Origin of the sequence: Brachyspira pilosicoli P43/6/78, assembly GCF_000325665.1 — a bacterium.
In the GTDB taxonomy this organism is placed as follows: Bacteria; Spirochaetota; Brachyspiria; order Brachyspirales; family Brachyspiraceae; genus Brachyspira; species Brachyspira pilosicoli.
In genome coordinates this window covers 57,672-115,342 of the sequence record NC_019908.1, presented here as the reverse complement: position 1 = coordinate 115,342, position 57,671 = coordinate 57,672, and the positions used below count along the sequence as shown (strand labels likewise).

Here is a 57,671-nt window from a genome sequence, read left to right as displayed (position 1 = left end):
AGCAAACGAACAAGTTACTGCAGAAGGCACTTGCTGGAGATGTGACGGAGAAGTTACTAAAAAGAAACTTGAACAATGGTATATAAAAGTTACTGATTATGCTGAACAGTTAGACGCTGATTTAAAACTATTAGAAGGTTATTGGCCTGATAATGTTATAGCTATGCAGAAAAACTGGATAGGAAGAAGTGTTGGTGCTTATATCAATTTTAATCTAGATGACGGCAAAGACTTCCCTATATTTACAACTCGCCCGGACACTATTTACGGTGTTACTTATATGGCTATAGCTTGGAACTATGACGGACTTTTAGATATGTGTACTCCTGAACAGAAAAGTGCTGTAGAAGAGTTTATTAAAAAGTCTGCTAAGATTGACCAAAAAACAGACTACGAAAAAGAAGGTGTATTTACAGGAAGATATGTAGTTAATCCATTTAATGGTGAGAAAGCTCCTTTATATGCTGCTAATTTCGTTTTAGCTGAGTATGGTAGCGGTGCGGTAATGGCTGTACCTGCTCATGACCAGAGGGACTTTGAATTTGCCAAAAAATATAATATCCCTGTAAAAGTTGTTATACAAAATGCTGACAATTCTATAAAAGCAGAAACTATGACAGAAGCTTATGTAGAAGATGGAATAGTTGTTAATTCTGATATATTAAACGGACTTTCTTCAAGAGATGCTATAAAAAGAGCAATAGAGTATGCAACAGAAAAAGGTTTCGGAAAAGAAAAAGTTCAATATAAACTTAGAGATTGGCTTATATCAAGACAAAGATATTGGGGCAATCCTCTTCCTTTTGTACATTGTGAGAAATGCGGTGTTGTACCTGTACCTGAAAGTGAATTACCTATAACACTTCCTATGGATATAGAGTTTACAGTTGGAGAAAATCCTCTTAAAAAATCTGCATCATTTGTTAATACAACATGTCCTAAATGCGGTGCTCCTGCAAAGAGAGAAACTGATACTATGGACACATTTACATGCAGTTCTTGGTATTATGCAAGATACACTGATGCTCATAATGATAAAATGCCTTTTGACCCTGCTTCTGCTAATGCTTGGCTTGGAGTTGACCAATACATAGGCGGTATTGAACATGCTTGTATGCACCTTTTGTATTCAAGATTCTGGTACAAGTTTATGAGAGATATAGGACTTATAAAAGGAGATGAGCCTTTCAATAGACTTCTTACTCAAGGTATGGTTTTAGCAAATAGTTATGAGGCTAAATCATTGAAAAAATTCTATACTCAAGAGCAGATGAACAATAAAGAATACGAAAAAGACGGCATTAAAAAAGAAGATATTATAGTAAAAATGGAAAAGATGTCTAAATCAAAAGCTAATGGTGTTGATCCTGCTGAGATTATAGAGCTTTTCGGTGCTGATGCTGTTAGAATATTTGTTATGTTTGTTGCTCCTCCAGAAAAAGACAAAGAATGGTCTGATGAGGGTGTTAAAGGTTCTGCAAGATTCTTAAACAGAATTTGGAACTTATTCTTAAAATACAAAGATGAAGAAGCTTTCAAAAATGCCAAATCATTTGACTACAACAATCTTTCAAAAGACGGACAAAAATTATTTAGAAAATACAATAAAACTATTAAGAAAGTTACAATAGACATTAAAGACAGATTCCACTTCAACACTGCAATTGCTTCATTAATGGAGCTTTTGAATGATATGTCTACTATAAAATTAGCTAACAATGATGATTATGCTATGTTTAGAGAAGTGATTAGAGGATACTTAATTCTTCTTAACCCAATAGCTCCGCATATCACAGAAGAGCTTTATCAAATATTAAACTTCGGTAAAATGATAATTGAAGAAAGATGGGTTGAGCATGATGAACAGTATTGCAAAGATGACACATTTGAACTTGTATTCCAAGTTAATGGTAAAATAAGAGACAGAATAGAAGCTGATGTTAATATAAGCGAAGATGATGCAAAAAATCAAGCATTATCAAGCGACAAAGTAAAACAGTTTACAGAAGGTAAAAACATTGTTAAAGTAGTTTATGTTAAAGGAAAGCTTGTAAACATAGTTGTAAAATAAAATATAATTGTTTATAAAAATAATAAAGAGTATGGATTAAAAAAATCTATACTCTTTTTTTATTTTCATTACACACCCCACCCTTTATTTTTTATTGTATCATTTTAAAATTCTAATTTTATTATTTTTTTGTTAACTAAATAAAAAAGCATACCCACCCAAGTTTTTATTTAAATAACAAGTATATTCAACGCACGATGAGCTAATTTTTATAATAACACAAATTAATATTCATAATTGATTTATATTTTAAATTTTGTTTAACGTGCGGTATATTTATAACAACACATATAAAAATTACATAATAATATAAATGTTTTTTTCATCTTCTTGACAAGAATATTTAATAGATTATTATTTCATAGTAATTTTATTATTTTTTATAGGAGTTTAATAATGAAAGCTGCTGTATTTTATGGAAAACAAAAAATTGTTGTAGAAGACGTAAATATAAAAGAACCTAAAGACAATGAAGTTTTAATAAAAGTTAAATACTCTGGAGTGTGCGGAACAGATGTTCATATATATGAAGGAGAGAAAGGATGCACTGATGTTAAGCCTCCTAGAATATTGGGACATGAATTATCAGGCTGTGTAGAGAAAATTGGAAAGAATGTTACTAAAGTAAAAATAGGAGATAAAGTTGCTATTGATCCTAATGACTATTGTAATAATTGCTACTATTGTAATAATGCTAAAAAACACCTATGCAACAATATGACTGCTGTTGGAGTATCATTAGACGGGGGTTTTGCTGAGTATGTTACAGTTAAAGAGAACTTAGTATTTAAAGTAGCTGATAATGTTTCTTATGAGAGTGCGGCTATGGTTGAACCTATTTCTTGTTGCTTGCATGGTATAGATTTAATGGATATTAAGCAGGGTGATACTGTGATGGTAGTTGGTGCTGGAAATATTGGGCTTATGATGATTCAACTTTTAAAATATAAAGGGGCTGTTAATATAATTGCTGTAGAGCCGTTTGAAAAAAGAAGAGAAAGAGCTAAAAAATATGGTGCTAATATTGTAATAGACCCTATTAATGATAATACTGAAGAAATACTAAAAAATAATAATATATTTAATATTGATAAAGTTATAGATTGTGCTGGAAAAGTACAGACTGCTAAATATTCTATTAAATATGCAGGCAAGGGTGCTGAAATAATGCTTTTTGGACTTACTGCTCCTGATGATGAAGTAAAAATAAAACCTTTTGAAATGTTTCAAAAAGAGCTTACGATAAAAACTTCTTTTGTCAATCCTTATGCTTTTGAAAGGGCTGCTAATTTACTTGCTAAAGGAGTAATAGATGTATCAGAAATTATCACTGACATTGTTGATTTAGAGAATATTAATGATGTATTTACTAATAAGCTATATGCAAAAGACGGCAAAGTGTTAATTAAAGCATAATTATAGTATAATAGTTTTTATTAATAAGAGGGGTATTAACTTTTAAGTTGATACTCCTTTTTATTTATTTTTTGTTTTTATAACATACCCCACCCTTTATTTTTTATTGTATCATTTTAAAATTCTAATTTTATTATCTTTTTGTCTACTAAATAAAAAAGCACCCCACCCAAGTTTTTATTTAAATTAAAAATCCATTCAACGCACGCTTTAATAACTATTGTTTATAATAAAAATTATATAATTAAAACATATTAATAATTTATTGCTTAATTTAACGTGCGGTATTTAAATAATTAAATTTTATTGTATTGAATTATTTTTTTTATTTTATATAATGTAACTATGTATATATTTGAATTTAAAGAAATTGGTAAAGAGTCCATCTGGGGCGGCAACACATTAGTTAAATCTTATTCTAAACATTTTGATAAAGATAAAAATATCGGCGAAAGCTGGGAAATATGTGATTTAAAAAATGATAAAAACATTGTTTCTAATGGAGAGTTTAAAGAAAAAGATATATCATTTTTAATAGAACATCTCGGCGAAAAACTATTGGGAAGTAATTGTAAAAATCAAAAAGATTTCCCTCTATTAATAAAATTTATAGATGCGAAAGATAAATTATCAATACAAGTTCACCCCGATGAAGAATATGCTAATAAAAAACATAATAAACATGGCAAAAATGAAATGTGGTATATTATGGAAGCAGATGAAAATGCTAAACTTTTAATAGGGTTAAAAAAAGGTATTGATAAAAATAAATTGAAAGCTGCTATAGAAAATAAAGAAAACATAGAAGATATGTTTAATTATTTTGATATAAAAAAAGGAGATGCTTTTTATATACCAAATGGCTGTATACATGCTATAATGGGTAATAGTTTAATAGCAGAAATACAAACTCCAAGTGATGTTACCTACAGACTTTATGATTGGAATAGAGTAGATAAAAATGGTAATTCAAGAGAACTTCATATAGAAGACTCTTTTAATGTTATTAAAGATATAGATGCATTTCAATTGAAATCAAAAAAAGAAAATTTATTAAAAGAAAATAATATAGAAATCAATAATATATTTTCAAATGAATATTTCACAACAGAAGAATATCTTATAAAAGATAAATACACTTCTAAAACTAATAATAAAACATTTGAAATAATATTAGTAATGGAAGGAAATGGAACAATAACAAGTGATGAAAATAGTATTGAATTAGAGGCTGGAAAAACTGTTCTTTTACCTGCATATCTTGGAGAATATAGTATATATAGTGAAAAAGGAATAAAATTATTAAGAGTTACTGTTTGAGGGAAATTTTCGTTTTATGAATATAATAGAATTAAAAGATGTATATAAAAGTTTTGGCAGTCAAAAGGTCTTGAATGGTGTTAATCTCATAGTTAATAGAGGCGAAACATTAGCGGTTATAGGTAACTCCGGCTGTGGAAAAAGCGTTCTTATAAAACACTTAATAGGTTTATTACAGCCAGATTCCGGAAGTATTATAATAGATGGTAATGATATAAATCAGATATCTGATAATGAACTTACAGAAGTTAGAAAAAAGTTTGCTATGGTTTTTCAGGGGGCTGCTTTATTTGACTCTTTGAATGTTTATGAGAATGTAAGTTTTGGGCTTAGAAGAATAAAAAAGGGTATGCCGGAAAGCAAGATAAAGGTAAAAGTAGCTGAAGTGTTGGATATGGTTGGCATGCCAAATATAGAACATAAAATGCCTTCAGAATTGTCTGGAGGAATGAAAAAACGTGTTGGGCTTGCTCGTGCTATTGCAATGGACCCTGAAATATTATTATATGATGAACCTACTACTGGACTAGATCCTGTTATGTCTAGAGTAATAGATGATTTAATAGTAAAAATGCAAAATATACTTAATGTTACAAGTATAGTTATTACGCATGATATGACTAGTGTATTTAGAATGGCAGATAGAGTTGTTATGCTGCATAAGGGGCAGGTTATAGAAGGCGGAGACCCTGATCATTTAAAAGAAATAGAAAACCCTCATTTGAGATTTCTTTTTTATGAGTAGTATAGACAAAAAAAGGTGAAGATATAGAAAGTATTAGACCAAAAGATTAATTTATAAGGAAGATTTATGAAAAACAAGGTAAAATTAGGAATATTTTTCATAGTTACTTTAGTACTATTAATTGGAGCTATAACAGTATTCGGTAAGTTTAAATTAAAGGGCAATGGTTACAGAATATACGTAGATTATGTATTTATTGGAGACTTGCTTGTAAATGGTAAAGTATCATATAGAGGCGGCGGTATTAATATTGGATTTATAGAAGATATTAGTATTAACCCAGATGGAACTATAAGAGTAACTTTATTTATTACAGATAGAAAAGTTATATTACCAGAAGGCACAAGATTTACTATACAGACAGTAGGATTAGGTCTTGGTGAAAAATATATCATGGCAACGCCTCCAACAATTACAACTTCCGGGCTTAAATCCATAGAACCAGAAACAGTTGTACAAGGTGTAGAGCCTTTTAGTTTGGAAAGCACATTAGGTTCTATAGGAGATATTGGTAAAGATTTAAACTTTGAACAGTTTTCGGGAATATTAACTAATTTGTCTAAAACTATTATGAGCATAACTGAAATTGTAGGTACTAATGAAAAAACTATCACAGATGTAATTTCAAATTTCAATGAGAGTTTAATACATATTAATTCTATAACAAGAGATTTATCTAGCATAATTAATGATGTAGAAAATGGCAAAGGTACAGCAGGAATCATAATGAAAGATACAAATATGCAGACAAATGTAGCTGCTATTATTGATAATATGAGAGTATTTAGTGAAAAATTAAAGGATAATCCTTCTGCATTATTATTTAGAGAGACTAGGACTAATAGATAATATAATTTTTTAAGGAGTATCTAATTATGCCTATATTTAAAAAATTAAGTGATGAAAAAAAAGAAGAGATAAGAGAAAAAAAAGAAATAGAATCTAAAATAAACAAAATATCAAAATCGAGTTTAAATAGATGTATAAAAGATGCTGAATATATTGCTATTAAAGCAGGAAAATATTCTCTTAAGTTTTTTTCTTCTCCAAAGATGATATCGCATAAAGGAAAAACAGATTTATTCACAGAAATAGATGTAAAAAATGAAAAAACAATAAGAGAGTATTTAACTAAAAAATATCCAAAATTCGGTTTTTATGGCGAAGAATCTGGAAAAACAGATAATGATAAAGACTTTAATTGGATAGTAGACCCTATAGACGGCACTACTAATTTTATACATGGTTACCCATTTTATTGTGTATCTATTGGCTTGGCATACAAAAATATTCCTATACTTGGCGTTGTTTATAACCCTATAACAGACACAGTATATAAAGCACATATAAAATCAAAAGCTTATAAAAATAAAAAAGTTATTAGTGTAAGCAATAATAATAAATTAATAGATTCTTTAATTATTACAGGTTTTTATTATAATACAAGCACTGATGATGATTTTTTAAATAACAGAATGATAGATTTTGCTAATATGGTTAAAAGAAGTTTAGCAGTTAGAAGAGATGGTTCTGCTGCATTAGATATATGTATGGTAGCGGAAGGTATTGCTGACGGATTTTTTGAATATGGATTATCGCCTTGGGATATATGTGCGGGAAGTGTAATTTTGAAGCAGGCTGGCGGTTTAGTTACAAATATTAACATGAAAGAATATGATATTTTCTCAAAAAAACAATATATAGCAAGCAATAAAAAAATTCATAAAGAAATGATAAAAGTACTTGAATAAGTTTTCAATAGATATAAAATATATATCAATATTTTTTAATATTTTTGTTTGAAGGAAAAAATTTATGATAGAAGGTAAAAAAGGAAAGGTAATTCAAGTAGTAGGCTCAACATTAGACGCCGAATTTGAAGAAGGACATCTTCCTGCAATATTAAATGCTCTTTATATAGATAAAGAAGTAGAAGGTATAAAAAGACATATAGTCTGCGAAGTTCAGCAACATTTGGGAAGCGGAAGAGTAAGGGCTATAGCTTTAGAATCTACTGATGGTATATCTAGAGGAGATGAAATAATAGATACAGGCAATCATATAATGGTTCCTGTTGGTAATGAAACTATAGGAAGAATATTTAATGTATTAGGTCAAACAGTTGATAAAGGCGAACCTATAAAAGCTAAAGAATATCGTTCAATACATGCTAACCCTCCTAAGTTTGATGCATTAGAACCAAAATTAGAAATATTTGAAACCGGTATTAAAGTAATAGATTTACTTGCTCCATATATTAAAGGCGGTAAAACAGGTCTTTTCGGAGGTGCCGGAGTTGGTAAGACTGTTCTTATAATGGAGCTTATACATAATATTGCAAGTGAACATGGCGGATATTCTGTATTTGCTGGTGTTGGAGAGAGAACAAGAGAAGGTAATGACTTATGGTCAGAGATGAAAGAGTCTGGAGTTATTAATAAAACTTGTCTTGTTTATGGTCAGATGAATGAGCCTCCTGGAGCAAGACTTAGAGTAGCATTAACTGCTCTTACTATGGCTGAATATTTTAGAGATTCTGCTAATTTAGATGTACTTTTATTTATAGATAATATATTTAGATTTACTCAAGCTGGAAGTGAGGTTTCTGCATTGCTTGGACGTATGCCTTCAGCAGTTGGTTATCAGCCTACCCTAGCTACAGAAATGGGTGCTTTGCAAGAGAGAATAACTTCTACTAAGCATGGTTCAATTACTTCAATACAAGCAGTATATGTACCTGCAGATGACTTAACAGACCCTGCTCCTGCTACAGCTTTCACTCACTTAGACGCTACAACTGTACTCTCTAGGGAAGTAAGTGAAAAAGGTATTTATCCTGCAGTAGACCCTCTAGCTTCAACAAGCAGAATATTAGACCCTATAGTATTAGGTAAAGAACATTATGAAGTAGCTAGAAAAGTTCAACATATACTACAAAGATATAGAGATTTACAAGATATTATTGCAATATTGGGTGCTGATGAACTTTCTGAAGATGATAAATTAACAGTATCACGTGCTAGAAAAATAGAACAATTCTTAAGTCAGCCTTTCTTTGTAGCAGAACAATTTACAGGGCTTCAAGGAAGATATGTTAAATTGGAAGACACTATTAGAAGTTTTAAAGGAATTTGTAATGGTGATTATGATGATTTACCAGACCAGGCATTTAGATTGGTAGGCTCTATAGAAGAAGCTATTGCTAAAGCTAAAACTATAAATGCTTAAATATTAATACAGCCTTACCGATAATTAAAACAATAATAATACTTTAGGTTGTTTATATGCTATTAAATAAAAAAGAAATTTCTAGAAAAAATAAATTAAAGTTCTATATACCAATACATTTCTTAATAGTTGCTGTTATATCAGTTGAATTATACTCTATACTATTAAGAACTATATATCAGTTGGGAAGTTCTTTAAGAGGATACATATATTTATTTATTGTATTAATAGCATTAGCAACTTCTATAAGTTTATTTCTTGATTGTATAAAGGCAGAGAGAAAAAGTGCTGTTATGCTTGGAAGGCTGTATGTCATAAAGACGGGCTTTGCTGTTGTACTAGTTGCTATAGTATCGTATGCTACTTACTTAATAGAAGGAAGTATAACATTATTTGAGATACTTAATATAAGACTCATAATGGTAATATTCCTTATAACTTTCTCTATGGGGCTTGCTTCTATTTCTTTTAACTTCTTAGTTGGACCTTTATATAGAAAAACTGGCTCTAAAGAATATTATTTACCTATGGGTTATAGTTTGGTGCCTATATTGATATCTGTAGTTATATTCATAATTACATTAGTTAATGGTATGCATTATAGGGCTGAGTCTTATCACTACTCTGCTTCAAATGCTTCATTAAAAAGAGAATATGCTAATGATTTCGTAAATGAGTTCTCAAGAAGAATAGATAAATATATTAATGTTACTACTGCACTATCATACTATATAAATAATTATCCTAGAAATAATAATGACTTTAATGATAATATAAATATAATTAACAATTACATAAAAAAACAATATGTAAATGACCCTGATATAATATCTTTCGCTATATACTTTTCAAACCTAGATAATATAGGAATGAATATAGATGATACTACTGCAAGAAACTTATATGTGGATTTCGGTTATAAAGATAATAGTGTTACTAGAGTATATACTAATTATACGCCTAATATACAGAGAAATAAATTAAATCTATTAACTAGTGAAACTAATTATTATGTTAATATTATAAAATATAATGATACTTTTTTTGTTTATAATCCTATTATTTATAATAATAATAATATAGGTTTTATTTTATTAGAATTAAAAACTTCAATATATGAAGACTTATTAAATAATAATCTTTATAAAGATAATTTAAATATATTTATTACAGATAGAGAATATAATATTAATGCTTTTAATAATCCTAATGAACTTCAAAATATGCAAAATATATTAGGAAACGTTACTAGTTCGCTTAAAATTAGAGATGAGCAAAATAACAGTAAAATAAACAGTATTACAGATGCTAAAATATTTTATGATGAAGCACTGAATTTATTATTTGTAAAATATCAAATATTTAATGATATATATGTAATAAATAGTTGGAGTTATAAGCCTGCATATCAAACAGATGTTGCTTTTAGGGAAGTATTATCTATAGCAAACTTATTCATATATGCAGGACTATTAATATTCTCAATATCTATAATATTATTGATATACAACTTAAGAAGAACTTTAGTTGCCGCTAAAAACGTATCTGAATCACTCAGTGAAGGTTCAGGTGATTTAACAATAAGACTTCCTATAGTTAACAATAATGAAACAGGAGAATTGGTATATTCGTTCAATAAGTTCTTGGATAAAATGCAAAACATCATTGTAACTATTAAAAACAATGCTTATACTATGACTGGAAACATACAAAACATGAGAGCTTCTATTAGTATGAGTATTAGTGATTTTAATACTATATACAAAGAGTTCGAAAGAGAATTTGAAAACTCCTCAAAAATATCAGAATCATCATCTAATGCTGCAAGAGTGAGTTTCATGCAAAGAACTAAATTTAATTCTGTTAATGAAACTATACAGTTATTATTAGATAATATTAATGACATAACAGAAAAAATAAAATCACAATCTGAAGCAATATCAAAAACAAGTACATCAGTTCAGCAAATGATAGCAAACATTGTTACAGTGAGCCAAGGAGCAAATAAAGCAAACACTTATGCTAAAGTATTATACACAGAAGCACAAGATGGAAGTAATATAGGTGAATCTGTTACAGAGTCTATTCAAAGTATTAAAGAATATTCAAAACAGATTACAAACATCACACAGGTTATTCATAACATAGCAGAACAAACTAACCTACTTGCAATGAACGCTGCTATCGAGGCTGCTCATGCTGGTGAACATGGTAGAGGTTTTACAGTTGTTGCTGATAAAATTAGAAAATTGGCTGAAGATACCGATGAAAACTCTAAAATAATTGATGACATTATTGAAGAGACTACACAAGCTATTGACCATACTGTATCTTTAGCATTTAAGAGTTCTGAATCTATGGAGAAAATACTTGAGGGTTCTAACACTATTGCCGACTTAATTGCTAATATATCTAATGCTAATGATGAACTTGATATTGGAAGAAGGGATATATTATACAATATTTCAAACTTAAATAGCATTACTGAATATATTCAGGAATTATCTATAAAACAGATGCAGATGAGTTCTACTGTTGGACAGAACATAACAAGCGTTGATAAATTGGCTGAAGATGTAGTTAATGTTGTTAATGCTACTGAGAATGATATTAAAAGGCTTGTTAGCTCTATAGAAAATGTAAGTGAATTGTCTAATGCGAGCAGTGCTAGTATGGAGACTATGGATAAGAGAATTAAAGAGCTACAATATATATTCTTACAATTATATAAATCTGTTATTTCATTTAAGACAGAAAAAACTGAAGAAGATATTAAGAAAGAATCTAAGGCTTTGGATAAATTAAAATTAAAATTAGAACAGAGAGCTAAAAAACAGAAAATGAAAGAAGAGAAAAAGAGAATGAAAAATAAAGGTTAATATGAGTAAAATAAAATTTATATTAATTTTAACAATATTTATTTTTAATATTTCTTATACTCAAACAATATCTCATAAGTTCTTTTGGAATCTCAAAGTTGGAGAGAGAATTGAATCTGTAAAAACTGCTGATGTAGAATATTATGAAAACGGATTATTAAAAAAAACTTATAAAGAAAGAAACATTGTAGATTTAACAGTTATAGCGATAGCTCCTAAAGGCGGATATAGAGTTAGCGGTGTATTTAAAATTTTTAGGCTATATGATGGAAACAGTGTTTTTCATTTGGAAGAAGAGTATTCAAGCGATTTTATAATACACACTAATGGTAAATTTGAAGTGCCTTATAATTATTTTATGCCGAATGTAAGGCATATTCCTACTTTTCCATATAAAGAAATATCTCTCACACATTCTTGGAATAGTGAAGCTATGGAGATAGTAAAAGTCAATAATGCTCCTAATCTTGCTATGGCATTATCTGCTGATTATTTATTTGCAAACATTGAAACAAATGAAAATAATGACCCTCTTGCCGTTATACAATATCATATTATGACTGATAAAGATTTGCTTCAAGCTGGGCTTTCTAGAAATGGTTATCCTGAAAGAATATATGGTTTTAATTATGGAACTTTTTTATGGGATATGAATAAGAATATACCAGTATCACAAACCGAGAGATATCAAATATTATTCGGATATGGTAAAAACTTATCTTATCTTAGCTTGCAATACAAGATGAATATTATAAGCACTTATAAAATTTACAGCACTATTACAGAAGAAGAAAATGAGTTAAACAGAAAAAAATTAGAAGATAATCTTAATGATGATGTTGTAGTTGATACTGTTCCTGAAGGGTTAGTAATTAGACTTGGAGAGATTTTATTTGATACAGATTCTTATACACTAAAAGAAGATGCAAAAGACACTGTTGATAATATTATAAATGCTATTAAACAAACTTATCCAGACAGAGAAATCATAGTTGAGGGGCATACTGATAATACAGGAGAAGCAAATTACAATCAAGCCCTATCAGAAAAAAGAGCAAAAACTGTAGCAGATTATATATTGCCAAAACTTGAGCATGATAAATTATCTTATAGAGGTTTCGGAGATAAAGAGCCTATAGCTTCAAATGATAATCCTGATGGAAGACAAAAAAATAGAAGAGTAGATATTATAATAAAATTAAGATAGGCCTGCAAAAAATCTCTCTTTTTTTTACAAGCCCAAATGTATTTTTATATATTCTTCATGTTGTCTAAATTATTATTATTATAAGAACTTCCATTCAAGACCTATATCCATTTGAATGGCAAACTTATATTGTATATGTTTTTCTACAAGCCAAGTACCCAATTTTACATTAGCAAAAGGAGTAAGACTAGGAACTTTTTCTATAGGCTTCTTATAGCTATAAGCAGCAAAGAGTCCAACTCTAAATAAATCTTTACTTGAAATCATATGCTCTATTGTGGTATTGAGAGCAAAAGACATACCCCACTCTCTCATACTATAGCCTAATTTTATATCATGATTAAAGTACCAATCTTCAGCCTTTACAACTATAGCCTCTCTAGGCAAATATACAAAATTATCTTTATCAACTCCAAATGCTCTTATATAGCTTATATATGGTGTGTATATTAAAGCTATTAAACCAGGTCCTGCTGGTCCACCCATTGTAAGTGTAGGAGCCATTTGAAAATATATTGTATTTCCTCCTACATACTGAGGTTTTTTAGTCATTGGATTAAGACCTGTAAAAGGTGGAAGTGCATGATTAAACTCTTTTGTATTACTATCCACTAAAGTAGGTCTTCCAGGATCTGCTAAACCTGCCTCATATGTAAACTTAAATAAGAACTTTAATGCTATTAGAGGCTGAAACTCAACATAAGCTGATGTTCTTGAAAAGCTGCTGAACTCTTGTTCTATGCCAGCTATTAGGTAAGAATCAGCAAAGAAGAAATTGTTTCTTTCTCTAAATAAAGCTTTTTTATAAAACACCTGACCTTGATACAATGCCCCAAAGTGATTCCATCTACCTAAAAAGTGATTGGAAAAATACCAGCCCTCATCAGAAGTATCTGTTAAATCTCTTTGAGGCTTTGCATTGTCTTGTGCTATTAACGGCAAACTTATAATTAAACTAAGCATAATGATTAATACTTTCTTCATAAAAATCCTCCTTATCACCTATAAAAATATATTTTCTCATAATACTTAGTTTAACCTTCTTAACTCATTTTTATTTAATGGCATATATTTAGAAACTTCATTAGCAGGTACTTTTCTCCAAGTAAGTGTTTTTCCAAAAAGCCCCGCACCATCTACACTAGCTTTCAATTTTATCTCTTGTTTATTACTAGATAAATCTATTTTAGCATTATACACTTTTCCTTGCTCTGGATTGTATATTTTACCATTTTTCCATTCGCCATTTTTAAACTCTAAATCATATAAATATACTAATCCTTTTAATGGTAAGTTTTTTAATTCTTTCTTTGGATTATTAACATCATATACAACATCATTAGAATTAGTATAAGCAAATGAATAAGCGTAATATTTATTATTTTCTTTGAATATCTCTATAACGGCAATTCTATTTTTAGCATCGGCATGACTATACCATAAACCAACTATATCATCTGAATTTTGTGCCAAAGCTATTATATTAAATAACATAGTAAAAGCTAATACTTTTATTATTAAATTTCTTTTCATATTAAATACTCCTTTTAATTTGTTTTTCATTATCTTGCTGGCATTATTTTTGTATAATACCAACAAGATATTTGTTTGAGATTTATATTACTTAAAAAGATTAATTATCGCAGGAAGCCAATGATGTATTGTTCCAAGTGCTGTGCCGAATGCTGTACAAATAAGTAATCTTAAAGCCACATAAGCCTTTATAGGGAACAATATATTTCTTGCTGCCAAATATCCGCTTAATAAAGCACCTGTAAATCCGCCGCCAGGAAATCCCCAAGCACTAGCAAAATGAAGATTTTTAACTGTAGGAGATACCCTCACACTGCGGCTTTTTTTCAAATATCCATCTTGAGCAAAACCATAAGCTGTACCGTCTGGAGTTTTGATATATCTCTTTATTGTTTTTGGTGTTGCCACTTCATAATATTCAATATTATCTCTAAATCCAGGGTAATGTTTTTCTGCTCTATCTATCAATTTTTCTGCCAACTCTTTCTTTTTAGCTTTATATTCCTCATCGCTTAAATCTTTCCACTCATCTAAGAATGAAGGTCCTGTTAGTACAGCAAATGAACGCTCATCTCCCTCTTCCACAAGTCCGCTGTCTATTGCCGAATAATCTACAAATACAAAGTTTCTATCAGCTACTGGTATATCTTTTTGTCCTTTAGCATCTTCTTTAAATGTAGTGTTCAATGTTTTCTCTGTACTTATAAATGTAGAGTATGCATTATTAGGGTAAAGCTCTGAGAACTTCTTCTTAAATATTATGTAAACTGTGTATAATGATACTGAGTTTTTAAGTTTATTTATTCTTTTGTCTTCATATCCTTTTGGAAGCAATTCATCATAAACTACTTTAGGAGCAGCATTTGCTATTATATAATCTCCATAAACTGTTACTTCCTCTTTTGCCCTCTTATCAAAATAAGTTACTCCCTCAGCAATATTGCCTTTTACATTTATCTTTTTTACCTCAGAAGAAACTCTTACCTCTCCCCCATTCTCTCTTATTATATCAGCTAAAGCATTTGATAAGTTCTGACTTCCGCCTTTAATAAAATAAGCAGAATTATAATAAGCTCCCTGAGCACAAGCATGATAATACCAGCTAAACTCATAAGGGTTATCATGATAATAAGTAATATTAATGTTTAATATTCTTTTTAACTTATCACTTTTTATCATAGAATCCAACACATTACCCAATTTCTTTTGTGTAAATAAATGATACAAGTTCATAGGGAATGTTGTTATAGGATAGAAGAAGAAATCAAAAAACTTCAAATCATAAGGCACTCTTCTTATCATATACATCATTCTTGAAAGCCCAGCAAAATATTTTCTTATGCCTTGTTTTTCTTCTGGGAACTCTTTTTCTAAAGTATTTATAACATTCTCATAACCCTCTGGTATCACTAAATCAGTATCTTCTGTTTTTATTCTCCAAGTTTGAGGAAGTTTTACTAAATTAATTCTGTCATAAAGCCCTAGTTTTTTAAATATTACATGCTTCATATCTCTGCTTTTTTTAGCCATATCCATCTCATGAAGCCCAACTTCAAACTTAACATTTTTTCTTTTATATACTGTAGCACAACCGCCTACTATATTATGACTTTCTAAAACTAATACTTTTTTTCCTTGTTTTGCTAAATAGGCACCTGAAGTTAATCCTCCTAAACCAGAACCTATAATTACTATATCATATTTATTATTTTCCATTTTTATCTCCTTATAAAAAGAATGCTTATAAGCGTTTTTAATTGTTTTTGCTTATATATAAATAATAATATAAAATTATAAAAATACAAGCGTTTTTTTATGAAAATGCGTATATATAAAGACTTTTTTAAGTTTTTTTTACTAATTTTTACAATATTTGTATAAAACGTAGCGTAAAATATTATGATGTTTTGATATTTTTATTTAAAAACAAAGATTATTTTATTATTTTATGTGAAAAATATTGGTTTTATCATGTTATTTATTGTTCTTTTTACAGTTTTTATAAAATACACAATAAAAAACTTATAATTTTTATTTTACTACAAATTAAATATAAATTATAAAAAGTATGCATATATTTACTATGGTATTTTTTACATAGAATAGAATTTATTATAAAATAAATACATAATAAAAAAGATTATTTTTGATATTATTTACTCTTCTTTTTTTATATCAGAGATTATATTATCTACAGAGTTTTTATTAAGAAAGTCTATTTTCTTGCCGTAATTTTTTAAAAGCATCTCTTCATCTTCTGTTTTAACTGCTTTACTTGATATTATAGTTTTTAGCATATGCATCATTAAAGCATGATGAATTTTTTAATTTATCAAAGTCTATGCATCCTCTCAAAAAATAAAACTTTATATTCTCTTTTTCATTAGGTTTAAAATTTTTATCTAATGAAGCATTATAAATATCCTTGTCATTAGGGTCGCCTATACCTATAACAACACAATATATTTTTTTATTATTATGTAAACTATTATAAAGCTTTCTAATTGTTTTAATAGCAGATAATTTACCTGCATATAATGCACTTACAAATATTATTTTATTATAATCATTTAAAGTATTTAAAGAAACATGCCCTATTTCAAATATATCAGCATGCAATTTATCTGAAATCCATTTAGAATATGTTTTAGAAGAACCATATTTACTTTTATAAAGCACAGCAATATCTTTTGACATATGTTTATAATATAATAAATATTTCTTTATTGCAATAATATATTTAATAATTTTAATATAAAAAACGCTTGATTTTTTATCATTCTATTAATAGAATGTATGCAATTATAATTTTATTAAAAATGGAGAAATAATTATGAGTTTCAGAGAAAACAGTTCTTTAAGAAGCGACAGAGTATTAAAGGGTGATGAGAGAGCACCAAATAGGTCTTTATTCTACTCTATGGGTTATACTGATGAAGAATTAAAAAGACCTCTGATTGGAATTATTTCTGCATATAGTGAAATTGTACCTGGACATATACATCTTGATAAACTTTCTCAAGCTGTTAAGGCTGGGGTATTAATAGGCGGAGGTACACCTATACTTATACCTTCTATAGGTGTTTGCGATGGAATAGCTATGGGACACTTGGGAATGAGATATTCACTTCCTTCAAGAGAGTTAATAGCTGATTCTGTTGAAAGTATGGTTATAGCACATGGATTAGACGGAGTTGTGCTTGTTCCTAACTGCGATAAAATAGTTCCTGGTATGATAATGGGTCTTTTGAGAATGAATATACCTGGAATAGTTATAAGCGGAGGAGCTATGCTTCCGGGAGAACATGGAGATAATAGAGTAAGTTTATCAAATATATTTGAAGCTGTTGGAGCAAAAAAAGCTAATCTTATAAATGATGCTGAATTGGAAGAATATGCTCAGCATACATGCCCAAGCTGCGGTTCTTGTGCTGGTATGTATACCGCTAATAGCATGAACTGTCTTTCTGAGGCATTAGGTATAGCACTTCCAGGAAACGGAACAATACCTGCTGTTTATTCTGCTAGAACTTTACTTGCTAAGAAAGCTGGTATGCAGGTTATGGAATTATTAAAAAAAGACATAAAACCATTAGATATAATAACTCCAGAATCTTTCAAAAATGCACTTGCAGTGGACATGGCATTAGGCTGTTCTACAAATAGCGTACTTCACTTACTTGCTATAGCTAATGAAGCAGGAATAGAATTAGACTTAAAAATCATAAATGAAGTAAGCGACCGTACTCCTAACCTTTGTCATTTAGCACCTGCTGGGCATAACTATATAGAAGATTTATACAAAGCCGGCGGAATACCTGCTGTTATGAAAGAGCTTGATAAAGGCGGATTTATAAATACTTCTCTTATGACTGCCACAGGTAAAACAATAGCTGAAAACATAAAAGATGCTGTCAATAAAAATAATAATGTTTTAAGAAATATAGAAAACCCTTACAGTAAAACAGGAGGAATTGCAATACTTTGGGGCAACATTGCAAAAGACGGTTGTGTTGTTAAGCGTTCTGCCGTTGCTGATGAGATGCTTGTACATAAAGGACCTGCAAGAGTATTTGACAGTGAAGAAGAGGCAATAGCTGCAATATATGCTGGAAAAATAAATAAAGGTGATGTTGTTGTTATAAGATATGAGGGACCTAAAGGAGGCCCTGGTATGCGTGAAATGTTAAACCCTACTTCTGCACTTGCTGGTATGAAGCTTGATAAAGATGTTGCATTAATTACTGACGGAAGATTCTCAGGTGCTTCAAGAGGTGCTTCTATAGGTCACGTTTCACCAGAAGCTGCAAGCGGCGGAGAAATAGCATTCATAAAAGAAAATGACATCATTAGTATAGACATTCCTAATCATAAAATCAATTTAGAAATCTCTGATGAAGAAATGGAAAAAAGAAGAAAAGAGACTCCTATTAAACCTTTAGAGGAAATTAGAGGCTGGCTTGGAAGATATAGAAAACTTGTTCAGTCTGCTAATACTGGTGCTGTATTAAAATAATTTTTAATAAAATGATGTTATGGGGTATTTAATCCTATAACATCTAATAAGCACTAAAAAAACTAAAAGTCAAAATTACAGACTGCTTGAATATCTATCTTTTAAGCCAGTATAAAAATTGTTTAGTTTATAGCTTATATAAGCTTAGACTAAATTTATTTTAAATAATTTTTTTTAAAGGAGCGAAATATGATTATTAGAAATTAATTTTATAAAGTAATAAACTTGTTTTATAATTAATTAAAGATATTGTAAAACTATATTATTAAATATTTATATTGTTTTTAGTTTGATATTTAGTACATAAAATATAATTAGTATTACTTTCTTAATTTGCACTTTTTGGTTCTTTTGACGAAGTCCGCACCGCGAGCGGCGGGAAAAAGAACAATAAATTTTTATGTTTTTATTATTTGTGGTGGCTTTGCCCCCACACCCCCACTTCTTTTACGACCGAAGGAAGTGCCTGTGGTATTGATATAAAAGAAGCAAAAGAACTGCATTTTTAAATACTAAAATATATTAAATATTATTTAATCAATATTAATAAATTTTGAAACAAATCTAACATAAAAATAATATAAAAAACAATAAAACAAAAACTAATAAAAAAGGATATTAAAATGAAAACATTAAAACAAATAAGTAATTTCTTTGGTAAATATATGGCTATAATAGTATTGATAGTAGCAGCTGTATCATTATTCTTTCCAAAAACAGTAAGCTTTATAAAAACAAGTTATGTTAATTATCTCTTGATGATAGTAATGTTTGGTATGGGGCTTACATTAAAGCTTGAAGATTTTAAAGTAGTGTTCACAAGACCAAAAGACATCATCATAGGAGCAATAGCACAATTTACTATAATGCCTTTACTTGCATTCTTGCTTTCTATCGCTTTCAAACTTCCTCCAGAACTTGCTGTAGGAGTTATACTTGTAGGAACTTGTCCTGGAGGCACTTCATCAAATGTTATGACATATTTAGCTAAAGGTGATGTAGCTTTATCTGTGGGTATGACTTCTGTATCAACTATACTTGCTCCTTTTGCAACTCCACTACTCACTTTATTATATGCAGGACAAAAGGTTGATGTTAATGCTGTAAGTATGTTTATATCGATAGTTCAAGTTGTTATACTTCCTATAGCCTTAGGTTTTATAATAAATAAATTCCTTTACAAGTTTACAAACAGTATAAAAGAAATACTTCCATTAATATCAGTACTTGCAATTGTAGCAATAGTAGCTGCTGTAGTATCTGCTAATTCACAAAGATTAATGCAGGTTGGTTATTTGGTTATAATAGTAGTAGTTTTGCATAATTCTTTGGGATATTTACTTGGTTATATGCTTGCTAAATTATTTAGACTAAATAATGCTAAATGTAAAGCCGTATCAATAGAAGTTGGAATGCAAAACTCTGGACTTGCTACTTCTTTGGCTGCAACTCATTTCGCTTCAATGGCACTTGCAACTGTACCAGGAGCAATATTCAGCGTATGGCATAATATATCAGGTTCAATAGTAGCTAATATAATGGCTTCAAAAATAAAAGATTAAATTATAAAAAAACAATAATGAATTTTAATAACTGTTATTTAAGTTCATTATTGTTTTAAAGTTTAATTAATACAATTTAAAATATTTTATAATTATATATAAAAGACATGTGGTAAACGTATTACAAATATATTATTTAATAAAAAGCATGCTCTATTTTTTATTTATGAATAAGTTAATAATAATATTTTTGCTGCTAAAGTAATTTTTAATACATATAAAATATAGACTATTATTATAAATATAACAAAAAAATCATTTTATTTTTTCATAAATTTCGGATTTTTTTATTCATATTTTAATATAAATTTGAAAAAAAATAAATTTGACAATTTTTTAAGTAAAATTGTAATAAAACAACAACAAATATAAGTAAGGGGTATAAGATTAATGAAAGTAATAGACATAGAAAAAAAGCCTAATTTAGAAAATGAAAGAATATTTTTCGGAGATTTTGGTCACTACATAAGAATAGACTCTGTAAGCCATGAAATAGCAAGAAAATTAAAAGAAGCTAGCGAAGGAAATACATGGTTTTCAAAAGAAGTGGACTATAAATCTGATAAAACAAGATTTTCTTCTCTTCCAGAAGATGCTCAAAGGGCTTTTAAGCTTAACATTGCATATCAAACTCTAATGGATAGCGGTGTTACAAGCGGTTTTTCATCAATATTAAACAGAATAGTTACAAGTTCTATATGGTCTATTCTTTATTCAAGGATAGCTATAGAGGAAGTTATACATGCTGAAAGCTATTCTTACGGACTTTCTGAAGTTTTTGGGCATTTAGCTACTGAAACTTTGGATTTGGTTTATAATGATGAGTTTGTAAAGCATAGAATGGAGAAAGAAGTTGAGCTTTTCTCTTGTGTTGATGACTTATGTAATATAGAAAATAGCAATGCTACTCTTGAAGAGAAAAAGAAGGCTGTATTAAAGCTTTTAACTGGTATATATTTGCTTGAAAGTGTAAAGTTTCCATTTTCATTTTTGGTAACTTTTACAATTAACAATAGCTATAATGATGCAATTACTGGATTTACAAAAACTATTAAACTAATAGCACATGATGAGCTTAATACACATGTACCAACTGGTAAAAATGTTATAGGAATATTAAGAAAAGATGCTAATCAAGGTTTCAAAGAGTTATTTGACAGCGGTTGGTATAATGATATGGCTAAAGAAATGACTGAATTTACTGTTAATGAAGAGATAAAATGGGCTAAATATTTATTTGACGGCAAAGAAGTTTCTGGTATAAACTCTTCTGTAAGTGAACATTTCATTAAGTATTGGGCTGGTGTAAGATTAAAAGATTTAGGAGTGGAAACAGAATATTTAAAAGAGCCTAAATCTGATATTATAGATTGGTTTAATGCCTACAGAGATATCAATAAACAAAATGCTGCACTTCAAGAGACAACAAACACCTCTTATCAAAAAGGTGCATTAAAAAACGATTTATAATACAGGGTTAATTTATTATGATAGAACTTACTAAAGATAAAAAGCATATTATCATCAAAAGAGACGGCAGAGAAGAACCATTCAACGAAGAAAAATTAAAAAAAGTTATTAACTGGGCTACAGACGGAAAAGAAGGCTTTACTAATGCACTGCTAGAAGGGCTAAACATAAAAATAAACGATAGAATGAAAATAGAAGTTCTATATGATGAGCTAATAAATACAGCAGTAAATAAAATAAGTCCGCTCTACCCTTCTTATGATACTATAGCAGAAAAATTGTATCTTATGAAGATATATAAAGAAACCTGCAAATTAAAAAAGACAGGAAGCTATCCTCATATAAAAACTTTTCTTAAAAAAGGCGTTAAACATAAAGTATACGATAAAAATATAGTATCATTATTTTCAGATAAAGAACTTGATAAAATTAACTCTATGATAGTTCCGGATAGAGATTTACTATTTACATATAAAGGACTTGCTATATTTTATAGAAAATACTGTAAAAACATAGGAAGCAAAAAACTAGAACTTCCACAAATTACTTATATGGTTGCGGCAATGTTTTCTTTTTATGATGATTTTTATAAGGGAGCCAATAAAGATATAGTTGAAAAAACTAAAACCGATAGATTAAAATATATAAAAAGAACTTATGACATGCTTTCTAAACATGAAGTAACATTTGCAACACCAAGAATAGCAAATAGTATGTCTATAAGACCTCAACTTGCAAGCTGTATATTAAACACTCCAGACGATGATACTTGGAGTTTAAATCAAACTGATGGAAATATGGCATTATACTCAAAGTTTTCTGGCGGTATAGCTTATGATGCTTCATATATAAGGGCATCTGGCTCTACTATACAAAGCAATAGAGGACGTTCTGACGGACCTGTACCTTTTATTAAAAGAACAGAGCAGACAATATCATCATTCAATCAGGGAGGCGTGAGAAAAGGAGCTTGTGTTATCACTTTCCCTTGGTGGCATTTAGATGTATTAGACCTTATTATGCTTAAAGATGCAGGCGGTACAGAAGATACTAGGGCTAGAAAATTAGTTTACTCCATTAGAATAAGCAATATATTAAGAGAACGTGTAAATAAAGATGAATATATTACATTATTTGACCCTAAAGAGACTCCGCTTCTAAATGAAGAGTTTGGAGAAAACTTTAATGTAGCTTATATATATTATGAAAGTAAATCTTCTATTAGAAAAAAGAGAATTAAGGCAAAGGATTTATTATTTCAAATATTAAAAGTAAGACAAGAGACTGGAAACTTATACCTCACATTTGTAGATAATATTAACGAACAGAATATGGTTAATAAATTTGTAGGAGCTTCTAATCTTTGTCAGGAGATAGTTATTCCTTCTTTTCCTTCTAAATTGATAGAAGAAAAATATGTTGTTAATGAAGATGGAAGTTATGAGATAGTACAAAGAAAGAAAAGCGGTGAGATTGGTATATGTAATTTGGTTTCTGTAAACTTAATGTCTTGGGTTAATTTTAGTGAAGAGAAGAAAAAGTCATTTTGCTACACTCTTTTAAGAGGCTGCGATAATATTATAGACAGTCAATTTTATCCTGTAAAAGAAGGAGAGATTGCAAACAAGAAAAATAGACCTATTGGTATAGGGGTTATTAATTATGCCAATTTATTAGCATCAAACAAATTAAAATATACAGATAAAGAGGCATTAGAGTTTACAAACAAAATATTTGAAGATTTATATTATCACATATATGAAGCTTCTAATATATTGGCAAAAGAAAGAGGACCTTACAAAACATTTAATGAATCTAAATGGAGAGAAGGAAAAACTCCTGTACATATTTCACTTTTGAATAAAAGCTCTAATTTGAAATTTGATATAGATATGGATAAGTGGAATAAGTTAGCAGAGAATATAAAAAATTATGGAGTTAGATTTTCATTCCATGGAGCAATAGCACCAACTGCTACTTCTGGAAAAAGTGTATCTGCTACAGAAAGTATAGAGCCTATAGTAGATTTATTTTTCGTAGAAGAAGGTATACAAACTCTCCCTAGCTTAGCTCCGAACTTGAAAAAAAATAGAGAATATTATGAAAGATGTTGGGATATACCAGCAAAAACTATAATAGAATTGGCCGCTATAAGACAAAGATATATAGACCAATCACAATCTTTAAATCTCTATTATGTAAAACCAGATTCTGCAAAAGAGCTATGGGACGATATTCAATATGCTATGGATTTGGGGCTTAAAACACTTTATTATATGAAAACACCTAAATCTAATTTTGAGCTTGAAGAAGTTTGTGAGTCTTGTACTTAATAATCAAATAATAAGCAATAAATATAAAAGCCCTGTAATAATTTACGGGGCTTTATTTTTTTATTTAATATTTTTTTATTATAAATACATAAAAAAACCGCTATAACCTTTTCAAGATTATAGCGGGTACATATTGTAAATATTTTTTAATTCTTTATTTATTTTAAGCAAGTGCTTTTTTAGCTACTTCAACAACAGCCTCAAACGCTTTATAATCATCAATAGCTAAATTAGATAAAGCTTTTCTATCTATTAAAACATTAGCTTTTTTAAGACCATTAATAAACTTACTGTAAGATATACCTAAAGGTCTGCATGCAGCATTGATACGAAGAGTCCATAATCTTCTCATCATTCTCTTTTTCTGTCTTCTATCACGGTAAGCATATTTTAAGCCTCTTATTACAGCCTCTTTAGCTTGCTTTGTTTGCTTGCTATGAGAACCATAATAACCCTTAGCCATTTTTAATATTTTTTTAACTTTTTTCTTTCTTACTATTCCGCTAACTGCTCTCATTTTAGTCTCCTTTTATATTATCTACCGTAAGGCATTAATCTTGGCATCTCTAACATATTAGTATCATCTGCAATTCTTGCTTTACGATACTTTCTTTTAGTGTCAGGTCTTTTGCTTAAGAATTTGTGGCTACCAAATGCATGAGCGAACTTTACTTTACCAGTCTTAGAGAATCTAAAACGTTTTTTAGCACCGCTTTTTGTTTTTAACTTTTGTTTCATAAACTAATATCCTTTAAAAATTATATTTACTATATGCTCAATCTACTTGTATGATAAGTACGAAGTAGTTAGTGGGCTTAAAAAATTAATTATATTTACTTATTCTTCAGTATCATCTGAAGTTTCTTTTTTAGAAGATTCTTCAGCATCAGAAGAAGAAGTCTTTTTCATTTTCATTGGATTAAGCACCGCAGAAAGATTTTTGCCTTCTAATTTAGCAGGCTTTTCTGTAGAAGCTTCATTTTCCAAATCTTGTATAATTTTATTAATAAGGTCATAACCAAACTCTGTATGAGCCATTTCACGGCCTCTAAACATGATAGTGATTTTTACCTTATTGCCTTCATCTAAGAACTCACGAATATGTTTCATCTTAAAGTTATAATCATGTATGCTTATTTGAGGACGCATCTTGATTTCTTTAAGCTGAACTGACTTTTGTTTTTTCTTAGCTTCTTTACTCTTTTTCTGAATATCAAATTTATACTTACCATAATTGATAATCTTACAAACAGGAGGCTCTGCTGTAGGAACTATCTCTACCAAATCTGAACCTTCTTCCTTGGCTAAAGCTAAAGCATCTTTTATGCTCATAATACCAAGGCTGCCTTTCTCATCATGTACTACCCTAACTTCTGGTGCAGTAATAAACTGATTAATTCTCTCTCCTTCTTTTTTTACTGTTGCCATTATTTAGCTACCTCATTTAGTAGTAAATATAGAATCATTCATTCTCTCCTTAGATTCTTTCTGTAGTTTTTCCATAAACTCAGTTAAATCCATATCTTTAATTTCTTGTGAAGAACGTGTTCTAATAGATAATTTACCATTAGAAACTTCCTCAGCTCCTATTATAACTGTATATGGAGTTCTTTGCAAGCGATATTTTTTTATCTTAGTACCTAAATTGTCATTACTTTCATCAATTTCTACTCTGAAACCTGCTTCTTTTAACTTTTTAGCTACCTCATGAACTCTATTTATTTGTGCCTCTTCATTAAGAACATTAACAACAGCCACCTGTATTGGAGATAACCACAATGGGAACTTACCGTTATAATGCTCTACCAATATACCTATAAAACGCTCCATTGAACCAAGTATAGCTCTGTGAAGCATTACAGGAGTATGTTTTTTACCGTCTTTACCCTCATAGCTAATCTCAAATCTCATAGGAAGTGAGAAGTCAACCTGTAAAGTACCGCATTGCCAGTTTCTGTCAAGAACATCTTTAATATTGAAGTCTATTTTAGGACCATAGAAAGCTCCATCGCCTTCATTAACTTTATAGCTTATACCAAGTTTATCTAAGGCATTCATTAAAGATTTAGTAGCAAGCTCCCAAATCTCATCGCTTCCTATTGATTTTGCTGGTCTTGTAGAAACAAATATTTCAAAGTCCTTAAAACCAAAGTCTTTATATACAGATAAATAATATTCTATAGTATTAATAATCTCATCACCTAATTGCTCTTCTGTACAGAATATATGAGCATCATCTTGAGTGAAAGCTCTTACTCTAAATAGTCCATGCAAAGCACCAGAAAGCTCATGTCTATGTACAAAACCAAGCTCAGCAACTCTTAAAGGCAAATCTCTATAACTATGTATATTAGAATTATAAACAATCAAACCACCCGGACAGTTCATAGGTTTTACAGCATATTTAGTGTCATCAATTTCTGTAAAATACATATTTTCTTTATAGTTATCCCAGTGTCCGCTTCTATGCCATAATTCTTCATTAAGTATAGCAGGAGTTTTAATCTCAACATATCCGCGTTTATCATTTTCATTTCTTATATATGATTCAACTGCCTTATAAATAATCATACCATTAGGGTGCCAGAAAGGAAAACCAGGACCTTCATCATGGAAGCTAAATAAGTTTAATTCTTTACCTAATTTTCTATGGTCTCTTTCTTTTGCCTCTTTAAGCTTTTTAAGGTATTTATCTAATGCTTCTTTACTTTCAAAAGCAGTACCATATATACGAGAAAGCATTTTATTGTTTGAGTCCCCTCTCCAATAGCTTCCTGCAACAGACATAAGTTTATATGATTTTATATAGCCTGTTGAAGGTACATGCGGCCCTCTGCAAAGGTCTATAAAATCACCTTGTTCATAGAATGATACAGTATCTGCATCTATTGCCTCTATAATTTCAACTTTATAAGGTTCATTTGCTTTCTTGAAATATTCTATAGCTTCATCTTTTTTCATTACTTTTCTTACTACAGGAATATTCTCTTTTACAATTTTTTTCCATTTCATCTTCAATTTTTGGCAAATCTTCTTCTGTAAAAGGTTTCTCAGCATCAAAGTCATAATAAAAACCGTCTTTAATAGCTGGTCCTATAGTAACTTGAGTATTAGGGTAAAGTCTTCTAACTGCCTGAGCCATTAGGTGGCTTGTAGAGTGTCTTAATATTTCAAGTCCCTCTTCGGTGGTTGTAAGTATCAATTCTAAATCGCCGTCTGTTTCAGGCGTATATGTAAGGTCAACTTGTGTTCCATTAAACTTTGCTGCTACTGCATCTTTGGAATCTTTTTTTGCGTTTTGTTTAAGGAAGTCTAATAAAGACTCTCCGTTGGACAAATCATAAGATTGTCCTAAATAATTAATTTTTGACATTATAACACCTCTTTGAATTGATACTTTATTATTTACAATATATGCAAATAATTTGAAATATTATAACATATTTTGTTTTATAGTCAATTAGAATAACATATTTAATTTTTCAGATTTATTAAAACAATATAATATTTTACTACTTTATTAAACAAATAGAATTTTTTTATGCTTAAATATTTTTTACTAGTCAATAGGTATAACAAATCTAGTCTCTTCTTTAAAACTCCATTGCACCTGCCAAGTATTTCCGTATATTTGGTCAAGTAAAATAAATGTATAAATATTAGAAGTAGGATACAAAGTAAATCTGCCAAGGCTTTTTTCTTTTCCACCTGAAAGATCAACTGTATTTAATTCTACAGAAAAACGATCATCACCCTCTATATCGTATTGAACTATCCATATTCTGCCTGTTGTAGTTTCTAATTTTAAAAAAGTCCATATATTTGCTGTTCTAAATAATCTGTATTTCACAGTTGGTGATTGAGAAGGCTCATAAATATCTATTTCTCCATATAAAAAGGCAGTACAAAAAATAAATAAAATAATAAAAGTGTTTATTTTCAACATAAATACTCCTTGATATAGAGGTTAATTAAATAGCTTTAAAATTATAACATTTACTTATATATAGTCAATTAGAATAATATATTTAATTTTTTAGATTTATTAGAATAAAGCAATATTTCACTATATAAAAACTAATTTGTATAGACTTAAAAATTTTTACTGCATATAAAAAAGAGAGTTAAAAAAAATAATTAACTCTCCTTTTTATTTCTTATTTTTACAATATTATCTTTTTAATTTTCTGCCTTCCTTGTCAGTAAATTTGTCTAGGAGTATCATTACGATATCTACAATATACCATATACCTAAACCTCCAGCAGTAAGCCAATATAGTATACCTGTTCCTATTTTTCCTACATAGAACCTGTGTACTGGTAAAAATATTGCTAAAACTAATGTAACAACCCAGCTCTTGTCTGAAGTTTCCATATAACCCTCCTTAAAGTTTATTTACTATACCATCGTACACTATATTAAAAAAAATGCAAATAAAAGGCCGACACATACAAAACTATGCCAGCCTTGAAATTTAAAAATAATAATCAATTAATTTAACGCTTTCAATTCTTCAACCTCTTTAGCAAACAATTTTAAAGCACTTTCTACTACATCAGGTTTAGTCATATCAACACCTGCAACTTTTAGATTCTCTATAGGAGTTCTGCTTCCTCCGCTTCTTAAGAATTTTAAATAGTTGTCTCTGTTTGTGTAGTCGCCTTTAGCATTGCCTTCAAGTACTCCATTAGATAAAGCAACAGCAGCAGACATACCTGTAGCATATTTATAAACATAAAACGAACGATAGAAATGAGGTATTCTCAAAGCCTCTAAATCGCTTGTCTCTTCAAGAACAGATTTCTCTCCAAAATATTTTTTAAGTAAATCTTTATAAACATTTCTTATAAGCTCTAATGTTGTAGGGTTGCCGTCTTCTGCTTCTTTGTGAATGATATGCTCAAACTCTGCAAACATTGTCTGTCTAAACACTGTAGCAACAAATCCGTTTATATCTTTATTGAGTAAAAATGCTTTAACTTCCTTTTTGCTTTCATTTTGCATAAGATAATTAAATAAAAGTTTTTCATTGAAAGTAGATGCCACTTCAGCTTCAAATATAGTGTAATCATGATGTTGGAAAGGGTTATTTTTTCTGCTGTAATAGCTATGCATACTATGTCCTGCCTCATGTGCTAATGTGAATACTGATTCAACGCTTTCATCTCTGAAGTTCATCAATATATAAGGCTCCGATGTGTAGCAGCCAGCTGAGAATGCTCCGCTAGTTTTTCCTTTATTCTCATATTTATCAACCCATCTTGAATTAAGTCCTTTTGTGAGTGTTGATACATATTCTTCACCCAGTGGTGATAAGGCTTTATTTAAAACATCTATTGCCTCGTCGAAAGTATGATGTAACTTAACATCTTTTACCACTGGGGCATATTTGTCATATTGCCTAAAGTCGCTAATGCCTAATTTGTTAGCACAATATTCGTAGTAGCTATGAAGTGCAGGCAAAGCATTATGCACACTCTCAATTAAACTGTCATAAACACTCACAGGTATATCATCAGCAAATAATTCCATCTCGCGTACGCTATTGTAATTTCTTATTTTAGCGTCAAATATATCCTGCTTAATTTGGCTTGCATAAAGTTCTGCTAATGTATTTTTGTGTTTATCATATTCTTTATAAAATTGATTGTAGCTATTTTTTCTTATTTCTCTATCTTGGCTCTCTTGAAAACTTGAAAATGTTGCATGAGTTAAAGGTGTTTTCTCTCCATTATGCTCTAATTCTCCAAAGTCTAAATCTGCGTCATTTAAAGTGTCGAACACATTTGAAGCAGTAGATGATAATTCTCCTTGAAGAGCTAATATTCTCTCCTCTTTTTCTGACAATGTATGAGGTTTGTATTTTAGTATGTTTCTTAAATAAATTAAATAATCTTTTAATATTTCATCTTTCAAAAAGCTATTAATCTTTTCATCATCAATGCTCATAAGTTCAGGCTCAAAATAACTTAAATTAGCTGAAAACTCTGAAGAAAGTTTTGCAAATCTTGCTACCTTTATATTAGAATCATTATTAGTTAAATCTTCTGTTTGTTTTAAGAATGCATAAGAACCTAGCTTTTCTAAAACAATAGAAGCTTTCATTATAGTGTCTAATATATCTCTTAATTCTTTTGCTGATTTTGAAAGATTTCCTTTAAACTTACTAACCTCTTTTGAAAAATCTTCCATTGATTTAAAATCTTTTTCAAACTCTTCATCATTTTTATATAATAAAGTTAAATCCCAAGTATCTTCTATTTTTACATCTTTTCTATCTAGTAATTTATTTTCCATTGTTTATTCTCCTATTAATACTCATCAATAAAATATTATATTAAAAAATATAACATAATTTCTATTTTTGCAAATTTTTTTAAAAATATATATATTATTGATAAACAGATTAAATATATAAATAAAAAAATATTGGAGTGTTTATATAAATTATGGAAACTTTAAACTTTAATAATATAGAACAAATAATGACATTTTACCTAATATTTAATTTCATAATACTTCTATGCCTAATATACATAGTAGTATCTTTAATATTTAGATTAATACCAAAAAAGAAAGAAGAAAATAAAAAAGAAGATACAAAGCTAAAACAAAAAAATATAAAAAGAAGAAAAAAGAAAGATATAATAGAATTATTCTGGACTGAAGATAAAGATAGTAAATCTAAAACTATTGTAAAAAGAGTTATCTTTATATTTTTTATAATATTTACATCATACTATATATTTAATTCTATTAGTTTTATTATAGAAAACATTGATGTTGTAAAAAGAGTATTAAAAATAGAATAGCAAAAAATTAATATATGTAATTTTAAACAGTTGATTTTTAGAGTTAAAAGGTATATAAATATATTATAAATATATTTTTTAAAAGAGATAATTATTTATGAATGTATTTATGATTGCAAGTGAAGCCTATCCATTTTCAAAGACTGGAGGCTTAGGAGACATTGCTGGAAATCTTCCGCATGCTTTAAAACAAGTAAATGTTAATAGTTCTTTAATAATACCGCTCTATAAAAACAACTACAAATTAATAAACAATAACATATACACCTCATTCGATATAAAACTTGGCACCGAAACAATACAAACAGAAATTATCAAACACAAATATAATAATATTGATGTTTATTTTGTAAAGAATGATTTTTTATTTAAAAGAGACGGCATATATTCAGAAAACTCTAAAGACTATGAGGACAATGCAAAAAGGTTTATAGCTTTTACTAAAAGTGCCATAGAATTATTAATTTATATACACAAAAAAGAAAATATAAAAATAGATATAGTTCATTTACATGATTGGCAAAGCGCATTGGCAGCACTCTATATAAAAGAAATATACAACACCGAAGAATGTTTTAAAAACACAAAAGTAATATTTACTATTCATAACCTAGCCTATCAAGGCAATTTTAACACAGATATATACTCACTTCTTAATATATCTTGGAAATATTTTATACCAAGCAGAATAGAGTTTTATGGATATGTGAGCTTTATAAAGGCAGGAATTATACTTTCAGATATAGTAACAACAGTAAGCCCAAATTATGCAAAAGAAATACAAACAGAAGAGTTCGGATGCGGATTAAACAATTTACTTTTAAACAAAAATGAACAAGGCAAATTATTCGGCGTATTAAACGGCATGCATGATACTCAATGGAATCCAACAACAGACAAATATATAAAATACAATTATGATATAAATACAAAAGAAAAAAAGAAATTAATAAGAAATGCTTTATATAAAGAATTAAAAATAAAAGAAAAAAATTATCCATTAGTTACAATGATATCAAGATTCGACCCTCAAAAGGGGCTTGATTTAATATACTCTTCTTTCTTTGAACTTTCCACATATGATGCTAATTTTATATTTTTATTTAGCAGCAATAATTATTTCAAAGACTTTGAAAATGATTTTGTAGCAAGAGTAAAAAGAGCAAAAAACATAAGAGTGTTATTTTTATTCGATGAAGCACTCGCACATAAGCTAACAGCAGCAAGCGATATATATTTAATGCCAAGCAAATTTGAACCTTGCGGACTTAATCAAATATACAGCATGAAATATGGAAGCCTTCCAATAGTGCATTCTGTGGGAGGTCTTAAAGATACAGTTATTAATTATAATGGAGCTAAAACTATAAAAAAAGCAACTGGTTTTTCATTTAATGAATATTCTCAAAAGTCATTTGTTGAGGCTATGGACTTAGCTTTCAATTTATATTATAATAATAAAAATCATTTCGATAATCTTGTAGATAATGCTATGAAAAAAGATTATTCGCTTTTAAAAACTGCTTTAGAATATAAAAACTTTATAATAAAGTTTTAAAAAATAAATAAAAATAATTATTAGGAGGCCTTTATATGCCAAAAGATCCAAGCTTTGATATAGTTTCAGTAGTAGATATGCAGGTTATGGACGATTGTGTTAATGTTGCTGTAAAAGAAATAAGCAATAGATTCGATTTTAAAGGGCAAAATATCACAATAGAATTAAACAAAGGTGAAAAAACTGTAACCATAACAGCACCTGCGGAGTTTGTACTTAATCAAGTAAAAGATATATTATTTCAGAAGTTTATTAAAAGAGGCTTAAATCAAAAAAGTTTAAGAGAAAAGAAAAAAGAGAAAGCAAGCGGCGATGCTGTAAGAGAGATAAATGAAATAGTTAATGGTATAGATAAAGATTTAGCCAAAGAAATAGTAAAAGATATAAAAGACATGAAACTAAAAGTTCAGGCAAGCATACAAGATGAGCAAGTAAGAGTATCTGGTGCTAAAAAAGATGATTTACAAGCTGTAATTACTATGCTAAAAGGAAAAGATTATCCTATACCTTTGCAATTTGTAAACTTTAGATAATAATATTTTTTATCGTTAAAACAAAAAAGGCTTTATTATTAAAAAATAATAGAGCCCTTTTTATTTAAGCAAACTAAAATATTATAGCATACTATCAACCATAGCTTTAATGTTTTCGATAGTAGCTTCTTCTTTAGTTACTTCTTTTACTTTAGCACCGTCTTTATAAATGGCAATAGTAGGAAGTCCTAAAATCTTTTCACGAATAGCCAATCTTCTTGCTTTAGAAGTATTGAAAGAATAGAAAGGTACTTTACCTTCATATTGTTTAGCTAATTCATGAACATGAGGCATTAATGCTTTACAAGGTTCACAAGTATCGCCAAAATAATCAACTAGGCATAATTCTTTTGAATTAATAACCTTCTCATCAAAAGTATCTTTATCTAATTCTACCATAATAAAACTCCTATTATTAATATATTTTTTATACGATTAATTATACAAAAAATATAGCCATAGTCAAGAGAATATATAATTTATTATCAATAATATATAAATAAAGAACTATATTTAAGATATTGATTTATTAAAAAACTAATACTTATTTATTTACAGGAATTCTTAAAAATATTTCTGAGCCTATAGAAAGCACATTGCTGTCAAGTTTATTCCAAGCCTTAATCTCAGCAACATCAACTTTAAACTTCCTTGCTATAATCCAAAGAGTATCTCCTGCCCTTATATGATACATTATATCCTTATACTCATAATCAGGAGGAGGCAGAGATTCAAAATATACAAACTTACCTTCTCTTATTCTCTCCTGCTCTTCTTCATATTGAGCTAAATCTACCTGCTTAGCATTGTCTAGTCCCTGAATAGGAATCATCACCTGCTGACCTATATTTAAATTTCTTGATTTTAATTTGTTTATCTCAACAATAGCCTGCATAGGTACATTATAAAATCTAGATAAATGCGAAAGAGTTTCATTCATTTTAACTTCATGTCTTCTAAATGTAACTCTCTCTGAAGCAGGAATCTTACCGAAAGTATCATAAAATAATTGCTCTTTTCCCTCAGGTATTCTTAAAGGATAACGCACCATACCAGGAGGAGTTACACCTCTTGATAAATGCGGATTAAGTGCTTTTAAATCTTCTGTTTCTGCATCTATCATATCGGCTATTATAGATAAATCAGCCGCATCATCAACATAAACCAAATCACCCTCTGGAAAAACTACTTTTGGTTTGTTAATCTTAAATCCAAATTTCTCTGGGTTTTTTGCTATAATAACAGAGGCTACATATTTAGGTATATACTCTTCAGTCTCTTTTGGAAGCACTTTAGCCCTAAGCAAATCATAAAAATTATTACTTTTTACTTGCTTAATAGCCCTAGATATTCTTCCCCCTCCTGCATTATACGCTATTAATGCAATAACCCAAGATTTAAAATTTTCATCAAGCCTCATCAAATGCTCAGCAGCCGCCTTTGTAGAACGCTCTGGGTCAAACCTATCATCAGACCAATAATTAACTTTTAAATTGTATATAGCTCCCGTCATAGGCATAAACTGCCAAAGCCCAGCAGCCCCAGCATGCGAAACAGCCTGAGGATAAAAACTGCTCTCTATTATAGGTAAATAAGCTAAATCTTCAGGCACCCCTTTTTCTGCAAATACCTGCTTTATATAAGGCAAATATATCTGTGCCCTGTCAATAATCTTTTGCATATGAGGACGCCAACTACCCTGATACCTATCTAAATAATAAGAAACTCTCTCAGTACGAAAATCATCAACATTAAACCCTCTAAGCTCTACTACTTTAATATCGCTTCCAAGTGCCTCACCATAAACTGTAAGCTCATAAAGATTAACGCCGTCTAAACCCTTTCGTAAATATAAATCAAAAGTATCGCAAGAGTTAAACAAAAAAAATCAAAACTATTAAAAATATAGCTAATATTCTTTTTCTTTTTAAGTATTTTTTATTTTCATGATTATTAATAAATATATTTAACATTTTTTTTTAATATTTGCAAGTATGTAATTATCTTTTAAACTTCGTACTAAAGCAATCATAATAGTTGACAATTTTTACAATTAAAAATATTATATAGCCTATAATTTACACAGGTATGGAGAGAAAATAAAACTATGGCTAAAATTGTAAAATGTAAATACTGTAAAACTGTTAATGATAAATATGCCAAACAATGTAAATCTTGCGGAAAAGTGTTGTATCCAGAAATATCTTTCAAAAAAGCAACTATTATAACTGTAATATTAGATGCCATATTTGCTTTTATATATATATTTGGAATATTTTTATTTATATATAATGCCAACAATAATGAAACTCCAAAATATATAAACCTACTTCCTGCCCCAAATAGTATTTCATTCTTTGTTATTATATTAATAATGTTATGTTTTGCTGTTATAAAAATACTATATATATTAAATGTGTTTATTTTGAAAAAAGATATTATTTATACTATAAGAAGAGTTAGTTTATTTTTTGAAGCTATAATAATGTTTCCTTTGCAAACAATATTAGGCTTATATTTTTATGATATAGCAACCAGTGAAGATAAAGCAAAAAACAATAATTAATTTAATAATATTATTATAATGTAATAAGATATAGGTGCAGTCAATATCACGCTGTCAAATATATCAAATACTCCGCCATGACCCGGGAACATCTTGCTTGAATCTTTAGTATCATACATTCTTTTAATTAGGCTCTCTCCCATATCCCCAAGAAAACCTGTTAATGTAAATATTACAGTAAGCCATATTATCTGTGATAGAGAAAATGTAGGTATATCTTTCCCAAGCACTAAGCTTAAATATCCATTTGAATATAAATAATAATAAAGTATAGAAACAGGTATTGTAAATAAAAACATACCTACTAAACCTTCGTAACTTTTATTTGGAGAGGCACTATTTGAAAGTTTATGTTTTCCAAATTTCCTTCCAACCACATATCCGCCAGTATCACTAAGCCAAGCACATAATAATATAAATACAATATAATATTTACCGCTAGTCATAAAACGCATTAAAGATATATGCCATACTCCAAGTCCAACATATATAAAACAAAATACCGCAGTAAGTATAGCCCTGCCCCTCTCTTCAAAAGTAGATACATTCACCTTAAACATATTTATTATAAAAAGAACGGCTATTAAAACAAATACCATAACAAGCGATAAGCTCATAGAAATATTATTTATTTGAGTAAACTTATAAAGACGTGAAAAATCTCCATGAAGTATATTAGTACCGCATATGGTAATAACATATCCTAAAACCATAGCTGCTATAGTTGTTATTACTGTTCTAAAATTCTTTTGCCTATAAACCTTAGCCATATTAAATATTTCTAATGTACTTATTATAGAAATAGCTAATATCAAAGCATGAAAGAGAAAAATAACTCTATTGTAAAGCAATATAATAGTAAATAATGGTAAAGTTAATGCTACAGATATAAGTCTTCCCTTCATATCTTATAAGCCTCCGTATCTTCTGTTTCTGTTTGAATATTCTTCTATAGCTTTTTTGAAATTATCTTTAGAAAAATCTGGCCATAATATATCAGTAAAATATAATTCACTGTATGATGCTTGATACATTAAAAAATTACTTAATCTATGTTCCCCAGAAGTTCTTATTACAAAATCTGGGTCTGGTATATCTTTTGTATATAAATAATTTCCTATAGAGTTCTCATCAATATCTTCTATATTAATCTTATTTGATAATACATCAGCATACATATTTTTTATAGCAGTTTTAAGCTCATCTCTAAAACCATAATTTAATGCCAACACCACTGTAAGTATTGGATTTTTGCATTTCTCTAGAGTTTCTTTTTCTGTTTCTTCTATAGTTTCTATAGTATCTTTTGGAAATTTAGATATATCTCCTATATGCTTTACCAAAATATTATTTGAAATAAGTCTTTTAATTTCTTTTTTGTAAAACTCTTTTAGAAGCTTAAATAAAGCCTTTTTTTCTTCTTCAGGTCTTTTCCAATTCTCTGTAGAAAAAGCATATAATGTTAGATATTTAATATTAAGTTCACAGCATGCTTCTACTATATTAATAACATTTTCACTTCCAGCCCTATGTCCAAAACTTCTAGACTTGTTTCTAGCTTTAGCCCATCTGCCGTTACCGTCCATAATTATAGCAACATGTGAAGGAACTTTATTATCCTTTTCTGTCATCATAATTATATTTTATCTAATTCTTTTTCTTTTGAAGTAATTAACTCATCAACTTTTTTGATATAACTATCTGTATCATTTTGTATTTTTTTCTCAAGATTTTTAGATTCATCTTCAGTAATAGTTTTATCTTTTAAATCTTTTTTTATAATATCGTTTTCATCTCTTCTTATATTACGTATAGCAATTTTAGCTTCTTCGCCTCTATGTCTTACACCTTTTTTTAATTCTTCTCTTCTTTCTTTAGTAAGCTCAGGCACCATAATTCTAATATTACCGCCGTCATTAAAAGGATTGAAACCCAAATCAGCTTTTAATATAGCCTTTTCTATGTCTCCTACCAATGCTTTATCAAAAGGCTGTATCATTATAGTTTTAGCATCAGGAGTAGAAACGTTGCCAACTTGTTTAAGCGGCATACTGCTGCCGTAAGCTTCAACTTTTACACCATCTAATATAGAAGCATTTGCTCTTCCTGTTCTAATACCTTTCAAATCATTTTGTAAACTATTAATAGCCTTTTCCATTCTATCTTTATAGGATTCTTTTGACATAGATTAAAACCTCTTAAAATTATTTGAGCCAATTATAATTTAAGATATAAGTATTGTCAAGTTATTATTAATAAGTAATTTTTTATAACATTAATAATAATATTAGTATAATGAAATATTTTATCTAAATTTCATTGTAAAAAAATACTTGACTTTTTTAACAAATAGTATAATATGCATATCAATATTTATACATCGCGGGGTGGAGCAGTTGGTAGCTCGTTGGGCTCATAACCCAAAGGCCGTAGGTTCAAGTCCTGCCCCCGCTAATAGCCAATAATAAAGGCTTTTTTTATTCTTGGCGGCGTGGCTCAGGTGGTTAGAGCATGCGGCTCATATCCGCAGTGTCAGGGGTTCAAGTCCCTTCGCCGCTAATAACTTTAATCAAAAGGCAGGTGAGTTAATTGGTACGTATTTTCGCTAATGAAGGTGAACCAGTTGAAAGCGTTATTAAAAGATTTAGAAGAGCTTGCGAAAACGAAGGTATTTTACAAGAATTAAAAGAAAAACAATTCTACAAAAAACCTTCTCTTGAGAAAAAACTTCAAAGAGAGAAAGCTCTTAAAAGAATGAAAAGAAAAATCAAAAAAGAACGCAGATTAGGTTTACTATAAACTTATCTAATCTGATAAATCTTAAAGCATTGATAGTTTTTATTATCAGTGCTTTTTTTATTGTAAAATTATATTATTTATAATAAACTATTGACTTTTATCTTCTGTAATATTATATTAGAACAATAAAATATTGTAGTTTTTTCGGAGTATAATATTATGAAAGCAATCAAACACATAACAATACTTACTTCTATTTTATCTGTTATCATATCTTGCGGAGCATCTATGCCGCTTAAAGAGTATAAAGATGCTTCAACTTTAAGAGATAAAACGATTAAATACGAACTTCAAAATTATTCTAAAGAACAATTCGATATAGCTGAATCAAGCTTTGCAGAAGCAACTATACTTATAGATGAAAATAAAGAGCCAGATACTGTAAAAGAATTGCTCACTACTGCTTCAAATGCATATTTAGTTGTTTTAAATGAAGGTTTGCCTGTATATGCTGAAGAATTAAAAGCTGAAACTTCAAGAAATAGAGTATATTCTAAAGATATTAAAGCATATATAGTTGATAAAGAAAATTATGAACTTGCTGAATTAAACTATATTAATGCTTTATCTGCTTTAAGCACAAATAACTATGAGCTTGCTGTTGATTCTTTCCTTAAAACAAGAGATTATCATAGCAAAGCTTTCTTTAATACAAAAGAACTATTTGATAACAGCCTAAAAGGTATTCAAGAGGCTGATGATAAAATTAAACAAATAGAAGTTTTAGAAAATCCTACTAATAATTAATATGGAGTTTTATTATGAAAAAAGTATTATTAATTCTTTTTGCAGCTTGTTATTTAATATATGGACAAGATACTAATATTACAAATGAAAATATAAAAGACAGTGAAGATTATCAATTAGCACAAAGATATAGAGAATTAGCTATAGAGGCTCATAATGCTGGTGATTATACTCAAAGCGTTGAGTTTTCTAGACAAAGTAAAGAGTATTCTGATAAAGTTATAGCTAAATTTGGAGTATATGGATTAGTTTTGAATGCTCAAAGATATGCTGAAAGAAACTTAGCTTTACTTAAAGGTGTTGGAGGAGATACTAATGAATCTTCTATATCTCTTTATGAAGACTCTGTTATGGACTATGAAGCTGGAAACACTATATTTAATGCTGCTACTAATGATACAGATTACAGCAACTCTATAACAAAATATACTGATTCTTCTTTAAAATCTAAATTAGGTTATGATTTGGTATCAATAGGTTTAAGAAGAGATTATCTTATTAATGAAGGTGCTATAACTAACGCTGACAGTAATGATAATAAAATATTAAATTTAAGATATAACGCTGTAATGTTCTCAAAAGCAAAAGACTATAATAACTCTATTTCAAATGCAAATGAAGCAATTAATATATTAGATATGCTTGAAGCTCCTATAGCTTATGCAAAAGCACAAGAAGCTCTAAATAAAGCTAAAGAAGATGGATATAATGAAACAAAAATGACTAATTATAATCAAGCATCAACTACATTAATATTTGCTAAACAAGCACTAGACGGTGAGGATTTTTCTAATTCATTATTTAATTCAAAACTTGTAATAGAAATGGTTAATGCTATGTATAATGGTGCTGATTATAATCAAGAAACTACTATAGTAGAAACAACAGGAGTATTATTCCCTAAATATTATAAAGTTCAATATAGAAAAGTTGGTACTGATTCATTATGGAAAATAGCTTCTTATGACTTTATATATGGTGATGGTAATTTATGGAAAAAAATATATGAAGCTAATAAAGATAAAATAAAAGACCCTAACATCATCATAAACGGACAAATATTATTAATACCTAGTCTTAAAGGTGAAACTAGAGATGGTACTTATGACTCTAATAATGAGTATGGTAATATAAAAGATATAAAATAAATAATATATAAGAGAGGAAATAAAGTTTAATGTTGAAAAAGACAAAAATCATTTTATTATCATTTTTAGCGATAATAACATTTACAGCAGTATTATTGGCACAGAAGCCAAAAACGTCTAAAGAGCATTTGTTTATAGAAACAGATTATGGTACTATAGAGATAGCTTTCTATCCTGACAAAGCTCCTAAACATGTGGAAGCTATTAAAAAATTAGCAAATGAGGGCTTTTATAACGGCACACTCTTTCACAGAGTAATACCTGGTTTTATGATACAAGGCGGCGACCCATTAAGCAAACAGCCTAACAGAGCTTTACATGGTACAGGCGGTCCTGACTTTGTAATACCTGCTGAGTTTAATGATGTTTCTCATAAAAGAGGAATATGCTCTATGGCTAGAAGTCAGAATATAAATAGTGCTGGTTCACAGTTCTTTATTTGTGTAGCTGATAGTCCTTTTTTAGATGGACAATATACTGTTTGGGGTGAGGTTATTAAGGGAATGGATACTGTAGACAAGATAGTTAATCTTAAAAGAGATGCTAATGATAACCCTCTTACTCCTGCTAAAATGAATAAAGTATATGTAAAATAATAAATAAAGGAAAAATAATGGAACATTTATTTATAGAAACAGATTACGGCACTATAGAAATAGAATTCTATCCTGACAAAGCTCCTAAACATGTGGAAGCTATTAAAAAATTAGCAAATGAAGGCTTTTATGATGGAATTAGATTTCATAGAGTAATACCTAACTTTATGATACAAGGCGGAGACCCTACTAGTAAAGACCCTACTAAAAGGCATTTACATGGTACAGGAGGCCCTGGTTTTAATATAGAAGCTGAGTTTAATGATGTATCACACAAAAGAGGAATATGCTCTATGGCAAGAAGTCAGCATCCAGACAGTGCTGGTTCACAATTCTTTATTTGTGTAGCAGACTGCCCTTTCTTAGACGGACAATATACAGTTTGGGGCAATGTTGTTAATGGAATGGACGTTGCCGATAAGATAGTTGCTTTACAAAGAGACCACAATGACAACCCTATTGTAAACTCAACTATGAACAAAGTATATATCAAAGAAGTATAAATAATTAATAAAGATAAGAATATTAAAGCGATAGAGTTATAATAAGCCCTATCGCTTTTTTATATGCTAATTTTTTCAAGTTTTATAAATTTTTTCTTGTTCTTTTTAGCGAAGTTAGACAGTCTGGCTTCCTCAAAGAAACAAAAATGTTATATTTTTATAAAATATAGTAAAAAATCTATAAAATAATATATTGCACTTTTTGCAACTTTTTGCGGCGGGAAAAAGTTGAAGAAAATAAAAACTTATATAAAAAATATATTGTAGTATATATACTTAAAAATTTTAAAGTTTTTCAAAATTTATTTTTTAATTTTAATTATTTCGGGGGCTAGCCCCCGTACCCCCAAGTTCTTTTATTGGTATAAAAGAACCAAAAGAACTGCATTTTTATAAAATATAGCTAAAAACATATGATATTATCTTATATATACAAAAATAATCTATTTGTACTTTCGCTAAAAATATATTAAGAACTTAAGTATTTGCACTTTCGCAAAGCGTATCCGAAGGATAAAAACTTTGACGAAGTACGCAGAGCGTATGCGGGAAAAAGTTGAAGAAAACAAAAACTTATATAAAAAATATATTGTAGTATATATACTTAAAAATTTTAAAGTTTTTCAAAATTTATTTTTTTAATTTTAATTATTGCAGGGGCTAGCCCCCGTACCCCCAGTTCTTTTATTGGTATAAAAGAACCAAAAGAACTGCATTTTTATAAAATATAGCTAAAAACATATGATATTATCTTATATATACAAAATAATCTATTTGTACTTTCGCTAAAAATAGATTAAGAACTTAAGTATTTGCACTTTCGCAAAGCGTATCCGAATGGTAAAAGTTTGACAAAGTACGCAGAGCGAAGGAGGGAAAAAGTTAAAGAAAATAAAAAATTTATATAACAAAATATAGTCGTTTAATATATTATTTATAAAGTATTTATGCAAATAAAAAAGTCATACCTAGTAATTAAACTAAATATGACTTTTAAATTATTATATCAACTATTTATTATACTCTTTTAAATACTATAGAAGCATTATGTCCACCAAAACCAAAAGAATTGCTTATAGCATATTCTATTTTTTTGTCTTGAGCCGTATTAGCAACAACATCTAAATCACATTCAGGGTCTTGCTCTTCAACATTAATAGTAGGGTGAACTTTAGAATCTATTATACTCATTACAGTAGCAATAGCCTCTATTCCGCCAGCAGCACCCAAAGCATGACCTGTCATAGACTTAGTAGAGTTAACTTTTATCTTTTTAGCATGGTCTTCACCTAATGCCTTTTTAATAGCCTTAATCTCAGCAATATCTCCAACAGGAGTAGAAGTACCATGAGTATTAACATAGTCAATCTTGTCTGGAGAAATTTTCGCAGACTCTATAGCCAAAGACATAGCTCTAGCACCCATAGCACCATCTTCTAAAGGTGCAGTAATGTGATTAGCATCACAAGTAAAACCATATCCAGAAACTTCAGCAAGTATATTAGCATTTCTTTTCTTAGCATGCTCATACTCTTCAAGTACAAGTATACCAGCACCCTCAGCTATAACAAATCCGTCTCTGCCCTTATCAAAAGGTCTAGAAGCTTTAGTAGGTTCATCATTTTTAGTAGATAAAGCTCTAGCATTATTAAATCCAGCTATAGTAAGAGGATTGATAGTAGCTTCAGAACCGCCAACTATCATAATATCAGCTTCATTATCTTTAATATGCTTGTATCCTAAACCTATAGAATGGTTTGAAGAAGCACAAGCAGTAACTGTACTATAATTAGGACCATTCATGCCATATTCCATAGCTATTAAACCAGGTGTCATATTAATAATTTGCATAGGAACAAAGAAAGGTGAAACTCTGCTTGGTCCGTCAGCAAGTATTACATTATGATTATTTAAAAGAGTAGTGATACCGCCTATACCGCTGCCAAGAACACAGCCTGCTCTCAAAGGATCAAAACCTGTCTTAGGCTCTATACCAGCCTGTTTTAAAGCATGATAAGCAGCATATACACCATAAGTTATAAAAGGGTCAAGTCTTCTTAGCATCTTCTTATCAGAATAATAATCACCTTCTAAAGCAGCCACTTCACCGCCTATTCTAGTAACTAATTGTTCTTTTTCTGGATCAAAATATTTGCTAAGAGGCTTGATTCCAGAAACACCATTAAGAAGATTATCCCAGAAAGTTTTAACATCATTTCCAAGACAACTTACAATTCCAAGACCCGTAATAACAACTCTACGTTCGCTCATAATAACTCCTATATGTTATAAATAAAAAATTCCCGCAAAAATATTACGGGAATAATTAATATCTTTAAGAAAATTACTTCTTATGCTCTTCAATATATTTAGCAGCATCAGCTACATTTTTAATTTTTTCTTGTTCTTCTTGAGGAATTTTGATATCATAACGTTTTTCTAATTCCATAATAAGTTCTACTAAATCAAGTGAATCAGCGTTCAAATCATCTACGAAAGAAGCTGTATCTGTGATTTTACTTTTGTCTGAAATGTTTAATTGATTAGCAACAACATCCTTAATTTCATCGATTAATGCCATGTTGAATCTCCTTTTATTAATTTATTATTATTTTTAATTTATTATAAAGTGCAAAGCAACTTTATTAACTATTACATAGACATTCCGCCGTCAACGGCTATAACTTCCCCTGTTATATAATTGCTCAAATCTGATGCAAGAAATACAACTATATTAGCAACATCTTCAGCATTACCTAACTTTTTTAAAGGTGTAATATCCATTATCTTTTTTACAGCATCTTCAGCAAGTACACCAGTCATATCTGTTTGAATAAATCCAGGTGCTATAGCATTAACGCATATTCCTCGAGGAGCAAACTCTTTCGCCATAGATTTAGTAATACCTATAATACCAGCCTTAGCTGCAGCATAATTCACCTGACCAGCATTACCCATTTTTCCTATAACGCTTGATATATTAATTATCTTACCCTTTCTTGCTCTTAACATGCTTTTAGCAGCTTCTCTTGAAGTGTAAAATGCTCCAGATAAATTAGTATCTATAACATCGTTCCAAGCACTGTCGTCCATTTGTATAACTAGCATATCTCTAGTAATACCAGCATTATTAACTAATATATCAATAGAACCAAATTTCTCTATAGTTTTAGCAACAACATCTTTACAAGATTCGCTAGATTTTACATCATGAACTAAAGCAAGTGTCTCTACATTGTATTTTGATTTTAATTCATCAGCAACTTCTTGAGCTTTATTAATATTTGTAGCAGTAACAACAACATTAGCTCCTTCATTAGCCAAAGCCTCTGCTATTTTTTTTCCTATTCCTCTGCTTCCGCCTGTTACTAAAGCTATTTTATTTTTAAGATTTAAATCCATAATTATCCCTAAAATTATTTAACTACGCTTACATTAATTAAAACAAAATATACTAAATTTGTCAAGTCTATTTTGCAACTTTAAAATTACCGACTTTTTTGTTTAAAAGGTCGAAAAATGATAAGAAATAACTATTCTTTTACATACAAATTTAGTGCATAACTACTATACGAACGCTATTCTCTTGCCACCTACCCTGCCATTTGCTGCCGCTCACTACTATTATTCTGTCGCCATGTTCTGCTAATTTATGCTCTACCAAAGTATCTTCAAGTATGTTAATCTCGCCTCCATGGTTAATACCAGCACTAAAATTCAAATCTTCAGGCATATGTATAGTATAAACATTATGACATATAGCAAGACCATTACAAAGATTACTATCAGCAGACATAAATACTATAGGAGTTTTTGGTCTTTTTTTAGATAGATTTCTAACTGTTCTTCCAGACCTTGAAAGAGCTATTATCGCCTTATTATCTAAACTATATGATAAATAAGAAGCACTATCAGCCAAAGCATCATTAACTCCGCTGTCTAAATAAGTCATATTGTCATGAGAAGTTTTATTAACAGATTTCTCAGCAGCCTCTACTATAGAAACCATAGCCTTAACAGACTCTATAGGATAATCTCCCGAAGCAGTCTCAGCAGACATCATCACAACATCAGTACCGTCTAATACAGCATTAGCAACATCGCTAGCCTCTGCCCTTGAAGGAACAGGGCTTTTTGTCATACTCTCAAGCATTTGGGTAGCTATTATTGTAATCTTACCCATATCGTTTGCCATTTTTAGTATCTTCTTCTGCCAAACAGGAACCTCTCCAAATGGTATCTCTACTCCCAAGTCTCCTCTTGCCACCATTACACCATCAGACACTTTTATTATACTTTCCAAATTTTCTAATGATTCTGTATTTTCTATTTTTGACACAATTCCAACATGCTGAAAATTATTATCATCTAATATCTTTCTAAGTCTTATAACATCTTCTGCTCTTCTTACAAAACTCATACCCAAATAATTAGCACCGTTTTTAGCAGCAAATAAAGCATCACTAACATCTTTTTCTGTTAAAACTTCTGTTGTTACATGAGCACCAGGCAAATTAATACCCTTACTGCTTAATATAGTACCTCCAGTTATAACCTTACATACAACAAGTTTTGAAGCCTCATCACTAGATTCCACTATAAGCTGTATAGTACCGTCAGCTATCAAAAGCAATGAACCGCTCTTTACATCATGAGCAATGTTTTCATGCGTAGTAGGTATTATGCTTTCATCATTAGTTTCTTTATGTCCGCTTAATTTTACAATGTCGCCTTCTTTTACAGTGATATTCTCTTTTAGCTTACCTATTCTTATTTTAGGTCCCTGCAAATCTGCTAATATAGCTACAGGTTTACCCAACTCATCAGAAACTTTTCTTATTATGTTTATTCTCTCTAAATGTTCATCATAGCTTCCAAATGAAAAATTAAGCCTGCATACATTAGCGCCATTCTCTATTATCTTTTTTACCATTTCTTCATTAGACCATCTAGGTCCTAAAGTTGCTATTATTTTTGTTTTTCTCATAATATTTTACCACCTCTTATAGAAAACATTATAAAACATAGAAATATTTTTACAACTTTTTATATTAAAATTTGATATTTTTTTGCTTTAAAAATACTATTAATGTATAATAAATTATTATGAATAAAAAATTATTATATATTTTACTTATCACTATAATTCTATCATCTTGTAAAAAAATAGAAAACATAACTATAATCTTCGATGATATAACAATAGATATACCAGAAAACTTCGAGCAAAATTATATAAACAATATGATAGAATATAATCCAAACTTTAAAATAATAGATTCATACGGCATAGAAACAAAAACCTCTATATACAATGTTTCATATACAAAATCTAATTATCCAATAGATATACTAGCCTCAAAAGAAGGCATAATAAATGGTGTAATAAATAATAAAGTATTAAAAGAAGTAAAGGTAGAAAAAGAAGGATACTACAAAGAACAAACTAATGCCTACGATATGTTAATTAGCTATTACTATGGACCAAACAAAACATATCAAAGAAGCTTTATAATGATAAACGGAAATAACATCATTCAAATAACTGCTATATATAATGCTAACAGCAAAAAAGATGATAAAACTATAAATGGTATAATAAACTCAATAAAACAAAGAGATAATAATTAAATATAATCTTTTATTATTAGAGAAAGTTCTTTTACTTTTTCTATACTCAAAGACTCCCCTCTAATCTCTTTATCAATATTTGCCTTTTCTAATATTTCATCTATTTTATATTTATCAATATCAATGTATGGAGATTTTAGGAAATTATTTTTTATAGTTTTTCTTCTGTTGTGAAACAATGTCTTTGAAACAGATTTAAAAATATTAAGCATACTTAAATCAACTTCTTTAGGCTTAATGCTTATAATAGATGATGTTACTTTGGGTATTGGATAAAAAACTTCTTTTGATACATTGTACTCTAATTTAATATCAGACATAAAACTTGCAAACAATGTTAAAGCAGAATAATCTTCACTGCCCTCTTTGGCAATTAACCTATTTGCAAAATCACTTTGCACCATAAAAACAGCATAATTCCACCTATTATAGCAATCACAAAAAAGCCACTCTATTATAGGACTTGCTATATTGTATGGAATATTGCCGTATACATCAAAGTTTTTCTTTTTATCTATATCGTTAATATCAACTTTTAGTATATCATTATGAATAATATTTATATCTTTATAAGTTTCTTTCAAATGATTATACAAAGCATTATCATATTCAACTATAGTAAGATTATTTTTATATATATCAACAAGCACATTACTTAAAGAGCCTAATCCCCCTCCTATCTCTATAGCATAATCACCTCTCAAAATATCTTTTGGCACAGTGTTTGCTATATTAGAAGCAATATTTCTGTCGCATAAAAAATTTTGACCTCTATTTTTATTTGGGAATATAGACTTACTCTTTAAATATTCAGTAATTTCTGATTTTGAATATACATTATTTAACATATTTATTTATTCTTGACATCTGAAGCAGCAAAGCTAATATCATTACCACAGCAAAAACTAACATTATTATAATACTCACATTAATACCTAAAAGCATTAATATATGTGATGATATATAATCAACCGCTATAACATAAAGCAATACAAATAATATAGTACCAATAATACCTATTAAATTGGAAACTACACCAAAGGAAACATCTTTTTTAATATAAATATTATATCTAAATGAGAAATATGCTATTATTATAAATAAAAGTAAATAATAAATTGGCGTTAAAATCTTTTTAAATAAAATATCAATTATAACATCGTTAGAATAACCAAAAGAAGGAAGCTCAGATTTTAAACTTATAATATCTTTTAATCCTGTATAAGCTAATACTCTAAATGCATAATCTTTAATATTTTTTATAGCACTATCAGATATATTAATACTTATAATATTTTCATTTAAATTATTATTATCATAAGTATTATTCAAATCATTAAATTTTGCTTTTAAAATAATATTTTTCATATCTGGATTATTAAATGAATCAGTTATTTTACCATATTTATATATTACTTTATTTGTAGCTTTTAATTGATTATCTAAATTAATAATGGATACATCATATAAATATAATGACTCTCCAAAGAAAATACTATAAAGAGCACAAAGCATAGTATTATTATTGAGCATTAAAGTAATACCATTATTTTCTAGCATAGTGGTATTTGTTATAGAATAATAATCATCTATAAAAAACTTTCTAATCTCATGTGCTCTGTCTATAAAAAAATCATATCTATTAATACTATCAACTATCAAGGAATAATAGATGCCAATTTCATTTATATTAGGATAATTAACATACAAATTAGATATACTGCTATATGCCTTCCAAAAACTTCCTTTTCTATATAATTCTATAGTATCTGCAAGCTTGCCGTATGCTAATGATTCATAAAAGTTTTTACCAATATATAGAGGCTTATTATTTTGTATAATGCTAATTTTATTAAGATAATAAATAGCTAAAGGATTATATCTATCAATTTTAAGCACATCAGTATAATATCTATTAGCAAGATTATAATTTGAAAGACTAAATGCTCTAGAACCTTGAGAAAGCAAATTATTTACATAAGTAGCCCTATCAGTATTTGCAATCTCTTCCAATTCAATTCTTTTATTTTCAATATCCTTTAATAATAATAAAATATTACCATCATTTCTATCATATATTAAAGCGTTTCTAGCGAACTTCTCAGCCTCATTCAAATTACCATTATCAAATTCCTGCTGAGCCCTTTGATATTCATATTCTTTAAGCGATAATTTATACTGATTGAAATGTTTATAATCTTTATTTGTATTGTATTCTTTTAACGCATACACCAATTTATTAGCCAAGAAATAATCATAAAAAGCAAAGAATGCTGTTAATACAACTATTAAAGCAATAGGTATAGCAATCATTCTAGATATTTGTAATCCTGGCAAATAAGAGCCTTTAAAGAATGCAGAATATACACTTAAAGCTATAATAAAAGGAATAAAGTTTTTGTATATAAGAAGTGAAACAAAAATATATACCGGCAAATCATATACTTTACCTTCGCCTCTAGTATATATATTATATAGCAAGAATATAAACAATATTGAAATAATACTAATAATAGAAAAGCTTAGTATCAATCTTAGCATTATACTAATTTTTTTCATTATTCTTCCACTACTTGCTCAATATCTTCATCAATTATTACTTCTTCTACTGTTTCAATAGGTTTCAATTTTGGTTTTTTAGTATAAATATCTTGCATAACTTTTTGAGCTAATACTTTAGGAGGCAAAACAGCAAAATCATTGATAACAATATTAAAATAATCTATAGCCTCTTCATACTTATTCTGATAATAATAACAGAAACCAATCTCATAATAAGCCCAAGAAACATCTTTAGCAAAATTATTTCTATCAAAATTATCTATGATATACTGATAGTATGCTATAGCAGTTTTATATCTTTTATTATTAAATTCAGTATAAGCTTTTTCTGCTATGATTTTAGGATACCTTTCTTCTGCATCAACTTTTACAGTTGTAGCACAAGAGATTGTAAATAAAGCAAAAATAAGCAATAAATAATAAGTTTTTTTCACCAATAAAATCCACTATTTTTTTATAGAATAGACTTCATCGCGTACTGGCAAACTTTTGCGTAAGATTTTTAGGAAACTTCTTAAATCTCCCATATCCTTATAATCGTCGCATTTTTCTACAGTTCTTCTTGCAACTGTAAAATACTTGTACATTTTTTCTTCACCAAGTTTTTTACGCCATTGTTCCTGAGTACATTTTACTCTTAGCAAATATTGTGAGCCGTCTATTCCGCTAGCCTTTCTAAAAAGTACACAATACCTGCAATTAGCACAATAAATACCTCCACATTCTGGAGATTGTTCATTTTGTTCTTCAGTCATAAATACTTACCATAAATTAATTATATTGTTTTATGAATACAGTATAGCAAATTTACTATTAAAAGTCAAGTTCATAAACTATACTACATACAAAACTATTATTCCTCTAATATATATAAGTACTCTTCGTTTACAAAAGGTCTTATTTCGTCAAAAGAGTAAACTATTTCTGTTTCACCTTGAACATATGCTGTAATAGTATAAATAGGCCATACAAAGTGAATGCCGTCTTTATATACATAAAAACTAGTATCTTCTAAAGTTATTTCATCTAAAGGAACTAAATAATCTTCTTCTGTTCTGTCGCTTATAGAAAGAAGCTTAGATTTCATACTTATACGCAATTTTTCATCTTTAAAATCTTTTATTAAATTTGTAATTGAGATTTTTTCTCCGTCTTTAAGAGAATAAACTAAAGATGTATTATTATAAACGCCATGAGCTCCTCCCATATAGATAGAAGAATAGCTATTTATAGATATTGTTGTATCATTAAAATATAATATATCTTTACCAGCTATATACTCATAATTAAAATCCGAGTTTGTATACCAGTCATTATAAAAATCACTCATAGCCTTTTCAAAGAAAGGAAGAGTTTCATTTTTTAACCATAATCTTTCATCACGTACAATATTATCAATATTATTATTAATATCCAAAGTTATTTTATCATAAACTTCTAAATTATTTGTATCTTTTGGAATAATAACAAATATAGAATCTTTATAAAAGAAAGTAGAACCATTTCCAAGAGAATCATTTTGAGATGAGTTTGTGTATAAATAATTGTATGATACAGCAGAAATAAAATCTGAAGCACTAATATCTACTTCATCTATTTTTGTTGTAATGGTAAAGTTTTTATTATAATAATTGCCTCTTATTGTATAGCCTGTATCAGACTGAGCATACATATCAGCTCCGTCATTATCAATAGTGGCATTAGAATAAAAATAAGTCTTTATTAAATTTTCATCTATGTAAGTAAATCTAAATTGAGCAATATTATATTCCGGCAAAACCATATCATTCAAAGCTAATTGAGCCATAGAGCCATTATCATTTTTCATAAAAGTATAAGGCGAAAACCATTCATTGTAATCACCATCACTTTTAACGGTAGTAGTAGTTGTTGTTTCAGGTAAAGCGTTTTGATTAGTATCTATATAATTATTTTCTATATTTTCAGTATTTTCTTGATTTTTATCCAAATTATCTTTATTATTACAAGCAACAAATAAAAATAAAACTAATAATAATACTTTCTTAATCATAAAAACTCCAAACATTTTTAAAAAAAAGAATAATATATTTTTCTTTTTTTGCAAGTAAGAGTTTTTACTTTTTTTTGCAATATAGAACTTTACAAAAATAATTAGTCGCTGAATGATATAACGCCTTCAATAATAGCTTCAAATCTTTCAGGCTCTATAATCATAACAGTATCATCAACTTTCAAATTAGGAGCAAAATCACCTATACTAATTAAGAATGAGTGAGCACTCTTATACGCCCTAGCATAATCCATAAACTCATCTACAGTATTTTGTCTCATAGGATATCCAGAAGTATCCAAAGCAAAAGTACTCTTATATGATTGACCTTCAGAACCAAATTTCTTAATAGTTACAAAGAAAACTAAACTATCAGATTTTTTAGTATGGTCTGTTACAATATATCCATTTAAAGTTAATATTCTATAGAAATGTTTTTCCAAATAATCAATAACGTCCATTTCCAAAGCTGTTCTAAATGCATTATTAGCTATGATAGAACTATAAGTTTTTAATTTCTGATCAACATCTAAATATATGTTTCTTATAGATTTTATTATCTCCCACTGTTTAACAGCCTCTTCAAAATGTTTTTGTTTAACCAAAGTTTCAGCATATCTATATCTTTCATCTACAACTTTCTCATTTGCAATATTATCTTTAGTAAGTACTTCTCTATAATATTTATTAGCCTTATCATAATCTCCAAGCTCATAATAAGAATTAGCCAAATCTAATGATATACTATCCTTATTATCTATAAAACTGCTGTCATAAGATATTTCTAATTCTTTTACAGCATTTTGGAAATCTCTAGATGCTGATAATATCCTTCCATAAAGTAAATGATAATTATAATTAGAGGAATCCAAAGCTATAGCCTTTTCAATATTTTGCTGAGCTGCATGATAGCTTCTCATTTTATAATAAGAAAAAGCAAGCATATACAATAATTCAGGATTGCTGTCATTACGTGTAGCTGCCAATGACAAATATTTTTGAGCCAATATCCACTCACCGCTTTGATAAGATATAAGACCTGCTTTATATAAAGAATCATAATCCTGATTTTTTATTTTTATTATATAATCATATTCATCTAAAGCCTTTTTAGAGTTTCCAGTCTCTTCATAAATATTAGCCAAAAACTCACGCACCTTTAATTCGGTAATATCTTTAGTAAAATAAGCACCGTCTAACATAGATTGCAATGCCGCCATAGCCAATATATACTGATTTTGTTTATAATATAAATTGGCACTATACCATAATATAATTGGGTCTTTTCTAAATTTCGGGTCAAGTTCATTGATTTCTTTCATTGCAAGTTCAACATTACCATCTTCATAAAATTGAGTAATGCGTTTTAATTTGGCAGGATAAGAACCGCTCTTTACAATAAAATTAGTTGCAACTCCCAATACAACTATTAGCATCATTATAAGTATAATTGAAAATTCCACTATTATATTCCTTTTTGATAAACTATAACAGGGCTTTCTGTTTCTTTAGATTCCCTTAAAGCTTCTTTTATCTTATCAGTTAAATTATCTTTAACTGTAAATATTGATATTTTATTAGCCTTATTATCAGCAAAATCAAATCCGCTAACAGCCATAGACACTTTTACATCTATATTATCGCCATTATAGCTAAAGTTATAATTTTGAAGCATCTTTAAATATCTCTTAGTAATCTTCAAAGCCTCTTCTTCATTAGCATATACTATTATATATATAATATCATCATCTATCAAACATTGACTCTCGCCTGCTCTAGCTTCTTTTTTTATAAAAGCAACCAAATCTTTTCTTATCTTATAATATCCAAGTCTGTCATAATGCTCTATTATATCATTAGCATTAGATATATTAAACGCCATTATACCTATAGCATAATTATGTCTCTGTGAAAATGATATTACTGTTTTTAATGTATTATTAAATATTTCATATTCTAAAGTATTAGTTTTTTCTGCTTCATCAGATGAATTATTAGAAGAATTAGCAGATTCATATCCTAAATTAAATAATATTAAATTATACATAAAAAATATAATATTTCTTATATTATAAGATAAAAATATAGCCATAAAAAATAAGCATAGAGATAATATTGTACTATAGAAAGTATATTCTTGTCTGTATAATATTTTTTGTATTTCTGGTATATAGCTTAAAGAAAGAAGCATCACTATAGAAGTAACAACAAAAAATAAAATATTTCCTATACTTTTTCTTAAATTAGCCTCATGCTCTTTTGCAGAAAATATAAACACCACAACAAAAGCATATAATATAGACATAGATATCCATATCCAAACCCAAATATCCAAAGTATAAAGCAAATAAACCAAAAAGTTATTAGGGTTTGAAGAGATAAGTAATATATAAATAGGTATTGCTATAGCACTATATATTAGAGTGCTTATCATAGCAGCAAAAAAACCATAAAGGTATGATTTTGATAAGCTAATTTCTTTTACTTCCATAAATAACTACCTAATTTTTGCACCATACGGTATTATCATATTTTAATTTATTGAATCCGAATATTTTCATCATTCTTTCTAATTCTTCTTTAGTAGAATAAATCATATATTCAAGTCCTTTTCTGCCTTTGCTTACAATAGAAATAAAACTCTCTTCTGTCACGCAAACAACATTAGCACCTAAAGCATAATACTTAAATAATTCTCCGCCGTATTTAGGTGATTCTGCCAAAATATTAATTTGCATTTTATTCTTATGCAAGTTTAAAGCTATGCTACTAATAGTATCGGAAACTTTTTTCATACCTTTTAATGAATACTTATTATTATTAGAAAAATATACATTATTTAAGTTATTATTAACTATATCTTTTTCATTAGATATGCCTTTTACTATTAGAGGTATGTCCAAATGTTTTTGAATATAATTTATTTCTTTATGAGTTTTTAGATGTATATTATTTTCACAGCCATTATAATAATAAGACAAATCTATTCCAACAGCACAAGCTCCATTTTTTTGTGCCTCTTTAAGCTTTCTCATTATAACATCTTGAGAGTTATTACCGCTAATCATAACAATTCCTCTCTTATGTTCTTTGATAGATTGGATAGCTAAATTAAATATTTCATCATTATTAAAATCATTGAGTATAGCAAGTATCTCAGAGTTTGAAGCTATATCCATAGTGATGTTATAATATTCTTTTATATCCATTATACCGTCTAAAGCTTCTGGAAGGTTATGAATAGTATCTATTATAATAGGCTGAGATAAATGCATATTAAATATACTAGTTTGCAAACTAACATCTTTATCATCATTATGTATTATGCTTGGAGAGAAAGAATAATTTTCCAATCCTGTATCTTTATTTTCATCAAACAAATAATCAACATTATGTTTTGAAGATAACTTTTCTTTTGATACTTTTTTAATTTCTTCTATTGTAAGAGATTTTTCATCGGTTAGCTTAAAATGAACAGCATTTATAGCCTTATTAGCAATTTCTATGGCTTTATCTCTAGTATCTGCCACAGCTATAACGTTTCCAGCCTTATCAAGATTGCTTGTAGGAGAAACTAATATATCGCCTACCTTTGTTTTAATAAATATCTCTTTTACGCCGTCTATATTTTTAGCATTTTCCAAGCCTTCTATAGATTCAATAATTCCTGTACCAGGTAAAAAAGCCTTCTCAACAGAAACTCTATCCCATTTAGGCTTTAAATCACTTGGAGGATTACCCAAAGCTATCTCTATTGCATTTTTAATAAGGTTTACACCAGTAGCAAAAGGATAAGTATAAGCACTCATAAAACCGCCAGAAAGTCTCGCAGCAATCTCCCCTACCATAGCACCGTTTTTTGTTACTTTTATATCTCCCTTAGCAGCACCAATTTTTAAATTCAAAGCCTTTATACCAGCCTTCATTACATTGATTGCATCATCTATCTTTTCTTGCTCTAAAGCAGAAGGAAGTATATGCCCAGTCTCTATAAAAAACGGAGGATATTCTATAATTCTGTCAGCAACACCTGTAACATATATCTCATCATTATAAATAAGCATGTCTATAGAAAGTTCAGGCCCTTCCATAAACTCTTCTATTATAACCTCACCCGAAGGAGAAGCACTCTTAGCCCTATTAAAAGCATTAAGTACATCTTTTTCATCAGACACCTTCATTACTCCGCGTGCTCCCATATTGTCGGCAGGCTTTATTACAACAGGTTTAGTTAAATTTCTATAAGCCTCAACCGCCTCATCATAATTCCACACAGGGAAAAAATTAGGCTGAGGAACATTGTTTTTCTTAAATCTCTCACGCATTCTTATTTTGTTTGAAGCAGCATAAGCATCTTCAAATCTATTGCCCGGAAGCCCCAAAGCATTGGCAACAGCCGCAACAGTGCTAGAAGCATCGGTTCCAACAGTAATAACACCATCTATACCCATTTCTTTGCTTAAAGCCCTAGCAACTCTCACACACCCATCAACATCTCTTGTAGACGCTATTATAGGATAATCTGCTATCTTCATTCCCGGAGCATCTTTATTATAATCCAATACTATTGTATATAATCCCATATCTTTGGCTATTTGTATTGCCGGCACTTGTAATAGACCAGCTCCTATTATGATAATTCTTTTACCTTTCATAATTAAAAATTGCCTTTATTATTTAATTTAAAATAATCCATTAACTATATCGAAATATATTAAACTTACTAAAGAATTTTATTAAAACTCACTTGCAAAAATATATAATATATATTAATATACTGTATAAATATAAGGGTATTTATGATTAAATATAGAGAAATTAACTGTAAATCAGCATTAAATAAAATAAATAATAAATACGGTTTCTGTTATGATTTAAATATATACAGAGGCTGCATTCATAAGTGCTACTATTGCTTTGCTGTATATTCTCATAAATATATTAACTCAAGAGATTTTTTTGGCGAGATATTTGTAAAGAAAAATATTGCAGAAATGTTAGAAAAAGAGTTATCATCAAGAAATTGGAAAAGGGATATTATTAACTTAGGAAGCGTTACAGATAATTATCAAGAATGCGAAAAAGATTATAAACTTATGAGAGATATATTAAAACTTCTTATAAGATATAAAACACCAATGTGCATATCTACAAAAAGCGATTTAATATTAAGAGATTTTGATTTGATAGATGAGCTTTCAAATATAGTGCCAGTTAGAATAGCAGTTACTATAACAACATTAAATGAAAAACTCTCATCACTTATAGAGCCTAATGTAATAAGCCCATTAAAAAGATTAGAAATATTAAAAGAGTTCAAAAAAACAAAAGCAACAGTTGCAATTCATACAATGCCTGTAATGCCTTTTATCACAGAAGATGAATTAGAAAATATTTTTAAAACAGCAAAAGAATGTGATATAGATTACTGTGCTGCTGATGCATTAAAACTTTGCGGAGAATGCAGAAAGATATTTTTAAACTTTGTTAGAGAGAACTTTCCAAATCATTATAAAAAATATTTATATATTTATGGAAGCAATGGTATTCTTAAAGATGATTATAAAGAGAAAATGTACAAAAAAATAAAAGCATTAGAAGAGAAATATAATATATCATACAAATCAAGAGAAGAACTTCATAAAGAAAAAATTAATATAAAAGAAGAAGAAATGCTTTTATTTTAAAAAATTTTTAAAAAATTAATCCCCTCTCAAAGCAAATAGCTTTAAAAAGGGGACTAACAATAACTTTTAGGATATCTTTAAAATATTAACTTACTTTCTTATCGGAATAAATATAACTATCTTTATAAACAGGATTCTTTTTAATTTCAGCTAAAACCTTCTGAGCATCTTCTCTAGTTTCATATCTTCCTATTTTAATTTTATACATAGTTTTTC

The 57,671-nt window shown here is 28.8% G+C and carries 54 protein-coding genes, 2 tRNA genes and 1 pseudogene (2 of these 57 cut by a window edge); 26 read left to right on the top strand and 31 right to left on the bottom strand.

The annotated features are described in order from the left end of the window. The 9 genes and pseudogenes from leuS to BPP43_RS00485 all read left to right on the top strand — a co-directional run. Positions 1–2,071, top strand: partial view of a leucine--tRNA ligase gene (gene leuS, locus BPP43_RS00525; RefSeq protein ID WP_015273845.1) — the 3' portion only. Its footprint begins 491 nt before the window's first position; only the last 2,071 of its 2,562 coding nucleotides appear in the window; the start codon falls outside the window, past its left edge; its stop codon occupies positions 2,069–2,071. A 396-nt stretch (positions 2,072–2,467) separates the two neighbouring features. After that, positions 2,468–3,487: a zinc-dependent alcohol dehydrogenase family protein gene (locus tag BPP43_RS00520; protein ID WP_015273844.1), complete on the top strand. Its 1,020-nt coding sequence runs from the start codon at positions 2,468–2,470 to the stop codon at positions 3,485–3,487. A gap of 345 nt (positions 3,488–3,832) precedes the next feature. Beyond that, positions 3,833–4,807, top strand: coding sequence for a type I phosphomannose isomerase catalytic subunit (locus BPP43_RS00515; protein WP_013243453.1), 975 nt, complete (start codon positions 3,833–3,835; stop codon positions 4,805–4,807). A gap of 16 nt (positions 4,808–4,823) precedes the next feature. Next, positions 4,824–5,602: pseudogene (locus BPP43_RS00510) on the top strand (ABC transporter ATP-binding protein). Between the two features lie 16 nt (positions 5,603–5,618). Next, positions 5,619–6,401: an MlaD family protein gene (locus BPP43_RS00505; RefSeq protein WP_014933476.1), complete on the top strand. Its 783-nt coding sequence runs from the start codon at positions 5,619–5,621 to the stop codon at positions 6,399–6,401. A gap of 26 nt (positions 6,402–6,427) precedes the next feature. Next, complete coding sequence (locus BPP43_RS00500) at positions 6,428–7,303, top strand: inositol monophosphatase family protein (RefSeq protein ID WP_013243456.1); 876 nt, start codon at positions 6,428–6,430, stop codon at positions 7,301–7,303. A gap of 64 nt (positions 7,304–7,367) precedes the next feature. Then, positions 7,368–8,780: a F0F1 ATP synthase subunit beta gene (gene atpD, locus BPP43_RS00495; protein ID WP_014933478.1), complete on the top strand. Its 1,413-nt coding sequence runs from the start codon at positions 7,368–7,370 to the stop codon at positions 8,778–8,780. A 56-nt stretch (positions 8,781–8,836) separates the two neighbouring features. Then, positions 8,837–11,659 carry a methyl-accepting chemotaxis protein gene (locus BPP43_RS00490; RefSeq protein WP_015273842.1) on the top strand — a complete coding sequence of 941 codons (2,823 nt, stop codon included), beginning with the start codon at positions 8,837–8,839 and terminating at the stop codon, positions 11,657–11,659. Position 11,660: 1 nt separating this feature from the next. Next, on the top strand, positions 11,661–12,866 hold the full coding sequence (locus BPP43_RS00485) for an OmpA family protein (RefSeq protein WP_015273841.1): 1,206 nt from the start codon (positions 11,661–11,663) through the stop codon (positions 12,864–12,866). A 78-nt stretch (positions 12,867–12,944) separates the two neighbouring features. On the opposite strand, the gene BPP43_RS00480 is transcribed toward BPP43_RS00485, so the two are convergent. The 5 genes from BPP43_RS00480 to BPP43_RS00465 form a co-directional block, all read right to left on the bottom strand. Next, positions 12,945–13,850: a hypothetical protein gene (locus tag BPP43_RS00480; RefSeq protein WP_014933481.1), complete on the bottom strand. Its 906-nt coding sequence runs from the start codon at positions 13,848–13,850 to the stop codon at positions 12,945–12,947. 45 nt (positions 13,851–13,895) lie between these two features. Next, a complete protein-coding gene (locus tag BPP43_RS00475) occupies positions 13,896–14,399 on the bottom strand; it encodes a DUF2147 domain-containing protein (RefSeq protein ID WP_015273840.1) in 504 nt (167 codons plus the stop codon). A gap of 87 nt (positions 14,400–14,486) precedes the next feature. Then, a complete protein-coding gene (locus tag BPP43_RS00470; protein WP_015273839.1) occupies positions 14,487–16,115 on the bottom strand; it encodes a phytoene desaturase family protein in 1,629 nt (542 codons plus the stop codon). 440 nt (positions 16,116–16,555) lie between these two features. Continuing rightward, positions 16,556–16,696 (bottom strand): hypothetical protein, encoded by a 141-nt coding sequence (locus BPP43_RS11775; RefSeq protein WP_252832341.1) that lies wholly within the window; start codon positions 16,694–16,696, stop codon positions 16,556–16,558. Further along, positions 16,671–17,096 (bottom strand): flavodoxin family protein, encoded by a 426-nt coding sequence (locus tag BPP43_RS00465; RefSeq protein WP_252832340.1) that lies wholly within the window; start codon positions 17,094–17,096, stop codon positions 16,671–16,673. Before BPP43_RS00465 ends, BPP43_RS11775 begins: the two co-directional genes overlap by 26 nt. Positions 17,097–17,232: 136 nt before the next feature. Between BPP43_RS00465 and ilvD the strand changes: the two genes are divergently transcribed. The 4 genes from ilvD to BPP43_RS00445 all read left to right on the top strand — a co-directional run bounded on the left by ilvD (position 17,233) and on the right by BPP43_RS00445 (position 24,280). Continuing rightward, complete coding sequence (gene ilvD, locus BPP43_RS00460; protein ID WP_013243464.1) at positions 17,233–18,915, top strand: dihydroxy-acid dehydratase; 1,683 nt, start codon at positions 17,233–17,235, stop codon at positions 18,913–18,915. Between the two features lie 623 nt (positions 18,916–19,538). Beyond that, the gene (locus BPP43_RS00455) at positions 19,539–20,477 is read left to right on the top strand and encodes a bile acid:sodium symporter family protein (protein WP_013243465.1); all 939 of its coding nucleotides are present in this window, start codon (positions 19,539–19,541) and stop codon (positions 20,475–20,477) included. A gap of 390 nt (positions 20,478–20,867) precedes the next feature. Beyond that, a complete protein-coding gene (locus BPP43_RS00450) occupies positions 20,868–21,947 on the top strand; it encodes a ribonucleotide-diphosphate reductase subunit beta (RefSeq protein ID WP_013243466.1) in 1,080 nt (359 codons plus the stop codon). A gap of 17 nt (positions 21,948–21,964) precedes the next feature. Then, on the top strand, positions 21,965–24,280 hold the full coding sequence (locus tag BPP43_RS00445) for a ribonucleoside-diphosphate reductase subunit alpha (protein WP_013243467.1): 2,316 nt from the start codon (positions 21,965–21,967) through the stop codon (positions 24,278–24,280). A 163-nt stretch (positions 24,281–24,443) separates the two neighbouring features. Here the strand turns inward: BPP43_RS00445 and rplT are convergent, their stop codons facing one another. The 8 genes from rplT to pepF form a co-directional block, all read right to left on the bottom strand. After that, on the bottom strand, positions 24,444–24,797 hold the full coding sequence (gene rplT / locus BPP43_RS00440; protein WP_013243468.1) for a 50S ribosomal protein L20: 354 nt from the start codon (positions 24,795–24,797) through the stop codon (positions 24,444–24,446). Positions 24,798–24,814: 17 nt separating this feature from the next. Further along, positions 24,815–25,018 (bottom strand): 50S ribosomal protein L35, encoded by a 204-nt coding sequence (gene rpmI, locus BPP43_RS00435; protein WP_008725923.1) that lies wholly within the window; start codon positions 25,016–25,018, stop codon positions 24,815–24,817. 99 nt (positions 25,019–25,117) lie between these two features. Next, positions 25,118–25,708 (bottom strand): translation initiation factor IF-3, encoded by a 591-nt coding sequence (gene infC / locus BPP43_RS00430; protein WP_015273838.1) that lies wholly within the window; start codon positions 25,706–25,708, stop codon positions 25,118–25,120. 12 nt (positions 25,709–25,720) lie between these two features. Further along, positions 25,721–27,292 carry a threonine--tRNA ligase gene (gene thrS, locus BPP43_RS00425; RefSeq protein WP_252832339.1) on the bottom strand — a complete coding sequence of 524 codons (1,572 nt, stop codon included), beginning with the start codon at positions 27,290–27,292 and terminating at the stop codon, positions 25,721–25,723. Beyond that, positions 27,228–27,653, bottom strand: coding sequence for a hypothetical protein (locus BPP43_RS11770; RefSeq protein ID WP_252832338.1), 426 nt, complete (start codon positions 27,651–27,653; stop codon positions 27,228–27,230). The genes thrS and BPP43_RS11770 overlap by 65 nt, the downstream gene beginning before the upstream one ends. Positions 27,654–27,839: 186 nt before the next feature. Beyond that, positions 27,840–28,226 (bottom strand): hypothetical protein, encoded by a 387-nt coding sequence (locus BPP43_RS00420; RefSeq protein ID WP_015273837.1) that lies wholly within the window; start codon positions 28,224–28,226, stop codon positions 27,840–27,842. Between the two features lie 225 nt (positions 28,227–28,451). Further along, positions 28,452–28,655 carry a TM2 domain-containing protein gene (locus BPP43_RS00415; protein WP_013243471.1) on the bottom strand — a complete coding sequence of 68 codons (204 nt, stop codon included), beginning with the start codon at positions 28,653–28,655 and terminating at the stop codon, positions 28,452–28,454. Between the two features lie 117 nt (positions 28,656–28,772). Then, positions 28,773–30,578: an oligoendopeptidase F gene (gene pepF / locus BPP43_RS00410; RefSeq protein ID WP_015273836.1), complete on the bottom strand. Its 1,806-nt coding sequence runs from the start codon at positions 30,576–30,578 to the stop codon at positions 28,773–28,775. A 152-nt stretch (positions 30,579–30,730) separates the two neighbouring features. Between pepF and BPP43_RS00405 the strand changes: the two genes are divergently transcribed. From BPP43_RS00405 to BPP43_RS00395, 3 genes are all read left to right on the top strand, one after another. Continuing rightward, positions 30,731–31,093, top strand: a complete 363-nt coding sequence (locus BPP43_RS00405) for a hypothetical protein (RefSeq protein ID WP_014933494.1) — start codon at positions 30,731–30,733, stop codon at positions 31,091–31,093. A gap of 97 nt (positions 31,094–31,190) precedes the next feature. After that, positions 31,191–32,651 (top strand): glycogen synthase, encoded by a 1,461-nt coding sequence (locus BPP43_RS00400; RefSeq protein ID WP_015273835.1) that lies wholly within the window; start codon positions 31,191–31,193, stop codon positions 32,649–32,651. A gap of 35 nt (positions 32,652–32,686) precedes the next feature. Beyond that, the gene (locus BPP43_RS00395; protein WP_013243475.1) at positions 32,687–33,184 is read left to right on the top strand and encodes a YajQ family cyclic di-GMP-binding protein; all 498 of its coding nucleotides are present in this window, start codon (positions 32,687–32,689) and stop codon (positions 33,182–33,184) included. Between the two features lie 81 nt (positions 33,185–33,265). Here the strand turns inward: BPP43_RS00395 and trxA are convergent, their stop codons facing one another. Then, positions 33,266–33,583 carry a thioredoxin TrxA gene (trxA, locus tag BPP43_RS00390; RefSeq protein ID WP_013243476.1) on the bottom strand — a complete coding sequence of 106 codons (318 nt, stop codon included), beginning with the start codon at positions 33,581–33,583 and terminating at the stop codon, positions 33,266–33,268. A 145-nt stretch (positions 33,584–33,728) separates the two neighbouring features. Beyond that, on the bottom strand, positions 33,729–35,066 hold the full coding sequence (locus BPP43_RS00385; RefSeq protein ID WP_015273834.1) for a lytic transglycosylase domain-containing protein: 1,338 nt from the start codon (positions 35,064–35,066) through the stop codon (positions 33,729–33,731). Between the two features lie 225 nt (positions 35,067–35,291). Here BPP43_RS00385 and BPP43_RS00380 point away from each other — a divergent pair, with 225 nt between their 5' ends. After that, the gene (locus BPP43_RS00380) at positions 35,292–35,750 is read left to right on the top strand and encodes a hypothetical protein (protein WP_013243478.1); all 459 of its coding nucleotides are present in this window, start codon (positions 35,292–35,294) and stop codon (positions 35,748–35,750) included. On the opposite strand, the gene BPP43_RS00375 is transcribed toward BPP43_RS00380, so the two are convergent. From BPP43_RS00375 to frr, 3 genes are read right to left on the bottom strand one after another with little or no spacing between them, the layout of a single operon-like run. Continuing rightward, positions 35,747–36,655 (bottom strand): phosphatidate cytidylyltransferase, encoded by a 909-nt coding sequence (locus tag BPP43_RS00375; protein WP_013243479.1) that lies wholly within the window; start codon positions 36,653–36,655, stop codon positions 35,747–35,749. The two genes, BPP43_RS00380 and BPP43_RS00375, sit on opposite strands and share 4 nt — an antisense overlap. A gap of 3 nt (positions 36,656–36,658) precedes the next feature. Continuing rightward, on the bottom strand, positions 36,659–37,384 hold the full coding sequence (gene uppS, locus BPP43_RS00370) for an undecaprenyl pyrophosphate synthase (protein WP_015273832.1): 726 nt from the start codon (positions 37,382–37,384) through the stop codon (positions 36,659–36,661). Between the two features lie 2 nt (positions 37,385–37,386). Continuing rightward, a complete protein-coding gene (gene frr, locus BPP43_RS00365) occupies positions 37,387–37,935 on the bottom strand; it encodes a ribosome recycling factor (protein ID WP_013243481.1) in 549 nt (182 codons plus the stop codon). Positions 37,936–38,131: 196 nt separating this feature from the next. Between frr and BPP43_RS00360 the strand changes: the two genes are divergently transcribed. From BPP43_RS00360 to BPP43_RS00330, 7 genes are all read left to right on the top strand, one after another. Continuing rightward, positions 38,132–38,204: transfer RNA gene (locus tag BPP43_RS00360), tRNA-Met, on the top strand. Positions 38,205–38,235: 31 nt separating this feature from the next. Beyond that, positions 38,236–38,309, top strand: a tRNA-Met gene (locus BPP43_RS00355). A 30-nt stretch (positions 38,310–38,339) separates the two neighbouring features. Next, the gene (gene rpsU / locus BPP43_RS00350; protein WP_013243482.1) at positions 38,340–38,549 is read left to right on the top strand and encodes a 30S ribosomal protein S21; all 210 of its coding nucleotides are present in this window, start codon (positions 38,340–38,342) and stop codon (positions 38,547–38,549) included. Positions 38,550–38,708: 159 nt separating this feature from the next. Further along, positions 38,709–39,296 carry a hypothetical protein gene (locus tag BPP43_RS00345; RefSeq protein WP_013243483.1) on the top strand — a complete coding sequence of 196 codons (588 nt, stop codon included), beginning with the start codon at positions 38,709–38,711 and terminating at the stop codon, positions 39,294–39,296. Positions 39,297–39,310: 14 nt separating this feature from the next. Beyond that, positions 39,311–40,444, top strand: a complete 1,134-nt coding sequence (locus BPP43_RS00340; protein WP_015273831.1) for a LysM peptidoglycan-binding domain-containing protein — start codon at positions 39,311–39,313, stop codon at positions 40,442–40,444. A 29-nt stretch (positions 40,445–40,473) separates the two neighbouring features. Beyond that, positions 40,474–41,040, top strand: coding sequence for a peptidylprolyl isomerase (locus tag BPP43_RS00335; RefSeq protein WP_013243485.1), 567 nt, complete (start codon positions 40,474–40,476; stop codon positions 41,038–41,040). A 17-nt stretch (positions 41,041–41,057) separates the two neighbouring features. Continuing rightward, positions 41,058–41,543, top strand: a complete 486-nt coding sequence (locus tag BPP43_RS00330; RefSeq protein ID WP_013243486.1) for a peptidylprolyl isomerase — start codon at positions 41,058–41,060, stop codon at positions 41,541–41,543. Positions 41,544–42,560: 1,017 nt separating this feature from the next. Here BPP43_RS00330 and fabF read toward each other — a convergent pair. The 4 genes from fabF to pyk all read right to left on the bottom strand — a co-directional run bounded on the left by fabF (position 42,561) and on the right by pyk (position 46,530). Beyond that, positions 42,561–43,814 (bottom strand): beta-ketoacyl-ACP synthase II, encoded by a 1,254-nt coding sequence (fabF, locus tag BPP43_RS00325; RefSeq protein ID WP_015273830.1) that lies wholly within the window; start codon positions 43,812–43,814, stop codon positions 42,561–42,563. 73 nt (positions 43,815–43,887) lie between these two features. Next, on the bottom strand, positions 43,888–44,124 hold the full coding sequence (gene acpP / locus BPP43_RS00320; protein WP_013243488.1) for an acyl carrier protein: 237 nt from the start codon (positions 44,122–44,124) through the stop codon (positions 43,888–43,890). A gap of 71 nt (positions 44,125–44,195) precedes the next feature. Next, positions 44,196–44,945: a 3-oxoacyl-[acyl-carrier-protein] reductase gene (fabG, locus tag BPP43_RS00315; RefSeq protein WP_013243489.1), complete on the bottom strand. Its 750-nt coding sequence runs from the start codon at positions 44,943–44,945 to the stop codon at positions 44,196–44,198. Between the two features lie 151 nt (positions 44,946–45,096). Then, the gene (pyk, locus tag BPP43_RS00310; protein WP_013243490.1) at positions 45,097–46,530 is read right to left on the bottom strand and encodes a pyruvate kinase; all 1,434 of its coding nucleotides are present in this window, start codon (positions 46,528–46,530) and stop codon (positions 45,097–45,099) included. 119 nt (positions 46,531–46,649) lie between these two features. Here pyk and BPP43_RS00305 point away from each other — a divergent pair, with 119 nt between their 5' ends. Continuing rightward, positions 46,650–47,174 carry a hypothetical protein gene (locus tag BPP43_RS00305; protein WP_015273829.1) on the top strand — a complete coding sequence of 175 codons (525 nt, stop codon included), beginning with the start codon at positions 46,650–46,652 and terminating at the stop codon, positions 47,172–47,174. Here BPP43_RS00305 and rsmA read toward each other — a convergent pair. The 8 genes from rsmA to BPP43_RS00265 form a co-directional block, all read right to left on the bottom strand. Further along, a complete protein-coding gene (gene rsmA / locus BPP43_RS00300; protein WP_015273828.1) occupies positions 47,171–48,022 on the bottom strand; it encodes a 16S rRNA (adenine(1518)-N(6)/adenine(1519)-N(6))-dimethyltransferase RsmA in 852 nt (283 codons plus the stop codon). The genes BPP43_RS00305 and rsmA overlap by 4 nt on opposite strands. Further along, positions 48,012–49,733: a tetratricopeptide repeat protein gene (locus BPP43_RS00295; protein WP_014933503.1), complete on the bottom strand. Its 1,722-nt coding sequence runs from the start codon at positions 49,731–49,733 to the stop codon at positions 48,012–48,014. The genes rsmA and BPP43_RS00295 overlap by 11 nt, the downstream gene beginning before the upstream one ends. Beyond that, positions 49,733–50,170: a tetratricopeptide repeat protein gene (locus BPP43_RS00290; protein WP_013243494.1), complete on the bottom strand. Its 438-nt coding sequence runs from the start codon at positions 50,168–50,170 to the stop codon at positions 49,733–49,735. Before BPP43_RS00290 ends, BPP43_RS00295 begins: the two co-directional genes overlap by 1 nt. 12 nt (positions 50,171–50,182) lie before the next feature. Beyond that, positions 50,183–50,491, bottom strand: coding sequence for a hypothetical protein (locus BPP43_RS00285; RefSeq protein ID WP_013243495.1), 309 nt, complete (start codon positions 50,489–50,491; stop codon positions 50,183–50,185). A 98-nt stretch (positions 50,492–50,589) separates the two neighbouring features. Then, positions 50,590–51,768: a DUF3298 domain-containing protein gene (locus BPP43_RS00280; protein WP_014933504.1), complete on the bottom strand. Its 1,179-nt coding sequence runs from the start codon at positions 51,766–51,768 to the stop codon at positions 50,590–50,592. Positions 51,769–51,869: 101 nt separating this feature from the next. Then, on the bottom strand, positions 51,870–53,231 hold the full coding sequence (locus BPP43_RS00275) for a tetratricopeptide repeat protein (protein WP_014933505.1): 1,362 nt from the start codon (positions 53,229–53,231) through the stop codon (positions 51,870–51,872). A 2-nt stretch (positions 53,232–53,233) separates the two neighbouring features. Continuing rightward, complete coding sequence (locus tag BPP43_RS00270; protein WP_014935628.1) at positions 53,234–54,259, bottom strand: hypothetical protein; 1,026 nt, start codon at positions 54,257–54,259, stop codon at positions 53,234–53,236. A gap of 10 nt (positions 54,260–54,269) precedes the next feature. Then, complete coding sequence (locus BPP43_RS00265) at positions 54,270–56,423, bottom strand: ATP-grasp domain-containing protein (RefSeq protein WP_014933507.1); 2,154 nt, start codon at positions 56,421–56,423, stop codon at positions 54,270–54,272. 144 nt (positions 56,424–56,567) lie between these two features. Here BPP43_RS00265 and BPP43_RS00260 point away from each other — a divergent pair, with 144 nt between their 5' ends. Then, positions 56,568–57,455 (top strand): SPL family radical SAM protein, encoded by an 888-nt coding sequence (locus BPP43_RS00260; protein WP_015273827.1) that lies wholly within the window; start codon positions 56,568–56,570, stop codon positions 57,453–57,455. Positions 57,456–57,540: 85 nt separating this feature from the next. Here the strand turns inward: BPP43_RS00260 and BPP43_RS00255 are convergent, their stop codons facing one another. Further along, positions 57,541–57,671 carry the 3' portion of an SPOR domain-containing protein gene (locus BPP43_RS00255; RefSeq protein WP_015273826.1) on the bottom strand. 733 nt of this gene lie beyond the right edge of the window, so 131 of the gene's 864 nt are visible here — the last part of the coding sequence; the start codon falls outside the window, past its right edge — the gene reads right to left on this strand; the stop codon is at positions 57,541–57,543.

Coding starts and splice junctions, on each gene's coding strand:
- frr (WP_013243481.1), bottom strand. CDS start 37,935: ATGTCAAAAGAATCCTATAAAGATAGAATGGAAAAGGCTATTAATAGT.
- BPP43_RS00400 (WP_015273835.1), top strand. CDS start 31,191: ATGAATGTATTTATGATTGCAAGTGAAGCCTATCCATTTTCAAAGACT.
- BPP43_RS00485 (WP_015273841.1), top strand. CDS start 11,661: ATGAGTAAAATAAAATTTATATTAATTTTAACAATATTTATTTTTAAT.
- BPP43_RS00265 (WP_014933507.1), bottom strand. CDS start 56,423: ATGAAAGGTAAAAGAATTATCATAATAGGAGCTGGTCTATTACAAGTG.
- pyk (WP_013243490.1), bottom strand. CDS start 46,530: ATGAGAAAAACAAAAATAATAGCAACTTTAGGACCTAGATGGTCTAAT.
- BPP43_RS00515 (WP_013243453.1), top strand. CDS start 3,833: ATGTATATATTTGAATTTAAAGAAATTGGTAAAGAGTCCATCTGGGGC.
- BPP43_RS00335 (WP_013243485.1), top strand. CDS start 40,474: ATGTTGAAAAAGACAAAAATCATTTTATTATCATTTTTAGCGATAATA.
- BPP43_RS00420 (WP_015273837.1), bottom strand. CDS start 28,226: ATGTTGAAAATAAACACTTTTATTATTTTATTTATTTTTTGTACTGCC.
- trxA (WP_013243476.1), bottom strand. CDS start 33,583: ATGGTAGAATTAGATAAAGATACTTTTGATGAGAAGGTTATTAATTCA.
- BPP43_RS00505 (WP_014933476.1), top strand. CDS start 5,619: ATGAAAAACAAGGTAAAATTAGGAATATTTTTCATAGTTACTTTAGTA.
- BPP43_RS00380 (WP_013243478.1), top strand. CDS start 35,292: ATGGCTAAAATTGTAAAATGTAAATACTGTAAAACTGTTAATGATAAA.
- uppS (WP_015273832.1), bottom strand. CDS start 37,384: ATGATGACAGAAAAGGATAATAAAGTTCCTTCACATGTTGCTATAATT.
- BPP43_RS00500 (WP_013243456.1), top strand. CDS start 6,428: ATGCCTATATTTAAAAAATTAAGTGATGAAAAAAAAGAAGAGATAAGA.
- BPP43_RS00270 (WP_014935628.1), bottom strand. CDS start 54,259: ATGGAAGTAAAAGAAATTAGCTTATCAAAATCATACCTTTATGGTTTT.
- atpD (WP_014933478.1), top strand. CDS start 7,368: ATGATAGAAGGTAAAAAAGGAAAGGTAATTCAAGTAGTAGGCTCAACA.
- ilvD (WP_013243464.1), top strand. CDS start 17,233: ATGAGTTTCAGAGAAAACAGTTCTTTAAGAAGCGACAGAGTATTAAAG.
- BPP43_RS11775 (WP_252832341.1), bottom strand. CDS start 16,696: ATGCTAAAAACTATAATATCAAGTAAAGCAGTTAAAACAGAAGATGAA.
- BPP43_RS00285 (WP_013243495.1), bottom strand. CDS start 50,491: ATGACTGAAGAACAAAATGAACAATCTCCAGAATGTGGAGGTATTTAT.
- BPP43_RS00475 (WP_015273840.1), bottom strand. CDS start 14,399: ATGAAAAGAAATTTAATAATAAAAGTATTAGCTTTTACTATGTTATTT.
- BPP43_RS11770 (WP_252832338.1), bottom strand. CDS start 27,653: ATGTCAAAAATTAATTATTTAGGACAATCTTATGATTTGTCCAACGGA.
- BPP43_RS00520 (WP_015273844.1), top strand. CDS start 2,468: ATGAAAGCTGCTGTATTTTATGGAAAACAAAAAATTGTTGTAGAAGAC.
- BPP43_RS00455 (WP_013243465.1), top strand. CDS start 19,539: ATGAAAACATTAAAACAAATAAGTAATTTCTTTGGTAAATATATGGCT.
- BPP43_RS00340 (WP_015273831.1), top strand. CDS start 39,311: ATGAAAAAAGTATTATTAATTCTTTTTGCAGCTTGTTATTTAATATAT.
- BPP43_RS00395 (WP_013243475.1), top strand. CDS start 32,687: ATGCCAAAAGATCCAAGCTTTGATATAGTTTCAGTAGTAGATATGCAG.
- BPP43_RS00415 (WP_013243471.1), bottom strand. CDS start 28,655: ATGGAAACTTCAGACAAGAGCTGGGTTGTTACATTAGTTTTAGCAATA.
- BPP43_RS00470 (WP_015273839.1), bottom strand. CDS start 16,115: ATGGAAAATAATAAATATGATATAGTAATTATAGGTTCTGGTTTAGGA.
- rpmI (WP_008725923.1), bottom strand. CDS start 25,018: ATGAAACAAAAGTTAAAAACAAAAAGCGGTGCTAAAAAACGTTTTAGA.
- BPP43_RS00260 (WP_015273827.1), top strand. CDS start 56,568: ATGATTAAATATAGAGAAATTAACTGTAAATCAGCATTAAATAAAATA.
- BPP43_RS00405 (WP_014933494.1), top strand. CDS start 30,731: ATGGAAACTTTAAACTTTAATAATATAGAACAAATAATGACATTTTAC.
- thrS (WP_252832339.1), bottom strand. CDS start 27,292: ATGAAATGGAAAAAAATTGTAAAAGAGAATATTCCTGTAGTAAGAAAA.
- BPP43_RS00330 (WP_013243486.1), top strand. CDS start 41,058: ATGGAACATTTATTTATAGAAACAGATTACGGCACTATAGAAATAGAA.
- BPP43_RS00295 (WP_014933503.1), bottom strand. CDS start 49,733: ATGAAAAAAATTAGTATAATGCTAAGATTGATACTAAGCTTTTCTATT.
- acpP (WP_013243488.1), bottom strand. CDS start 44,124: ATGGCATTAATCGATGAAATTAAGGATGTTGTTGCTAATCAATTAAAC.
- BPP43_RS00445 (WP_013243467.1), top strand. CDS start 21,965: ATGATAGAACTTACTAAAGATAAAAAGCATATTATCATCAAAAGAGAC.
- BPP43_RS00490 (WP_015273842.1), top strand. CDS start 8,837: ATGCTATTAAATAAAAAAGAAATTTCTAGAAAAAATAAATTAAAGTTC.
- fabF (WP_015273830.1), bottom strand. CDS start 43,814: ATGAGCGAACGTAGAGTTGTTATTACGGGTCTTGGAATTGTAAGTTGT.
- BPP43_RS00345 (WP_013243483.1), top strand. CDS start 38,709: ATGAAAGCAATCAAACACATAACAATACTTACTTCTATTTTATCTGTT.
- rsmA (WP_015273828.1), bottom strand. CDS start 48,022: ATGTTAAATAATGTATATTCAAAATCAGAAATTACTGAATATTTAAAG.
- pepF (WP_015273836.1), bottom strand. CDS start 30,578: ATGGAAAATAAATTACTAGATAGAAAAGATGTAAAAATAGAAGATACT.
- BPP43_RS00375 (WP_013243479.1), bottom strand. CDS start 36,655: ATGAAGGGAAGACTTATATCTGTAGCATTAACTTTACCATTATTTACT.
- fabG (WP_013243489.1), bottom strand. CDS start 44,945: ATGGATTTAAATCTTAAAAATAAAATAGCTTTAGTAACAGGCGGAAGC.
- BPP43_RS00305 (WP_015273829.1), top strand. CDS start 46,650: ATGAATAAAAAATTATTATATATTTTACTTATCACTATAATTCTATCA.
- rplT (WP_013243468.1), bottom strand. CDS start 24,797: ATGAGAGCAGTTAGCGGAATAGTAAGAAAGAAAAAAGTTAAAAAAATA.
- BPP43_RS00480 (WP_014933481.1), bottom strand. CDS start 13,850: ATGAAGAAAGTATTAATCATTATGCTTAGTTTAATTATAAGTTTGCCG.
- BPP43_RS00465 (WP_252832340.1), bottom strand. CDS start 17,096: ATGTCAAAAGATATTGCTGTGCTTTATAAAAGTAAATATGGTTCTTCT.
- BPP43_RS00280 (WP_014933504.1), bottom strand. CDS start 51,768: ATGATTAAGAAAGTATTATTATTAGTTTTATTTTTATTTGTTGCTTGT.
- infC (WP_015273838.1), bottom strand. CDS start 25,708: ATGGCAACAGTAAAAAAAGAAGGAGAGAGAATTAATCAGTTTATTACT.
- BPP43_RS00450 (WP_013243466.1), top strand. CDS start 20,868: ATGAAAGTAATAGACATAGAAAAAAAGCCTAATTTAGAAAATGAAAGA.